The organism is Vibrio sp. R12-SG2-ISO1 (genome assembly GCF_059834045.1).
Map to the genome: position 1 here is coordinate 1 of NZ_JCBDGO010000008.1, position 57,671 is coordinate 57,671.

At 49.6% G+C, this 57,671-nt stretch carries 51 protein-coding genes (1 of these 51 running past the window's edge); 17 read left to right on the forward strand and 34 right to left on the reverse strand.

Features of this window, described 5'->3' with window-relative positions; translation table 11 throughout:
- From AC6R10_RS05460 to AC6R10_RS05470, 3 genes are all read right to left on the reverse strand, one after another.
- On the reverse strand, nucleotides 1-230 hold a 230-nt coding region (locus AC6R10_RS05460), incomplete at its 3' end, for a TRAP transporter small permease subunit (protein WP_500671705.1).
- A gap of 152 nt (nucleotides 231-382) precedes the next feature.
- A complete protein-coding gene (locus tag AC6R10_RS05465; protein WP_487901226.1) occupies nucleotides 383-1,471 on the reverse strand; it encodes a TRAP transporter substrate-binding protein in 1,089 nt (362 codons plus the stop codon).
- 398 nt (nucleotides 1,472-1,869) lie between these two features.
- Nucleotides 1,870-2,235 carry a MarR family transcriptional regulator gene (locus AC6R10_RS05470; protein ID WP_334552398.1) on the reverse strand — a complete coding sequence of 122 codons (366 nt, stop codon included), beginning with the start codon at nucleotides 2,233-2,235 and terminating at the stop codon, nucleotides 1,870-1,872.
- A 226-nt stretch (nucleotides 2,236-2,461) separates the two neighbouring features.
- Between AC6R10_RS05470 and AC6R10_RS05475 the strand changes: the two genes are divergently transcribed.
- Nucleotides 2,462-3,130, forward strand: a complete 669-nt coding sequence (locus tag AC6R10_RS05475; protein ID WP_487901225.1) for a DUF2982 domain-containing protein — start codon at nucleotides 2,462-2,464, stop codon at nucleotides 3,128-3,130.
- A gap of 45 nt (nucleotides 3,131-3,175) precedes the next feature.
- Here AC6R10_RS05475 and AC6R10_RS05480 read toward each other — a convergent pair whose 3' ends face one another.
- The 17 genes from AC6R10_RS05480 to AC6R10_RS05560 form a co-directional block, all read right to left on the reverse strand.
- Nucleotides 3,176-3,832 carry an MBL fold metallo-hydrolase gene (locus AC6R10_RS05480; protein ID WP_500671706.1) on the reverse strand — a complete coding sequence of 219 codons (657 nt, stop codon included), beginning with the start codon at nucleotides 3,830-3,832 and terminating at the stop codon, nucleotides 3,176-3,178.
- A 65-nt stretch (nucleotides 3,833-3,897) separates the two neighbouring features.
- On the reverse strand, nucleotides 3,898-4,440 hold the full coding sequence (mepK, locus tag AC6R10_RS05485) for a peptidoglycan L,D-endopeptidase MepK (RefSeq protein WP_334552401.1): 543 nt from the start codon (nucleotides 4,438-4,440) through the stop codon (nucleotides 3,898-3,900).
- Between the two features lie 180 nt (nucleotides 4,441-4,620).
- Nucleotides 4,621-6,174, reverse strand: a complete 1,554-nt coding sequence (locus AC6R10_RS05490; protein ID WP_500671707.1) for a L,D-transpeptidase family protein — start codon at nucleotides 6,172-6,174, stop codon at nucleotides 4,621-4,623.
- Between the two features lie 127 nt (nucleotides 6,175-6,301).
- The gene (locus tag AC6R10_RS05495) at nucleotides 6,302-7,384 is read right to left on the reverse strand and encodes a DUF1513 domain-containing protein (protein ID WP_500671708.1); all 1,083 of its coding nucleotides are present in this window, start codon (nucleotides 7,382-7,384) and stop codon (nucleotides 6,302-6,304) included.
- Entirely contained in the window at nucleotides 7,374-8,402 is a 1,029-nt protein-coding gene (locus tag AC6R10_RS05500; RefSeq protein WP_500671709.1) for an imelysin family protein, read from the reverse strand. The genes AC6R10_RS05495 and AC6R10_RS05500 overlap by 11 nt, the downstream gene beginning before the upstream one ends.
- 8 nt (nucleotides 8,403-8,410) lie before the next feature.
- Entirely contained in the window at nucleotides 8,411-9,748 is a 1,338-nt protein-coding gene (locus AC6R10_RS05505) for a di-heme oxidoreductase family protein (RefSeq protein WP_500672011.1), read from the reverse strand.
- A 193-nt stretch (nucleotides 9,749-9,941) separates the two neighbouring features.
- Nucleotides 9,942-11,201 (reverse strand): imelysin family protein, encoded by a 1,260-nt coding sequence (locus tag AC6R10_RS05510; protein WP_500671710.1) that lies wholly within the window; start codon nucleotides 11,199-11,201, stop codon nucleotides 9,942-9,944.
- A 177-nt stretch (nucleotides 11,202-11,378) separates the two neighbouring features.
- Nucleotides 11,379-12,020: a GTP cyclohydrolase II gene (locus tag AC6R10_RS05515; protein WP_420378209.1), complete on the reverse strand. Its 642-nt coding sequence runs from the start codon at nucleotides 12,018-12,020 to the stop codon at nucleotides 11,379-11,381.
- Nucleotides 12,021-12,201: 181 nt separating this feature from the next.
- The gene (locus AC6R10_RS05520) at nucleotides 12,202-12,372 is read right to left on the reverse strand and encodes a hypothetical protein (protein ID WP_500671711.1); all 171 of its coding nucleotides are present in this window, start codon (nucleotides 12,370-12,372) and stop codon (nucleotides 12,202-12,204) included.
- A gap of 232 nt (nucleotides 12,373-12,604) precedes the next feature.
- Complete coding sequence (locus tag AC6R10_RS05525; RefSeq protein ID WP_500671712.1) at nucleotides 12,605-13,078, reverse strand: DUF2947 domain-containing protein; 474 nt, start codon at nucleotides 13,076-13,078, stop codon at nucleotides 12,605-12,607.
- A 17-nt stretch (nucleotides 13,079-13,095) separates the two neighbouring features.
- Entirely contained in the window at nucleotides 13,096-13,686 is a 591-nt protein-coding gene (locus AC6R10_RS05530) for an HD domain-containing protein (protein ID WP_500627588.1), read from the reverse strand.
- Nucleotides 13,687-14,265, reverse strand: a complete 579-nt coding sequence (gene rimJ, locus AC6R10_RS05535) for a ribosomal protein S5-alanine N-acetyltransferase (protein ID WP_500671713.1) — start codon at nucleotides 14,263-14,265, stop codon at nucleotides 13,687-13,689.
- Nucleotides 14,266-15,810 carry a transcriptional regulator TyrR gene (gene tyrR / locus AC6R10_RS05540; protein ID WP_487901214.1) on the reverse strand — a complete coding sequence of 515 codons (1,545 nt, stop codon included), beginning with the start codon at nucleotides 15,808-15,810 and terminating at the stop codon, nucleotides 14,266-14,268.
- A gap of 100 nt (nucleotides 15,811-15,910) precedes the next feature.
- Nucleotides 15,911-16,987 carry a YcjF family protein gene (locus AC6R10_RS05545; protein ID WP_500671714.1) on the reverse strand — a complete coding sequence of 359 codons (1,077 nt, stop codon included), beginning with the start codon at nucleotides 16,985-16,987 and terminating at the stop codon, nucleotides 15,911-15,913.
- On the reverse strand, nucleotides 16,984-18,363 hold the full coding sequence (locus AC6R10_RS05550; RefSeq protein WP_500672012.1) for a YcjX family GTP-binding protein: 1,380 nt from the start codon (nucleotides 18,361-18,363) through the stop codon (nucleotides 16,984-16,986). The genes AC6R10_RS05545 and AC6R10_RS05550 overlap by 4 nt, the downstream gene beginning before the upstream one ends.
- A 139-nt stretch (nucleotides 18,364-18,502) precedes the next feature.
- Entirely contained in the window at nucleotides 18,503-18,688 is a 186-nt protein-coding gene (locus tag AC6R10_RS05555) for a hypothetical protein (protein WP_334552412.1), read from the reverse strand.
- Between the two features lie 94 nt (nucleotides 18,689-18,782).
- Nucleotides 18,783-20,306: a fumarate hydratase gene (locus tag AC6R10_RS05560; protein ID WP_500627585.1), complete on the reverse strand. Its 1,524-nt coding sequence runs from the start codon at nucleotides 20,304-20,306 to the stop codon at nucleotides 18,783-18,785.
- A 190-nt stretch (nucleotides 20,307-20,496) separates the two neighbouring features.
- On the opposite strand from AC6R10_RS05560, the gene pabB reads away from it, so the two are divergent.
- Nucleotides 20,497-21,864 carry an aminodeoxychorismate synthase component 1 gene (gene pabB, locus AC6R10_RS05565; RefSeq protein ID WP_500672013.1) on the forward strand — a complete coding sequence of 456 codons (1,368 nt, stop codon included), beginning with the start codon at nucleotides 20,497-20,499 and terminating at the stop codon, nucleotides 21,862-21,864.
- Here the strand turns inward: pabB and AC6R10_RS05570 are convergent.
- On the reverse strand, nucleotides 21,861-23,558 hold the full coding sequence (locus AC6R10_RS05570; RefSeq protein ID WP_500671715.1) for an ATP-binding protein: 1,698 nt from the start codon (nucleotides 23,556-23,558) through the stop codon (nucleotides 21,861-21,863). The two genes, pabB and AC6R10_RS05570, sit on opposite strands and share 4 nt — an antisense overlap.
- Nucleotides 23,559-23,561: 3 nt before the next feature.
- Nucleotides 23,562-24,104, reverse strand: coding sequence for a heme NO-binding domain-containing protein (locus AC6R10_RS05575; RefSeq protein ID WP_500630420.1), 543 nt, complete (start codon nucleotides 24,102-24,104; stop codon nucleotides 23,562-23,564).
- Between the two features lie 85 nt (nucleotides 24,105-24,189).
- On the opposite strand from AC6R10_RS05575, the gene AC6R10_RS05580 reads away from it, so the two are divergent.
- The 3 genes from AC6R10_RS05580 (at nucleotide 24,190) to AC6R10_RS05590 (ending at nucleotide 27,790) form a co-directional block, all read left to right on the forward strand.
- Nucleotides 24,190-24,801: a CoA pyrophosphatase gene (locus tag AC6R10_RS05580; protein ID WP_500672014.1), complete on the forward strand. Its 612-nt coding sequence runs from the start codon at nucleotides 24,190-24,192 to the stop codon at nucleotides 24,799-24,801.
- Between the two features lie 281 nt (nucleotides 24,802-25,082).
- Complete coding sequence (locus AC6R10_RS05585; RefSeq protein WP_334552416.1) at nucleotides 25,083-26,336, forward strand: aromatic amino acid transport family protein; 1,254 nt, start codon at nucleotides 25,083-25,085, stop codon at nucleotides 26,334-26,336.
- A gap of 92 nt (nucleotides 26,337-26,428) precedes the next feature.
- Nucleotides 26,429-27,790, forward strand: a complete 1,362-nt coding sequence (locus AC6R10_RS05590) for an L-serine ammonia-lyase (RefSeq protein WP_334552417.1) — start codon at nucleotides 26,429-26,431, stop codon at nucleotides 27,788-27,790.
- 119 nt (nucleotides 27,791-27,909) lie between these two features.
- On the opposite strand, the gene AC6R10_RS05595 is transcribed toward AC6R10_RS05590, so the two are convergent.
- Nucleotides 27,910-29,067, reverse strand: coding sequence for an amino acid permease (locus AC6R10_RS05595; protein WP_500671716.1), 1,158 nt, complete (start codon nucleotides 29,065-29,067; stop codon nucleotides 27,910-27,912).
- 480 nt (nucleotides 29,068-29,547) lie between these two features.
- Nucleotides 29,548-29,910, reverse strand: coding sequence for a 6-carboxytetrahydropterin synthase QueD (gene queD, locus AC6R10_RS05600; RefSeq protein ID WP_334552419.1), 363 nt, complete (start codon nucleotides 29,908-29,910; stop codon nucleotides 29,548-29,550).
- Between the two features lie 286 nt (nucleotides 29,911-30,196).
- Here queD and AC6R10_RS05605 point away from each other — a divergent pair, with 286 nt between their 5' ends.
- From AC6R10_RS05605 to AC6R10_RS05615, 3 genes are all read left to right on the forward strand, one after another.
- Nucleotides 30,197-31,810: a methyl-accepting chemotaxis protein gene (locus AC6R10_RS05605; protein ID WP_500671717.1), complete on the forward strand. Its 1,614-nt coding sequence runs from the start codon at nucleotides 30,197-30,199 to the stop codon at nucleotides 31,808-31,810.
- A 183-nt stretch (nucleotides 31,811-31,993) separates the two neighbouring features.
- Entirely contained in the window at nucleotides 31,994-33,394 is a 1,401-nt protein-coding gene (asnS, locus tag AC6R10_RS05610; protein WP_500671718.1) for an asparagine--tRNA ligase, read from the forward strand.
- 257 nt (nucleotides 33,395-33,651) lie between these two features.
- Nucleotides 33,652-34,842: an amino acid aminotransferase gene (locus tag AC6R10_RS05615; RefSeq protein ID WP_500671719.1), complete on the forward strand. Its 1,191-nt coding sequence runs from the start codon at nucleotides 33,652-33,654 to the stop codon at nucleotides 34,840-34,842.
- 135 nt (nucleotides 34,843-34,977) lie between these two features.
- Here AC6R10_RS05615 and AC6R10_RS05620 read toward each other — a convergent pair whose 3' ends face one another.
- From AC6R10_RS05620 to AC6R10_RS05630, 3 genes are all read right to left on the reverse strand, one after another.
- On the reverse strand, nucleotides 34,978-35,646 hold the full coding sequence (locus AC6R10_RS05620) for an outer membrane beta-barrel protein (RefSeq protein ID WP_500671720.1): 669 nt from the start codon (nucleotides 35,644-35,646) through the stop codon (nucleotides 34,978-34,980).
- Nucleotides 35,647-35,728: 82 nt separating this feature from the next.
- A complete protein-coding gene (locus AC6R10_RS05625) occupies nucleotides 35,729-36,106 on the reverse strand; it encodes a transporter (protein WP_334552424.1) in 378 nt (125 codons plus the stop codon).
- A 202-nt stretch (nucleotides 36,107-36,308) separates the two neighbouring features.
- On the reverse strand, nucleotides 36,309-38,639 hold the full coding sequence (locus tag AC6R10_RS05630; protein ID WP_500671721.1) for a DEAD/DEAH box helicase: 2,331 nt from the start codon (nucleotides 38,637-38,639) through the stop codon (nucleotides 36,309-36,311).
- Between the two features lie 178 nt (nucleotides 38,640-38,817).
- Between AC6R10_RS05630 and AC6R10_RS05635 the strand changes: the two genes are divergently transcribed.
- Genes AC6R10_RS05635 through AC6R10_RS05645 form a run of 3 tightly spaced genes read left to right on the forward strand, consistent with a single transcriptional unit; the run spans nucleotide 38,818 to nucleotide 41,664 of the window.
- Complete coding sequence (locus AC6R10_RS05635) at nucleotides 38,818-40,506, forward strand: NAD-dependent malic enzyme (protein WP_334552426.1); 1,689 nt, start codon at nucleotides 38,818-38,820, stop codon at nucleotides 40,504-40,506.
- A 43-nt stretch (nucleotides 40,507-40,549) separates the two neighbouring features.
- On the forward strand, nucleotides 40,550-40,879 hold the full coding sequence (locus AC6R10_RS05640) for a DUF3392 domain-containing protein (RefSeq protein WP_334552775.1): 330 nt from the start codon (nucleotides 40,550-40,552) through the stop codon (nucleotides 40,877-40,879).
- The gene (locus AC6R10_RS05645; protein ID WP_500671722.1) at nucleotides 40,852-41,664 is read left to right on the forward strand and encodes a SanA/YdcF family protein; all 813 of its coding nucleotides are present in this window, start codon (nucleotides 40,852-40,854) and stop codon (nucleotides 41,662-41,664) included. Before AC6R10_RS05640 ends, AC6R10_RS05645 begins: the two co-directional genes overlap by 28 nt.
- 5 nt (nucleotides 41,665-41,669) lie before the next feature.
- On the opposite strand, the gene AC6R10_RS05650 is transcribed toward AC6R10_RS05645, so the two are convergent.
- Entirely contained in the window at nucleotides 41,670-42,968 is a 1,299-nt protein-coding gene (locus AC6R10_RS05650) for a GGDEF domain-containing protein (RefSeq protein ID WP_500671723.1), read from the reverse strand.
- A gap of 219 nt (nucleotides 42,969-43,187) precedes the next feature.
- On the opposite strand from AC6R10_RS05650, the gene AC6R10_RS05655 reads away from it, so the two are divergent.
- Entirely contained in the window at nucleotides 43,188-44,012 is an 825-nt protein-coding gene (locus AC6R10_RS05655) for a DUF2797 domain-containing protein (RefSeq protein ID WP_500671724.1), read from the forward strand.
- A 133-nt stretch (nucleotides 44,013-44,145) separates the two neighbouring features.
- On the opposite strand, the gene AC6R10_RS05660 is transcribed toward AC6R10_RS05655, so the two are convergent.
- Nucleotides 44,146-45,381 carry a cysteine desulfurase-like protein gene (locus AC6R10_RS05660; protein ID WP_500671725.1) on the reverse strand — a complete coding sequence of 412 codons (1,236 nt, stop codon included), beginning with the start codon at nucleotides 45,379-45,381 and terminating at the stop codon, nucleotides 44,146-44,148.
- On the reverse strand, nucleotides 45,365-46,024 hold the full coding sequence (locus tag AC6R10_RS05665) for a 2OG-Fe dioxygenase family protein (RefSeq protein ID WP_500671726.1): 660 nt from the start codon (nucleotides 46,022-46,024) through the stop codon (nucleotides 45,365-45,367). The genes AC6R10_RS05660 and AC6R10_RS05665 overlap by 17 nt, the downstream gene beginning before the upstream one ends.
- A 386-nt stretch (nucleotides 46,025-46,410) precedes the next feature.
- Between AC6R10_RS05665 and trxB the strand changes: the two genes are divergently transcribed.
- The 3 genes from trxB (at nucleotide 46,411) to cydC (ending at nucleotide 51,010) form a co-directional block, all read left to right on the forward strand.
- A complete protein-coding gene (gene trxB, locus AC6R10_RS05670; protein ID WP_487901195.1) occupies nucleotides 46,411-47,379 on the forward strand; it encodes a thioredoxin-disulfide reductase in 969 nt (322 codons plus the stop codon).
- A 129-nt stretch (nucleotides 47,380-47,508) separates the two neighbouring features.
- Nucleotides 47,509-49,296: a heme ABC transporter permease/ATP-binding protein CydD gene (cydD, locus tag AC6R10_RS05675; RefSeq protein WP_500671727.1), complete on the forward strand. Its 1,788-nt coding sequence runs from the start codon at nucleotides 47,509-47,511 to the stop codon at nucleotides 49,294-49,296.
- Entirely contained in the window at nucleotides 49,289-51,010 is a 1,722-nt protein-coding gene (gene cydC, locus AC6R10_RS05680) for a heme ABC transporter ATP-binding protein/permease CydC (protein WP_500671728.1), read from the forward strand. The genes cydD and cydC overlap by 8 nt, the downstream gene beginning before the upstream one ends.
- A 60-nt stretch (nucleotides 51,011-51,070) precedes the next feature.
- Here cydC and AC6R10_RS05685 read toward each other — a convergent pair whose 3' ends face one another.
- The 4 genes from AC6R10_RS05685 to rnm form a co-directional block, all read right to left on the reverse strand.
- The gene (locus tag AC6R10_RS05685; protein WP_500671729.1) at nucleotides 51,071-53,344 is read right to left on the reverse strand and encodes a bifunctional diguanylate cyclase/phosphodiesterase; all 2,274 of its coding nucleotides are present in this window, start codon (nucleotides 53,342-53,344) and stop codon (nucleotides 51,071-51,073) included.
- Nucleotides 53,345-53,626: 282 nt separating this feature from the next.
- Nucleotides 53,627-54,571, reverse strand: a complete 945-nt coding sequence (rluB, locus tag AC6R10_RS05690) for a 23S rRNA pseudouridine(2605) synthase RluB (protein WP_500671730.1) — start codon at nucleotides 54,569-54,571, stop codon at nucleotides 53,627-53,629.
- Nucleotides 54,572-54,679: 108 nt separating this feature from the next.
- Entirely contained in the window at nucleotides 54,680-55,300 is a 621-nt protein-coding gene (locus tag AC6R10_RS05695) for an L-threonylcarbamoyladenylate synthase (RefSeq protein WP_500671731.1), read from the reverse strand.
- Nucleotides 55,301-55,345: 45 nt separating this feature from the next.
- Nucleotides 55,346-56,209 (reverse strand): RNase RNM, encoded by an 864-nt coding sequence (gene rnm, locus AC6R10_RS05700; protein WP_500671732.1) that lies wholly within the window; start codon nucleotides 56,207-56,209, stop codon nucleotides 55,346-55,348.
- Nucleotides 56,210-56,335: 126 nt separating this feature from the next.
- On the opposite strand from rnm, the gene AC6R10_RS05705 reads away from it, so the two are divergent.
- Entirely contained in the window at nucleotides 56,336-56,500 is a 165-nt protein-coding gene (locus tag AC6R10_RS05705; RefSeq protein ID WP_500633792.1) for a hypothetical protein, read from the forward strand.
- Nucleotides 56,501-56,665: 165 nt separating this feature from the next.
- On the forward strand, nucleotides 56,666-57,671 hold the 5' portion of the coding sequence (locus AC6R10_RS05710; RefSeq protein ID WP_500671733.1) for an anthranilate synthase component 1. The gene runs 557 nt beyond the window's last position; 1,006 of the gene's 1,563 nt are visible here — the first part of the coding sequence; it begins with the start codon at nucleotides 56,666-56,668; its stop codon lies beyond the right edge, outside the window.

Genomic DNA, 57,671 nt, shown 5'->3' on the forward strand with positions numbered 1-57,671 from the left:
CGAACATGCCCGCCCGCTTTCAGCGCATAAGGGACACCCAATAAAAACACGGCTGAAAAGAGATGCCACTCCATTTCTTGGAACGCGATGGAGACATCATTAAATGCGTAACGCATCACCACGTCATAGACAACGTTGGCAAGCAATAAGATAAAAAGAATACTGGATAGCCAGCCTAGAAAGTCACCAAAGCGATTAAAAATACGCTCGACATAGATAAGACTTCTCATTCCCTACTCCATGGAATTTTGAAAGCGTGTTGCAAGCTAGGCTTACAACACTTTGATTACACTCGATATACGCTCTGTTTTAGGCTCAGAATCTAGTGAGTGAGGTTTCTTGGGCTTGCGCCGAGACAAGCTCGGCGCTTAGGTTATTGCTGTTATTGTGCCGAGCTGTTGAGGTAGGCACGGGTAGAAATGTCTGTCCAAGAACGCACTTGCTGCATATAAGCCGCTTGTGACTCTTGAATTTCCTTCGCAAGCGCATCTTCATCCGCGTGTTGCTTAAGAAGTCGATCGTTCGCTTCGCGTAGCGCCGTCATCACTTCCGCTGGGAAATCTTTAACTTGAACATTTGGGTATTCAGTTTTGATAGATACCCAGTTTTTGCCACTTTCATGCTTAGATTGGGTGTACATATCATACGCAGCTGTCTTCATCGCGACTTGCAAGATCGCTTTCAGATCATCTGGCAATTTTTCCCAAGTACGCTTGTTGACAAGGAACTGCAGCTCAGTTGCTGGCTCGTGCCAACCTGTGTAGTAGTATGGCGCGATTTTGTGGAAGCCCATACGTAGGTCAAGAGATGGACCTACCCACTCCAGCGCATCAATGGTGCGGCGCTCTAGCGAGGTATAGAGTTCACCCGGTGCGATATTGGTTGGTTTCGCACCTAGCTCCGCAAGGATTTCGCCTGCAAAGCCCGGGATACGCATTTTAAGACCTTGCAAGTCTTCCACTGAGTTGATCTCTTTTTGGAACCAGCCGCCCATCTGTACGTCTGTGTTACCGCCAGGGAACGACATCAAATTGTGTGGCGAATACACTTTTTCCATCAGTTCCATACCACCGCCGTAGTAGAACCAAGCGTATTGCTCTGTGGGCAGCATGCCGAATGGCATTGAGGTGAAGTACAAGGTGTTTGGCACTTTGCCTTTCCAGTAATACGACGCGGAGTGGCCCATGTCGTATTGGCCCGATTTCACCATATCAAACACGCCAAGCGGCGCTTTGTGTTTGTTGGCAGAATCAATACGGATTTGCAGGCGGCCGTTCGACATTTCTTCCGCCATTTTCGCCATGTTCTTCGTCGCGTCACCAAAAATCGGGAAGTTTGGTCCCCAAGTTTCGGCCAGTTTCAGACGATAGACTTTTTCCGCTGCGTTTGCTGAGGTCGCCGCAACCGCAAGCGCCGCAGCCATCGCGGTCCCTTTCAGTACTCGTTTCAACGTTTGTTTAATTAGACTCATGTTCACGTCCTTTGTTAGCTGTAGCAACTATCCAGTTACTTTTGTTTCGTTTACAGCTTGGTAGAAAGCTATTGATTATTAAATCAGCGTGAACACGGAGAAAAATTAACAATCCCCGCAAACCTTAGACCAAAGAATTACGTAGTAATACGTAGGATAATTAATACAACAATAGATAAATAACTATTTATCAGCTAGTTATTAACCAGACAGATAAGTAAAAGATCAAGTTATACGTAGTAATTGATGAGTGAAATGAATCAGTAGAAAGATGTGATAATTGTGACAAATGTTAAAAACCGGTTGTTATGCCCAATAAAAACACAAGAGCCTCGACATTCATCGAGGCTCTTGTGTTTGTGCTCACTCACAGAGCACGGCAATACTGAGCGTGCAGATTATATGGCTTTGTAGATAACCTTGTTGCCTGCTAGCTGCTCTTTAACGACGAGATTTTCGTCCAACAGTTTCTTAAGCGCACCCGTCGCCCATGAAGCCGCTTTCGCCTCTTCTTGACCAGCTGCGATGCCGATACCTTTCGGGTTGATGCCTTCACCGTTGGCCAGCACGATGTCTAGCACTTGTTGCTGTTTCGGTGTCAATGCCACGTCCACTGATTTCGCTGCGACGACTTTCTCAGCCGGTTTTTCAGCGGCTACTTTAGGTGCAGGCGCAGCTTTCGCTACCGCTTGAATGTTTGCTACCGTCGCTTTAATGCGTTTTTGCAGTTTCATCTGCACTTTACGCTTATGAGCTAATCTCATTGAATCTGTCTCCGTATCACTGCAGATTCACGAGGAATCGAGCAGCGGTTGAAATTTGAAGCGCGTTTTATACCAAAATTTCCACACTATTTACAGAGTTAGGGCGGCTTTGTGCGCCAAAAATGCGCTATCTACCAAGATCAGACTACAATTTAAACAACGTATAAACTTATCGGTTCTGCTCATCGTAATATTAGAAGTCATTAGATTGTGACCGGAGAGCGACATGGAAACGCAACACCTTGTGAATCAGCCTATCAACCTTGCTTCCCCCTTGTGGCGAGTGTCACTGGCTTCTCTATTGTTGGTGGTGTTTGCAGCGTTAATGTTCTGGGCCCCCGGCTTTAAACCCTTCTTATTGGCGCTGTTCTTGCTCGGATTTTCGCTCTTCGTCGCCTATTGGTTGATTTTAAAAAGTACCGTCAAATACACCCTAACGTCGACCCATTTTCAGCAGCATCTGTTCAAAGGCGGCTGGGTAGTGAAATGGAACAACATCAGCCGCGTTGGTCTGTGTTACTACGATAGCGACGGTTGGCAGCAACCACTGCCTTGGATAGGCATCAAACTCAAACACTACTCGCCCTACCTCACTGGCGTGTGCCCTCGGATAGCGACAGAAATTTTGCTCAGCCAACGTGCACTACTTTACCTTGGCGCAAAACAGCACAAACAAGGAACGCGTTTTGAGGAGATTGTGTTGGACTCGGCCGATTACCACGACGAAGACGGGCAAGCCTTTACTGGTTTGCAAGCGATGCTCGCCAACCGCATGCGCTATCAACGCGCCTACTATGACTATGATATCTTCATCTCTACCCAAGACCTTGATCGCCCTGCCGATGAGTTTGTCGGTCTAATGCGACGTTACCTAGCCGCCGCAGAACCCGAATAGCGACCACAAAAAAGGCCGCATTCGCGACCTTTAGGGGAAGATTCATCAGTACAGCGGCATTTCATCCGCCACAAACGGGTTAGTGCGGCGTTCATGGCCGAAAGTAGATTCCGGTCCGTGACCGGGAACAAAGCGGACCTCATTACCTAGCGGCCACAGTTTTGATTTGATCGAATGAATCAAGGTGTCAAAGTCGCCTTTCGGGAAGTCCGTTCGACCGATGGAGCCGTTAAACAACACATCACCGACAAACGCCAGTTGCGCCGATGAACTGAACAACACCACGTGACCGGGAGTGTGGCCCGGAGTGTGAAGGACATCCAACTTCTGATGACCGAACGTGACCGTATCGCCCTCCTCTAGCCACTCATGAGGTTCAAATGCATTGGTAAGCGGGAAGCCAAACATCTGGCTCTGCCCTTCTAGTCCTTGCAACCAGAAGTTATCGTCTTTGTGTGGGCCGACAATCTCAACACCACCCAACGCGTCAGAAAGAGGCTCTGTGCCGCCGACATGATCGAGATGGCCATGAGTCAATACCAGTTTGACGACGTCGACACCCAACTCTTGGATAAGCGTTGCCAATGACTTCACGTCACCGCCTGGGTCAATGACGATGCCTTTCATGGTTTCATCACACCAGACGATGGAGCAGTTTTGAGAGAAGGAAGTAACAGGGACGACTTGGTATTTGAGTGCCATAATTCAGCCTTGAGTAACAGTTAAACTGGCTGAACTATGACACCACCGGTTTGATTTGACAACCGTTACGCCCAGTAGCGTACCGGCCCAGTGTCGATATGAACAAAGTCGCTACTTGGGTAAAATCCAACGCCGCCCGCTTTGAGCTCTCTAGCGGCATCCCGTACTTTCTTCAAATCCACACCATCGAGGCGAAAATCGATCGCTTGACCAAGCATGTGGTAGCTCTTCTTCGCCACACCACTTGACTGCGCACGCAGCGCTTCATTGGTGGCTGGAGAGCGGTAGCCGGAGACAATCTGCACTTCGGCTTCGACACCGAGCATAGTTTGTATTTTTGAAATTTGGTCAAACAAACGTTTATCCATTGGGTGAACCTCATTACGTCGAAAGTCACGACATAAATGGTTTAAACGTTTGAGCTCATTTTTAACGTACTTAGCACCGTCAAAGTAACAGGTTTCTAATGCTTCTCCAGTATGGAGATTACTCATAGCGAGGACACGTGGCTGCTGGGCTCGTGATGCGAATGCCACCCCGGGTAGACAACTTGCTACAACAATGCCACTGCCTGCCAACTGAATGAAATGTCTGCGTGATAAATCCAAAACTTTGCACCTTCATCAAATGGGGTAGTTATCAAGATGTCAGGACACTACCCGAGTCTAATAATAAGTGCAAATGCATAAAACGTGCACAATCTCAAAAATTTGAGCGGCACGTTTGCTTAGTAATTGAGCTGTCAGGCTATTTTTGTACGTTGATAGAATTGTAAATTTTTGGTCAGCTTAACTTTTTGTGTAACTGGATTTATCGAGGCGGTAAATATCGTCTCGATAGTGGACAATCCCTTCCTCATACCATGCCGTTTGATAAATGATGTAAACCGGAATACGCGTGCGCAGCGCTACGGCCTTGTTCGATACCCATTCACTACGATCGACATCATTGATACTCATGCCTTGCTGAGCAAGAAGCAAGTTGGCGAAGGTGTCCGCATGTTCAACGCGAATACATCCGGAGCTGAACGCTCGCGACGTTTGACTAAATAGACCTTTGCTTGGCGTGTCGTGCAGATAAATCGCGCGCGCGTTGGGGGTATTAAACTTATACAGACCCAAGGCATTGTAACTGCCCGACATCTGCCGCATCCGATAAGGGAAGGACTTAGGTCTCAAGTTCTGCCAGTCTATCTCGCTGGCCGGAATTGTCTCACTTGATCCCCATTTAGGAATGATCTGGATATTGTGTTTAGTCAGATACTCAGGATCGCGTTTCACCTGAGGAATGATGTCCTCGACCATGATTTTCCATGGGATGTTCCAAGTAGGATTGAATATCAAAGAGTCGAGACGAGTTTGCATTACTGGCGTAGGTCGTTTGGTTTTACCCACAATCACTTTGGATTCGAAAACCGTCTGACCGGCATGCCAATAGTGCATATCAAAGCTCGGCACATTGACCAAAATGAGCGTGTCGCGCTGAGCGGGCCACATCCGCATCCGCTCTGCATTGAGTGCGAGAGTTGTCATCCGTGATTCGATCGGTCGGTTTAGCCAGCCGATGGTCTCACTGCCAATAATGCCATCTTGGGTAAGACCATGTAGCGCTTGAAAGCGTTTAATCGCCGGCTCCAGTGTCACGTCGTACCAACTCACATCGCGTCTGACCTCATCTAAGTTAACGCCGACCATCGCCATACGTTCAAGCAACACATCACGATCGGTCAGCGTATCCCCCACCCGCTTTAGACCTTGTTGGGTGTATTTGGGCACATCAATCTTTTGATACTTAAGGAGATCCAGATAGCTATCGACCAATTTTTGGTAGCCTTCGCTGTCGGGGGTGTAGGCTTCAATCAACTCAGCGAGCTGCTGATTGATCACCGCAGATTGAAACGCGAGCCAAGCATCACTGCTCAGCTGAGGTAACGCTGCATTGAGTGAGGCGCCAAAAAACCAATCTTCGCCTTGTGAGCGTGCGTGCTCGGCGTAACTGAGATAAAGCAGCAGTGTGTCAGTGGCGAGGATGTCATACTCATGCCAGCGATTACTCTTACGAAAGAAGGCCAAATAACTGAGTTGACGTGAAAACAGAGGGCTGAATTGCGCTTGCTGGATAACCTCAAGTTGGAACTCAAGTTTGGTGCTTTGTTGCAGATCGAACCAAATCATCTGGTCACTGTTCTGACGATAAGCCTGCTCCACCAGTTGCGGATATTGAACAATCTCATGCACTTGACTGCTACTGTCAATCCAACCGATTTGCTGAAAATGCTCCATGGCTTTGAGTGGGAACGCCATTACTAGGGTTACCCAAACACCGATCATCCATCTCTTCATACGCTCTCTCCGCCGTTTGCTTTTCAGCGTCCATGTGATCAGTATGGCAAAAAATAATGGGCGCGTGTGCACAGTTTATGAGAACGGCCATTAAAAGTGTATGACACTCTATCGCGAATTAATTGAACTATGTGATCCTCGACCAATGGTTGTCCCATTGAACACCCGACTGTTGCCGAGTTTTCACCTTGGGTTGCTCTTGCGAGACCACTTGCCCTGAACCAGAGCTGACCATAAAACGTTGTTGATGAACAACCACACCAGAGGCATCGGCCAGTGCCGACAGTTCCACCAGCTGACCGGTCGCTTTACTCCAAATGCCATAGCAGTTTCCTCTTGGCGAGGTAGCAAGAATCCACTCTTGTGTAGCGGCAATACTGGCAATGTAGTGGTCAAAGCGCGCCCACTCTTCCGGCGCTGCTCGTAACGACACCATCTCTTCACCTGCGCTATGCATAGCCAGCAGTGACGGGGTCGCCTCCGGTTGGCCTCTGTATTGCTGACCGCACAACACGGTTTGATCGCCATCATGGGCGAGATGTCGGATGCTCAAATGCCTATCAGGTAGCGAGACTTGTTCCATCACATAGCCGTTGGCGTCAAGATAACTTAAGCTCGGCTGCATAGTGGCGAGATTCAAAGGTGTCCGCCCATCAGTGTGTACCCCTCCGACACCAATCACCAAGCGGTCATCAGGCATCACGATCACTTCATGCGGCCCAAGACCAAACCCGGTAAACTCTGCCACTTTCTTATAACCCGCCAGCACGTCGTAGACACCGATGATCCCACGGCTAGATCCGCGTTCCCCTTCGGTGGCATAAAGCCACTGTCCATCATTGGAGTAAACGCCATGACCGTAGAAATGACGATCACCTGCTGCAGCGCTTAGAGTGACAACGTCACCGGTATCGTAATCAAACACTAAAAAGTAGTGCCCCGGACGACGCGCAAACGCGACCGCGTGGTGAAGCCTTGCGGATGTCGCGACACCATGCCCACGAGACGGGAGCGCGACTTGACGTATCGGCATGCCAGTGGAATCGGCCACCACCGCGCTAAAGCGATTCGGCCCCGTCATCGCACAACCAATCAAATCGGGCTGCCCGGTATTCTTTTTCGCCGATGCGCACCCCATAGGCATCCAAGGCACTGCGGCGCCGAGCAATGCGGCTTTCAATAGCTGTCGGCGTGTTGAATCAGTCACCATCGGTTGCATTAAATCCTATCACCACACCTAACTCGACAGCCACTTCATCGTGAATGAGATACTTCAGCTGCTCCAACTTATTGTACTGAGCATACGCCTCTCGGTAACCCTCTTTACTCTCAAGCAAAGTAAACAAGCTGTCGTCCTTAGGCCATGTGGTACTGATCAGCTCAAATTGGTTGAGCACGCGATCGGCAAGCTCACTGTGTCCCTCGCGGCGTAAACGTGCATCTAAGCCATTACCGCCTGCCAGATAAAGAGCGTGCATCGCCTCGACGTTCGCATACAGATTGGCCATCGATACTTGCGAGCGCCAAGATTCAGCAAAGTAGCGACGCGGCTGACCAAAATCCGCCAGCGGCAAGGTCATCTTTTTCATACTGAATTCGAGTTGATTGGACAGCAACGCTATGTAATCCGCCAGCCATTGCTCATCGTTCAGCGCTTGCCAAGGGTTGGTTTTCCACGCTTGGTGAATGGTATTGGCATTGTTGGCGAGTGTTTCGGTGATCGCTTGCGCCGTTTGGCAAGTGGTCTGTGAGCTCTCCAGTGTCGAACTGGCGTCATAGAGTAACCATTCCACTGCCCCCAATCCTTGCACCGTAACACTTTGCTGCGCGATCTCTGCTGCGGTCCATGTCGATGTCGTTAATGCGCTCATCTTGCGACCCGTGGTGTTCTTTTTATCTGGCCAGAACTGTAGGTTCCAGCTCTGTTCAAGGGCCTGTACCGGCCCGCGTTCCTGACCTTGGAGCGCCATCCAATCTTGCATCGTGGCTTGCCACTGGGTTTTGAGTGCTGGGTTGTGGTGACCATTTTGGCAATAGTTCACCATCTCACGGTGCAAGGCTTGGGTTGAGTCAGCCAAACGCGCAGCAGCAAGGTATTCCACTTGATAGACACCTTGGCTAACGTGAGACGTGACTTCATAGCCGCTCTCTGACGTCGAGTGAGAGACGCTTTGGCAGCCAGACAAGCTCGCCGCTAAAACAACGGTCGATAGAGTAAAGGGCTTCATAACGTTCCTTATAATGAGTTGAGAAAGGCGACCAACGCCTCACGCTCTTGTTGATTAAATGTCAGTACATGCTGCTTGGCAGGGAGGGCTTCTCCCCCGTGCCACAATACGGCTTCGAGTAAGTTTCGAGCTCTCCCATCGTGGAGGAAGTAGGTATGCCCATTCACTTCTTGGGTATAGCCTATACCCCAAAGCGGCGCGGTACGCCACTCTCGGCCCGTCGCCAAGTATTCGGGCCGATGGTCTGCAAGGCCTTCGCCCATATCATGCAGCAGCAAATCCGTATAAGGGTGAATGCGTTGCCCAGAAAGTGCAGGCAAGCCCTCTCGCTCGGCCGTCACAACGTCCTTTTTATGGCAACTGTCGCAGCCTGCTTGCGCAAACAAAGCCTGTCCCTGCTTCACCTTGGGGTCATTCATATTGCGGCGAATGGGCACCGCTAAGTGCTGAGAGTAGAATTCGACAAAGTCCAAAATATTGTCACTGACTTCCGGTGAGCCGCCGTTGGGCAAGTCACGGCACAGGCTTTGCGCTTGCGTGCAATTCTCTTCTGGGAATAAGCGGCTGGTGAGGCCAACATCGCCGTTAAATGCGGCGGCGTTTTGCTGCATCAAGGTCGGTTGCCCCGCTTTCCAGCCAAAACGACCAATGACATGGGTCTGTTTTTCAATATCCCACACGCGATTAAATTTGCCTGAAATGCCATCTTGATTCTCATCGAGCTCATCGGCCCACTGCACAAGTGTGTCATCGGCGATACTTTCCAGTAGTCCTAGCCCTATCATCGGTGGCGCAATACGCGCTGAGATCTGAGTGTCCGGGTGAAGTGGCCCATAGCCGAGATCCGTCAACTCAACATGAGGTTTACGCAACGTGATGGTGGTGCCATCACTGAAGGTTTCTACATGGTTGGTGTAGGTGATCTTGATTTGCCCTTCCGCTTGCTGATCTTGAATAGCGAAATCTTGCAACTGTGCGCCGTAAGTCGGTTCCGGGATCACGCCATCACGAATGTACACCGCTTTTTGCTCCGCCGTCATCGCTGGGATGCTGAGTCTTATCAGCATTGACACGGCATGCTGGTCGTTCTCTTCTGGTGGATGACCACGACCATCTTTGATGTGACAGTTTTGACAACCGTTGGTATTAAACAGCGGCCCTAGCCCGTCTCTGGCATCGGTTGATGCAGGCGCTTGTACCCAAGGGTTGCGAAAGAAGCTATTACCGACACTGAAATCCAAACGCTTACTCAAGGGTAAATTCGCCGCTGGGAGCGAATACGCATTCGGTCCCTCTTTGTTTACAGAGGTGGCGCCGCCTGACTTAACTTCATACGCATTCGCCATGGGCTGAAAGGCAAAAGCCAGTATGTATAGAGCCAATGAGCGCGAGGGTCTTTTGCGGGATAACGAAAGAGCTGAGTACAACATGATGAAAGGGACTTTTCCTTAAATCTAAACAAGAACTACTATCAAAAACTACTAGGGAATAAAAACAGCAAAAGGGCTCTAAAAAGAGCCCTTGGTTTTGATACCACGATTAAAATTCGTGGTCAGCGGTGTCAGGGTTTAGGTTGGTGATGCCCACAATTTTCGCCGCGCGCTCGATAGAAGCGGTCTGTGCAACCAGAGACATGATCGCTTCATTGACCAAGGCATTACCTTGCGCATTCCCTGATGCGATCAATTGGTCGAAATACTGACCTTGTTCAGCCGATGTGACCAACTCACCCACTTGGGCGCGTGTCACATCAAACTGTTTTTGGATCTCTGCTGCCGCTTGCGCATCTTGCTGCGTCACTAGATCATGCAGACTTGGGCCTGACAATAGTGTGCCATCTTGACGCTTGTAAAGACCGGTATAAACGTTGTAGATACCTTGCTCGTTGTAGTAGTGAGAGTTGTGCGTGTTGTCAGAAAAACAGTCGTGCTCATCTTCTGTTGAGTTGGCTTCTAGCGCGACTTTCATTCGCTCACCCGCCAGTTCACCAAGAGAGAGTGACCCCATTCCAAACAGCATTTTACGCAAACCGTTCTCAGCAGAATCCGCCAGCAGGGCTTCACGGTAGTTGCCTTTTTCATCGGCAGACCACTGCTTTTCCATCCACTCAAGATCTTGGACCAACAAGTCTGCCGCCGCTTGCAAGTATTGACCACGGCGGTCACAGTGACCATTGGTACAACCTTCCCCCACTACGAAATCTGTGTAAGCACGTGCACCCGCACCCGCATTGGTACCGTTTAGATCTTGGCCCCAAAGCAAGAATTCAATCGCATGGTAGCCCGATGCCACGTTCGCTTCTGATCCGCCCACTTCATTCAAGTCCGCAATCAGCTCAGGCGTGATGGTCGACACATCTAAGGTCGTCGCACCGATCTTCAGCTCTGTGTTAGCAACGATGTTGGCCGCCGCGCCCTCATTACCAAGTTCGTATTGATAGTCGCTCGATACGTAGTCAATCAAACCTTCATCCAAAGGCCAGGCATTGAGTTGCCCTTCCCAATCATCAACAACGGTGTTACCAAAACGGAACACTTCCGATTGCTGGTAAGGAACGCGTGACGCGAGCCAGGCTTGTTTCACGGCTTCAAGTTTCGCCGCCGATGGATCAGCCAGAAACGACTCGATAGAGTTGTCGAGTGTTTTGGCCGTGATCAGCGCGTCGGCAAAGACAGCGTGTGCAACATCCGCATAGTGTTCGACCACTTGCGCTTGGGTCACGTTGGCTGCGTACAACGATCCACTCGCCAATACGAGTGATGCAGTAACAGATTGAGCGAATAGAGACTTTACGTTCATGAAAGGGGCATCCTTGTTGAGCTTAACTATTATTTATATTACTAGCGCTAATCATTATCATTTGCACTACTGATGCCGATAATACAAATTTACAATTTTTTTGCAAGCAAGGATTCAGGGCGGATATAAAAAACCTCACAAAAGTGAGGTTTTAATAATTGGTGGGAAATGAGTGTGTTACAGGTTGAGCTTATGCTTACCGTGCGACACTTTCGCCTGTAAGTAACCCTGATTCCCCTCTTTAAGGTGAGCAGAGGTATTGACGACTTCTTGAATCTCTATGCCGTGCTCTTTCAACTCTCGAATTTTCTTAGGGTTGTTGGTGACTAATCGGATAGTCTCTACACCCAGCGCTTTGAGCATTTGAGCCGCTTCAGTAAAGTCGCGCAAGTCATCGCCAAATCCGAGGTGGTTGTTGGCTTCGTAGGTGTTCATTCCTTCACTTTGTAAACGATAGGCGTCTATTTTGTTGTAAAGACCGATTCCCCGCCCCTCTTGACGCAAATACAAAATAATACCGCCGAGCTCACCCATGCGGTTGATGGTTTCGTCCAACTGTTCGCCGCAATCGCAACGAGAGGAATGAAAAACGTCACCGGTCAGGCATTCTGAATGCATGCGAACCAGAGGTGCTTGCTGCGTTTTGTCTGCTTGCTTAAAGATGATCGCGACGTGTTCTTTGTCTGTTTTAAGACCATGAAAAGAAAGGATTTCTGCGTCGATGTTGCTTTGGGCTCCGACTTTAAAATCCACTCTGGCTCTTACTTCCGCCATATGGGTTCTCACTTGCAACTTTCTATTATCATTATACGCGTTCATTGATAGCGCCTTTGCCGTTAACTATGGGGACTCTTACTGTAAAATTCAACGATAAGATCACTTTTGTTATAATATAACAATTTTCTTGTTAAGCAATTACGATAGGCAATAAAATACCCCAATCGATTCACTCAGATTGAGGTTGTCAGTCTTTGGTGGTTTAAATGCAGAGCGTGTGGACTTAGCTTTGTTGGCTCTTCCAGATATTGAGCTCAATCCATCGAGCTTCCAACTCTTTTAATTCCTCTTGGGTAAGCACCGCCAATGAGGACTCTTTATTCGCCGCAGGGGATTGCAGCGCATTCAGCTTAGAGTGAAAGTCTTTTTTCAGTTGTCGGATGATCGCGTCCACTGCTTTTCCTTAACCTTACCTATCGATGATATTTACCTGTGGATGATAATGCACGGTAGCGTCATATTCACACTATAAGTCTCAAACATGATAACAAATTGCGCATATCTTGCATTATGACGTCAGGTAAATGGGAGCGAAGTCACTTTTATTCGCGGTTCAAAATAATCATTTCCCGCTTATGGAAATAAAGCAGTCACCCCGACAAAAGCGGCTGGGCGCCGCGTATTGATTATTTACGACGCCCCAATTTTACTTGGCCGTCATCACTGAACCACAAGGCTTGATCACGGCGGCGGGCGATCAACATCGGGCCGTCATCGTAAAACAAAAAGTTCTTCCAGTGTTTTTTGAAAATAGCCCACTTAGTTTCGATGATGTTGTATTTCTCGTAACAAAAATAGACAGTGACATCATCTTGCCAATTAAGATGCTCAAGGACAGCTTGTGGTAAACTCTCGTCATCACTTTCCCAGTTGGCCATCCAGTCAACACTCTCAGACCAGTTACTGGCTTTCATCGGCCAATCGGATGAGCTAAAGCGCTCTGAATCGGGGCTTTGTGCACTGATGTTCTCTTTCCAGAGCTGCGCAGCTCTAGCTTGTGTCATGGGTTGCAGTTGCACCAAGTCTTCTTCAGGCAATGGCATTGACTGGTGAGTAAAAATCCATTTTCTTTGGTATTCATCCAAAGGTATGTACGACATCAATAGTCCTCTACGTGTTAGTCAGCTTTCAGCCAACCTTTTTTGGTCGCGTCTTCAATCAGGTGTTTGGCTTTGTCCCACAACGCGGTGGAGCCCAACTCAATTTTACGATTCACCGTTAGCGCTTGCTCTCGGCGCACGCCATGCTCCTGCCAACTTTGCCCCTCATTGTGGTAGTTGAGCAACATAGGGATGAGCCTATCGAGCGCCTTGGCGAACTTAGCATCGTCACTTTGGCCTTGTTCAAACTCACACCATAGCTGAAACAGCGCCTCCCCCTGATCGCTAGGAAGCATTGCGAACAGGCGCTGCGCGGCTTTCAGTTCCTTTTCTTCTTGTTCAGCGCTCGCTTTGGCATCATAAACAAAGGTGTCACCGGCATCAATTTCGACAATATCGTGCAGCAGCAGCATTTTCACTACTCGTGCGATGTCGACGGGCTGATTGGCGTGCTCTTGCAGTAGCACCGCCATCAAAGCGACGTGCCAACTGTGCTCTGCGCTGTTTTCTAATCGGCCCTGCGCGCTCTTGACTCGTGTGCGGCGCAAGACGCTTTTCAATTGGTCGAGCTCAATCAGAAGATTAAGCTGCTGTTCTAAGCGTGTCATTCAATTCGCCTTCCAATGTGGATTAATTAACGACGTCAGTTTGTGATCTTCCCACTGACCATTGATCAATAAGTACGCTTTTGCGAAGCCTTCTGCTTCAAACCCCACTCTCTGCAACACCGCTTCGCTCCGTGTGTTTCTTGGCATATAACTGGCGTTGATTCGGTGGAGGTTTTGAATCTCAAACATGTAGTTCACCGCTAAACGCAGTGCTCGGGTCATCACACCTCGTCCTCGCGCGTTTTGACCAAGGGAGTAACCCACCGTGCACGTGTGAGCAGGAAAACGCGAGATATTGCTAAAAGAAATCGTGCCTAGCATCTCGCCAGAATCCGTGTCGAGAATGAGCAGATAATAGCCAAGGCCCATCTTGTGCAGTTCATGCAACTTGATCAGGCGTTGAGTCCAGCCTGAGCAGGTATAAAACGGCGCTTCTCGCTCGGGCTCCCAAGGCTTTAGGTGTTCGCGGTTCGCCACAAAGTAATCACTGATCATCTGACCATCGGTCGGCTCTGCCGTGCGCAGTGTGACATCACCATCGACCTCAAATACGCTGGTGGGGGTACTGATTCGCTTCATCTAGTTTTTTCTGATCCCATACTCGCGCAGTTTATTGGCAATAGAGGTGTGCGAGACGTTGAGGCGTTTGGCCAACTTACGACTCGATGGGAACGACTGATACAAACGCTCTAACACCTGTGATTCATAGTCTTTCATAATGTCATCTAATGAACCGTCTAGATTGATCTTGGCGCTGCTGCCGTGGCTGTTTTCTAGTTGCGGAAGATGGAAAAGATCGACAGTTAACGTGTCGCTTTCCAGTTCCGTCAGCGCTCTAAGGACCATGTTCTCTAGCTGGCGCATATTCCCCGGCCAATGGTAATTGACCAGTTGATCAACCAAACCTTCTTGGAGAGTGGGTTTGTCTACACCCAGCTGCTTCATGTATTTAGCGACAAACAGGTCGAGCAATACCGCGATATCGTTAGTGCGCTCACGCAACGGCGGAATATTGAGGGTAAGGACGTTGAGGCGATAGAACAGGTCTTCACGAAACGCTTTTGACTCCGCTAAATCGGCTAAGTTGTGACGCGTAGAGGCAATCACACGCACATCGACATGCACTTCGTGCTCTTCACCCACTCTGCGGAAGGTGCCATCTTGAAGCAATCGCAGCAGTTTGATCTGCAAATGTGGACTCATTTCACCGATTTCGTCGAGGAACACTGTCCCGCCATTGGCTTGTTCAAAGATCCCTTTGTGGCCTTGTTGATGGTTGAATGAGCCCGGCGCGTGACCAAACAACTCGGTTTCCGCCACATCATCAGGCATCGAGGCACAGCTCAATACCAAAAATGGGTGATCCGCACGATGAGAGCGATTGTGACATGCACGCGCGAGCATCTCTTTGCCGGTGCCGGTTTCGCCTTGAATCAGCAGGGGTTGATCAAGCATAGAGAGTTTCTTCGCTTGGCTGATCAGCGCTTTATGGCGATTGGAAATACCGACAAAATGCTCAAAGCCGAGGTTGTTGTGCAGTGGGAGCGAGTCATCAAACAAGCTCTTCTCTTGAGCTGAGCGAATCATCACCATCGCACTGGCGAGTACAGAGACATTAGTTTCATCGGTAATGTAAACCGGCATGACTTCCATCAAGTAATCCAGCCCACCAATCACGATATTTTCCCGTTGGCGATTGATCTTGCCATCTATCCACTTTGAAAAGTTAAAGTTGGGCAGCAGCGAAGCCACAGGGTGACCCAGCATCTCTTGTGGTTCAAGATTGAACAAGCTCGTCGCCGCATGGTTAGCCATGTCGACATTGCCTTTGAGATCAATGGCCAATACAGGCTCAGGTAGATTGTTCAACAGCGAAATCAGCTCTGTATTGTGGCGCTCCATCGGCATGAACTGAATTTTACGTACGTCGTCGACACCTGAAATGCGGCGTATTTCTGCCATCAGTTCACTGAAGGTGTCAAAGTCGATGTCTGGGCAGTTGAGATAAATGATGCCCGAGATGTCAATTTCGATGCCGCGTAAGTCGATATCCTTAGAGGCAAGGATATCGAGTAGCTCGCGGGTGAGACCAACCCTGTCTTCACATAGTACTTCTAAGCGCACAGATCCGTTCCTAATTTGGGTGTCACGAAAAGTTGACAGAAGTGTCGCCTAAGCCCCGATTTTCGTCAAGCCGCATGCGCTTGCCTGCCTCACATTCGCGCTATTTGACCGATAAAGCGACGAGTTTTTCTACAATTTGCTTGCGAATCTCACCCAATCGGACCTGCTTTCCCGCCAGCCAAGGAAGCGGTCTCAATAGTCCCATCGCTTTGATACCGAGTCTTGCTGTGAGTATGCCAACCCCAAGTCCTTGCCCCGCACGCGCAGACAAGCGACCTGCTAAGTCCATCGACATCAAGTCGATACTGGCATCGACCGCTAATTCACTCGCTCCCGCCGCGGCCATATTGACTAAGGTGGCTTTAAACAGCGTCAGCCGAGACCAATAGCCCAGCTCCACACCGTAGACCGCCGCTAGCTTGTCCACCATCTTGAAATTTCGCCACGCGACCAAGGCCATATCTGCGATCGCCAATGGGCTGATCGCCACTAAAGCCGCGGACTCTGTGGCATGTTGAGTGACAATCGCTTTGGCGCGTCGGTCTTGCTCTGCGATGACCAACGCATCAAACAGTTCTAGAATCTCAGCGTCGCTGTGAGATTGGGTCACCGCCTCTTGCCAGCGCTGAAAATCAAGGCTCTTGTCATCAAGACCACTTTGCTTGGCCAACTGCTCACAAAACGCCTTCGCTTGGCCAACACTGTTGGCCTTCAACAGAGCTTGGCTTTGTTCTTGTACGCAAAAATGGTGACGCAAGCGGCGCAGTTTCCATAACTCTTTCCCCAGCGCTGTTACACCAAGGCCGGCCAACGCGGCGACAAATCCAGTCCAGCCTAATGTCAGCCAATCCCCCGCTTGAATTGCACTGTAGAGTGAATCGACCGCTTGCCAGCCCACCAATCCAGCAAAGGCCGTAAGCAGCACGGTTACCCAACGACTGGTGCGTTTTTTCGGTCGCAAGTTTTCTAGCTTCTCAATGGCCTCATCCGCTTCCACCTCATCATCAATGCTCACTGGCGCGAAGGACTCTTGGGACGAGAAGGCCTGCTTGAGAGTCAAGTCGTCCGCCTGTGACTGCGCCTCCCCTTGCCACTGCGTGTCCTCATTGGGCGTGGACACAAAGACCTGCTTTTTCTTCAAGCGAGGTTCACTGTGGTGCTCTTCATGCTGACTCATTTCAATTTATCTCCCAGCAAAAACTGCAGAACTTTGTCCATTCGGATGTGAGGTAGTGGCGCATCGATCTGCGCTTTTTGCGGTCTAAATTCCGTGAACTCAAAACCGTGCTGCTGCCAATAGCTGGCACCGGGCAGTTTTCTCGGCACTTCGCCGGGATAAATGGTTTGCGGCTCACCGCCAAGGTCGACACCTCTTAGTGCAGGGTAAGACGTCCCCGCTTTGGTCACAAAGCCCGGTTGGGTTGCCTGCACGGAAGCAATGGAGAGGCACTGCATCTCGATATTCTCAAACGTGGTGGCTTGCCATGCTGGGTAAACCATCTGGCCCAGCAGTGAAACCAAGTGTGGGTGCTGATCGGGCGTCACATGATCGGCTTTGGTGGCGGCAAACAAAATCTTGTCGATGGTAGGTGAGAACAAACGCCGCAACAGGTGGCTTTTCCCATAGCGAAAACTGCCCATCAGTTGCTCTAACGCGCCGCGCATATCATGAAAGGCGTCAGCGCCCGCGTTGAGCGGCTGCAAACAATCCACCAACACAATTTGGCGATCAAACGTTGCGAAATGGTGCTTATAAAATGCTTTGACAACCTTGGTTTGGTATTCGTGATAACGCGCTCTGAGCATCGCTAACTGGCTGTCTTTGTTGACTTGTTTCCCTTGTTCTTTCCCCACATAAGGGAAAAATTGCAATACAGGCGCCCCGGTCAAATCGCCCGGTAAAACAAATCTCCCCGGCTGTACCCAGTGCAGCCCCGCGGCTTTACAGGCATGCAAATAGTCGGTGTAGGCGGCTGACAGTGCGGCCAGTTGGTCTTCATCGGCGTCCGCTTGGGGCGAAAATTGCGCTAACTGACTAAGCCAAGGCTCGGCCAGTTGAGCTCTTTCGCCTTTCAACGCGGCAAATTGCTGCTCAGACCATTGTTCAAAATCCATCTCCAACAATGGCAAATCCAGCAGCCACTCGCCTGGATAATCAATAATATCAATATTGAGCGTTGCACTACTGCCTAGCAACTTTTTGCTTCGCTTCTTCGGTTTGTATTTAAGCGCTAAGCGAATTTCACTCACGTCACGAGTCGGTAACGGCCAATCTGGCTGCTCTGCATACAAGGCGCGCATCGCCTCATCATAGGCAAAGCGCGGCACCATGAGATTGGTTTGTGGTTCACGTCGCGCACCAATAATACGCTTTTCACGCGAGGCTTCCAGCAAGGGTAACACCTCATGGGTCGAGGCATGCAGCAGTTGATTGACGAGCGAGCTGATAAACGCGGTTTTCCCTGCACGAGATAACCCCGTGACCGCGATGCGCACATGAGAATCCATACTGCGACTGAGCAAATCTTGCATCTCTTGTGAGAGCTGTTTTATCGGCGTGGGAATGGACATGAATGGCCTCTTTTGATCATTTGTACTAAAGGTACCGACTTCAATCTTAATCAAAGATGAACAAAAAAGCCCCTGATTAAAATCAGAGGCTTAGCAAATCGTGATTGCGCTTGAGCGTCGCTTAATCGTCTTCAATCAATTTGTAGATAACAAACAAGCTAATCTCAACCAACACAAACAGCACACAGGTAATGGTGACGTATTTCTCATTGAAGATACTGATACCGTGCAGGATTAAGTCGTAGCCGATGAAGGCGCCAACAACCGCAGCGATGATCAGCTGTAAGATTTGTACAAAACGAGGCATGTGCACTCCTAATACCAGTAGACGTTAAACAAAAGGTGCGACTCATTCGCACCTTTGTCAACTGATTCCTAATGAAATCAGCGATTTCTCACACTTAAGCTTGGCTTTCCATCTCTTGGATTTTCACTTTCCAAGTGTCTGGGCCAATCTGGTGAGCGTTCACGCCATTAGAGTCGACGGCGACAGAAACGGGCATATCTTCCACTTCGAATTCGTAGATCGCTTCCATACCCAAATCTTCAAAGGCGACGACACGCGCTTTTTTGATTGCTTTCGCCACTAGGTAAGCCGCGCCGCCTACGGCCATCAAATAGACCGCTTTGTGTTTTTTGATAGATTCAACCGTTGCCGGGCCGCGTTCGGCTTTGCCTATCATGCCCATGATGCCGGTTTGTTCGAGCATCATATCGGTGAATTTATCCATTCGGGTTGAGGTGGTTGGCCCTGCAGGCCCAACGACTTCATCGCCCACCGCATCAACGGGGCCCACGTAGTAGATAAACTTACCTTTTAAGTCCACGCCTTCAGGCAAGCCTTCACCGCTCTCTAGCATCCCTTGAATGCGTTTGTGCGCCGCATCTCGGCCGGTCAGGATTTTACCTGACAACAGCACCGTTTCACCGGTTTTCCATTGCTCAATGTCTGCTTGCGTCACGGTATCTAGATTCACTCTGCGGGTGTTTTCGCCCGCTTCCCAGGTAATGTCTGGCCACTCTTCGAGTTTCGGCGGCGTCAGATCAGCAGGGCCGCTGCCATCAAGCGTAAAGTGAACGTGGCGCGTTGCGGCGCAGTTCGGGATTAGACAAACAGGCTTGGAGGCTGCATGAGTAGGCGCGGTTTTGATTTTAACGTCAACAACCGTCGTTAAGCCGCCTAAACCTTGCGCGCCGATACCTAGACGGTTCACACGGTTGAAGATGTCTAAACGAAGCTCCTCTTCTGCGTTCTGCGGGCCGCGTTCGATGAGCTCTTGAATATCAATGTGCTCCATTAATGATTCTTTCGCCAATACCGCCGCTTTTTCAGCAGTGCCACCGATACCAATGCCCAGCATACCCGGTGGACACCAACCTGCGCCCATAGTTGGCAAGGTTTTCTCTACCCACTCTGCAATATCATCGGATGGGTTGAGCATCACCATTTTGGTTTTATTTTCACTGCCGCCGCCTTTGGCCGCAATTTGAATTTCAACTTTGTCACCCGGCACCATATTGATGTGTACCACCGCTGGCGTGTTGTCTTTGGTATTAATGCGTTTACCGGCAGGGTCCATCAGTACTGAGGCGCGCAGTGGGTTGTCAGGGTTGGTATAGGCTTGGCGCACACCCTCATCGACCATTTCCTGCACCGTCATGTCGGTAGAGTCCCATTGCACGGCCATGCCGATATTGACAAAACAGGTCACAATGCCGGTGTCTTGGCAGATAGGTCGGTGCCCTTCTGCGGACATGCGCGAGTTAATTAGAATCTGAGCAATCGCGTCTTTCGCGGCTTGGCTCTCTTCCTTGTGGTAGGCTTTTTCTAGGGCTTGAACAAAGTCCAATGGGTGGTAGTAAGAGATGTACTGAAGTGCGTCAGCAACACTGCTGATCACATCCTGCTTGCGAATTACCGTCATTGCATGCCTCTTTTATCGTTATGCTTCCTTATTATAAGGCCGATAGATACGCGTTTGCTTAAGAGGAGTCGTATGACCAACGCCGTAATAGGGTCAAACGCCGATGTAGCGACCAGAGTTGCCATTATGATACTCTTGCTTTCCCTCTGATACCATGCAACGAACGATCTCTTTGTCACAAATTAAACAAATGAATAACAATGCGCCAAATGGCTTACAAATCAAACCTCTTTCTTATGATCCGCACTTAGCGACGACGCTATTTGCCCCGATTGCGTCGATGCCGTGGGCGATGTTGTTACGTTCACCGTCACGAGATCATCTCGACAGCCGTTTCGATATTCTGGTTGCCCAGCCTATTGCCACCGTCACAACGCGTGGCGATACCAGTACGGTGGTCACGCCTGAGGGGGAAATGGACAGCAAGTTAGACCCTTTTCAGCTGCTCGACGACACGCAACAGCGCTGGTTAAGTGACACAGACTACGATGGGGAACTGCCCTTTGTTGGCGGTGCATTGGGTTATTTTGCTTACGATTTGGGCCGCCGCGTGGAACAGTTACCTGTGTATGCGATGCACGATCTCACCACACCAGATATGGCCGTCGGCCTGTATCGATGGGCACTGGTGGTCGATCACTCGCAACAGAGTGCGGTTTTGGTTGGTGAAGACATCGAGGCGGCGCACCAATGGTTGTTTGCTCAATCAGAGGTATCCTCGCCGACGTTTGCGCTGCAAGCGCCGTGGCAATCGAATATGACGCCAGCGGATTACGCGCGCAAGTTTGATCAAGTGCAGCAATATCTGCGCTCGGGCGACTGTTACCAAATCAACTTGGCGCAGCGTTTTCAAGCCCCTTATCTAGGTGATGAGTGGCAAGCGTATCAAAAACTCGAAGCTGTCAATCAAGGCCCTTTTTCTGCCTTTATTCGCACCGAGCAAGGCGCGATTTTAAGTGTCTCTCCCGAGCGTTTTCTGCAACTCAATGGCGGCCAGATCGAGACCAAACCGATTAAAGGCACCCGACCACGCCACACCAACCCAGAACGCGATAAGCGCGCCGCTAACGATTTATTGCACGCGGAGAAAGATCAAGCGGAAAACCTGATGATTGTCGATCTGTTGCGCAATGATGTCGGCCGCGTCGCCGCGCCAGGCAGTGTTGCCGTTCCGAAATTGTTTGATATTGAGAGCTTCCCAGCGGTACACCATTTGGTGAGCACGATTACCGCCAGGTTGGACTCGCCATACCGTGCCAGTGATTTGCTACGTGCATGTTTTCCGGGGGGGTCCATTACCGGCGCACCCAAAGTGCGCGCGATGGAGATCATCGAAGAGTTGGAACCGCATCGCCGCAATGCTTACTGTGGCAGCATTGGCTACATCAGTCGCCACGGCCGAATGGACACCAGCATCACTATTCGTACCCTAGTGGCAGAAGGCGGCCAGATGTACGTTTGGGCAGGAGGCGGTTTGGTGGCTGACAGTCAAAATGATGCCGAATATCAAGAGACGCTCGATAAGCTCAGCCGCATTTTACCCGTGTTGAGTGCTTAACCCCACTTTTCAAGCATTAGATGTAGGTCTTTGGCAGTGTAGGGTTTGGTCAGAATGTCGTTCATCCCACTCTCGATGCAGCGCTCGCGCTCTTCGAGCGTGGTACCGGCAGTCAACGCGATAATGGGTAAAGTGTAGTTTTGATCGCGTAAATATTGCGTCGCCTCAAACCCGTCCATTTCGGGCATGCGACAATCCATGAAAATCAAATCGTAGTGACGCTGTGTGACCGCCTCGACAGCTTCCAGCCCGTTGTTGGCAATATCAGGCACAATAGCGAGCTTTTTCAACATCTGGTTGATGATCACTTGGTTCATGCGGATATCATCCACCACCAAAATGGTGAGATCGTCTAAAGGTTTTTGGTGTTTGTTCGCCTCGACTTGACCCGACGACCACTCTTCTATTGAAGCCAAGGTCAAAGGGATATGAAAAGAGAAACAACTGCCTTTGCCCGTCTCGCTGTCTGCTGCGATCTCACCACCCATCAGCTCCACGAGATTTTTCGAGATGGCGAGCCCAAGGCCAGTGCCCTCATAGTTACGTTTGGCCGTGCGGTCAGCTTGGACAAAAGGTGTAAACAGCTGATCTAACGAATCAAAATCGATCCCTATTCCCGTATCGACCACCTTAATGTGTAACTGCCCCTCTTGCCACTTCGCAGAGACACTCACCTGACCTTGTTCGGTAAACTTAACCGCGTTGCCGACTAAATTGACTAAGATTTGACTGATGCGTTCAAAGTCGCCGGTAAAGGCTTCTGGCAATTCCGTGCACTCGTCAATAATAAAACCAATGCCTTTTTCTCTCGCTCTTGGTTCAAACACACCGAGCAACATGGCTCGGATGTCCGCCCAGAGGAAGGTTTTGGGGATCAATTCCATCATCCCGGCGCTCATCTTACTGAAATCAAGAATGTCATTGATGATATGGCGCAGCAGGCCACCCGAATGGGCTAAGTTGGTGAGTAAGGTTCGCTGCTCTTCATTGAGCTCCGTTTCAGACAGCAGCTCTGCACTACCGAGCAATCCGTTAAGAGGTGTGCGCAACTCATGGTTGATCATCGCGACAAATTCCTTGGTCGCTTTCTCAGACTCCTCAGCACGTGCGCGCGCTTCTTGGTTACTGGTCATAATCAGCTGGCGACTGATGGCATTACAGAGCAGCTCCCCTACCAGCGCGATTTGGCTCTCGATAAAATCGGCCTCTATCACGCTCGGTTCTACCTCTACACAGAGTTCGCCTATCACCGCATAATCCACTTCAAGTGGCAGCCTGAGTGTCGTCTCATCCCAAACCGCATAAGGCTTGATACTCTCGAGCGTGGTTTGGCTACCTTGACCAAATTGGTCGGCGATCACCGTAGGCAATAAGTTGGGTGAAATAAACACCCCTGCACGTAAGATGACGGAAGAGGATTGAATCCGTTCTAGGAAATTGGCAATTAAGCCATCATCAAGTGTACGACTCAAAAACGCCCGACCAAAATGGATCAACGCTTCGTTGATCTGCTGCTCAAAGTCGAGCTTGCGTAAATCTTTATGGGTTTGCTTTTTGAGTTGCGCTAAGACCAATTCAAGCTGCTGATTCGCCTCATACAGCTCCAAACTTTTATTTTCGAGCAGCTTTTCTGCTTGCTTACGCGCAGCGATTTCTCGCGCTAACTTGCGCTCTAGCGGCGATGGACTATCCATAGGCTAGCCTTCAAGGACCACATGGAAACGCACGTCATCCCCCGCGCCGGTTTTGTCTTTCATTTCAATCGCCAATGTCTCACCAAAATGGCGCGCGCACCCTTCTAGTAGGCCAAGGCAAACATGCGACATACATCGGGCACTTTGATAATCAAACACCACTTCAGATTCACTTTCTGAGATAAACACAAACTTCGGAGGATTGGCTTCGGCGTAAAGCTTTTTCACCTCAATATGAATGTAGTCTTCTACCAATTTGATAAATTGCAGTGAGTTTTTACAGCCCCCCAAACTGTTAGCGTCAGGCAAGGTCGCGAACAGATTATCAAACACGCTTTGACCAAAGACGCGCTGCAAATCTTCGGGCGAAATGCCGGTTTGTTTGCTCAAAATAACAATCAACTTGACCAAATTTTTGTGATCGTAGCTGCCAACCGACGTATATATCCCGCTGTCTTGCGCTTCGTCTAAGATGGCGTCTAACTGCTCAAGACCAAATTTTTCCTCGACCAAGGCGAGAAACTCAGTGAATATAATGCCCTTCATAAAATACGCTATCCTTGCAATAACCATTACCCAATAAAGCATGATCCATAAGCGGCGGTTTTTCAAATAACGACCAAGGGCTAAGATATTGTCTGTGCTAAATAAAAATCACTTAATACAACGTTTTCAGTTTCTTCAAACCGTGGATTATCATCAGGAAGCACTGAAACGCGTCTCGCACTTCAAAGCGGAATCGCTGCGCCCAGCGTCAGTGCTGATAGGCTTTGTTGAGCGTGACAATGGCCTGCACGTGCTGTTTACTAAACGGGCCGCGCACTTAAAGCATCACCCGGGTCAGGTGAGCTTTCCGGGCGGAAAGTATGAAACGAGTGATGGCACACTGGCCCAAACAGCGCTGCGAGAGACTCAAGAAGAAATCGGTATCGACCCTAAGCGCATCGCCATTTTTGGCCAGATGCCGGAACTTGTCACCGTCAGCCGATTTACGGTCACGCCCTTTCTCGCCTTTATCGAGCCGGACTACACCCCACGCATTGACACCAATGAAGTGGCAGAAGTGTTTGAAGTGCCGCTGAACTTAGTGTTGGACCGGTCCAAATTGGTCAGTCAGCACTTTCTCGTCAACCAGAATCGACATCGAGTGTTCGGTCTCTCTTACCAACACCATTTTATCTGGGGGATGACGGCGCAGATCATTCAAGCGCTGCAAAAACATTTATCACTCCCTCGCCGATAAGTGATCTTTTTTCATCTATTCACATCAACTTTATTTATCTCGCGCAGCCAATCGTTTGCGCGAACTTCAAATTAGCTACCTTTTAGTCAGCATTAGTTTTTGTAATGATTAAAATTAGCATAAATCACCAGTGGCACGTCATTTTCGTGATGAAAAACCAATTTTGAAAACCGGCTGGTGCGACCAGACACAAAGCATGATTTAGATCTATTTTTCGTGAAACAAAATAAGGCACTATTGCACCCGACTTATTTCCTGTTCCCAAAAATGAGCATCACAACATGAATTCAACAACAACTGCGGTTAATACCGCACAATCTTCTAGTAAGTTTACTTACACCGACTTCACTTGGTGTCTCTCTTTGTTCGGTACCGCCGTCGGTGCTGGCGTTCTATTTCTACCGATCAAAGCCGGTGCGGGTGGCTTTTGGCCATTAGTTATCTTAGCGCTAATCGCAGCGCCGATGACATGGTTTGCACACAAATCACTGGCTCGCTTTGTACTCTCAGCGAAAAACCCTGACGCAGATATCACAGATACAGTAGAAGAACACTTCGGTAAGACTGGCGCAAACATCATCACTTTTGCCTACTTTTTCGCCATTTACCCTATCGTTCTTATTTACGGTGTCGGTATCACCAATACCGTTGACTCTTTCCTTGTCAACCAAATGGGTATGGAGTCGATTCCTCGCTGGTTGCTCTCTGGTGCGTTGATCGCGGCGATGACAGCGGGCGTCTTGTTCGGCAAAGAGCTGATGCTTAAAGCGACGTCCGCACTGGTCTACCCTCTCGTGTTCATCTTGCTTGCGCTCTCTTTCTATCTTATCCCTGATTGGAACGGCTCTATGATGTCTGTCGCACCAGACTGGTCATCAATGCCGTCTATCGTTTGGCTCGCGATTCCTATCATCGTGTTCTCTTTCAACCACAGCCCTGTGATCTCTCAGTTCTCTAAAGAGCAACGTCGCGTTCACGGTGACAACGCAGTGAAGAAGACCGACGCCATCACAGGCGGCGCAGCGATGATGCTGATGGGCTTCGTGATGTTCTTTGTATTCTCTGTAGTGCTCTCTCTATCTCCTGAGCAACTAGCGATGGCGAAAGAGCAAAACATCTCTGTACTCTCTTACCTTGCCAACGTGCATGAGTCTCCACTGATCTCTTACATGGGTCCTTTGGTGGCGTTTGCTGCGATTACCTCAAGCTACTTCGGTCACTTCTTGGGAGCACATGAAGGTTTAGTTGGACTTATCAAATCACGTTCACAAACGCCGGTGAGCAAAATCGAAAAAGGTTCAATGGTATTCATCGTTCTAACCACTTGGGTTGTGGCGATTGTTAACCCAAGCATCCTTGGCATGATTGAAACCATGGGCGCGCCAATGATCGCTGCCATCCTATTCTTGATGCCTGTTTTTGCTATGCAAAAAGTCCCAGCGATGGCGAAGTACAAAACTTCTGCACCTGTACAGATTTTCACAACTATCTGTGGTCTTGCAGCCATTAGTTCTGTAATCTACGGCGCGCTATAAACCGGGCTCTGATTCATCAGGACGGATAGCAAACAAATAGAATAATACTAAGCCTCCCTCTTGCTCGGGAGGCTTACTTTGAGGTAATCAATATGATTAGTGTTTTTGATATCTATAAGATCGGCGTTGGTCCTTCTAGTTCTCACACAGTCGGCCCAATGAAGGCGGGTAAAGAGTTTATTGATGACTTACGTGCAATGGGAAAATTGCGCGACATCACTAAAATCACCGTTGACGTCTATGGATCACTTTCACTGACAGGGAAAGGTCACCACACAGATATCGCCATCATCATGGGTCTTGCTGGCAACACCCCAGAGAAAGTCGATATCGACGCGATTCCAGGCTTTATCGCTCGCGTTGAAGAAACAGAACGCCTTCCTGTTGGCATGCACTGTCATACCGTCTCGTTTCCTAGAGACGGAGGAATGAACTTCCACCGTAGTAACCTCTCTTTGCATGAAAATGGTATGCAGATTCATGCTTGGATTGGTGAAGAGAAAGCCTACTCTAAAACCTATTACTCTATCGGCGGCGGTTTTATCGTTGACGAAGAAAACTTTGGTAAAGAAGAAGCCAACCCAATCAAGGTGCCTTACCCGTTCACATCAGCGGAAGAACTCGTCAATCAATGTAAAGAGAGCGGGCTATCCATCAGCACCTTGGTAATGAAAAACCAAGCGGCGATGCACTCTGATGAAGAGTCTCGCACCTACTTTGCCAACATTTGGAAAACCATGCGTGAGTGTATGGATCGCGGTATGAACACCGAAGGTATTCTTCCGGGGCCACTGCGTGTACCACGTCGTGCGGCGGCGTTGCGTCAGCAACTGTTGACCTCTGAAAAGACGACCAATGATCCTATGTCTGTGGTCGATTGGGTGAACATGTTCGCCTTTGCGGTGAATGAAGAGAACGCGGCAGGTGGTCGTGTCGTAACCGCGCCAACCAATGGTGCATGTGGCATTATCCCTGCGGTGCTCGCCTACTACGACAAGTTCATTCAAACCGTGACAGAAAAAGATTACATTCGCTACTTTGCAGCATCTGGCGCCATTGGTGGTCTGTACAAGCGTAACGCCTCGATTTCTGGTGCTGAAGTGGGTTGTCAGGGTGAAGTCGGTGTCGCCTGTTCGATGGCGGCGGCAGGCCTTGCAGAGCTGATGGGCGGTAGCCCAGAGCAAGTGTGTATGGCAGCGGAAATTGCGATGGAACACAACCTTGGCCTCACCTGTGACCCTGTTGCAGGTCAAGTTCAAGTCCCTTGTATCGAGCGCAATGGCATTGCCGCAGTGAAGTCGATTAACTCGACTCGCATGGCGCTTCGCCGCTCGTCAGCACCAACGGTATCACTGGATAAAGTGATCGAAACCATGCTGGAGACGGGGAAAGACATGAACGCCAAATATCGTGAAACCTCGCAAGGTGGTTTGGCCGTTAAAGTGATCTGCTAATCCGGTGATGTACTCACTTACCTTTGAGTCGGTTACACTCGGCCGGGTTTGAATAAAAAGGGAGCGCTGAATATCAGCGCTCCCTTTTTCGTTGGGTTAATTCAACTCGAAAATACGCATCACAACAGCACTTGTGAAGCGAGCAGTGCGCTACCAAACAGCAATGACAGCACCAGCATCAACGGCCCACCTTCTGCGGTGTAACGCTGTGGTTGAGTATCGGCCAGTCGCAGCGCATACACCATGGCAAGCGGTACAAACACCGCTAAAAACACCAAGATAATTCCGGCATAGCCCAACACCGCTAAGAATTTATCCGCCGCAAACAGCGATCCCAGAAGTGGCAAGATGAACGTCAACACATAGGTCACGACGCGGTTTTGGTGGAACATATCGCGATTCTGGTTATACAGCGCCATAGCGACACCAAAAAACGATGTCAGCAATGCCAACCCGGTAAAGAGTGACAGCAAGGTGCCGATCCAGCGGGAATGATGCTCGAAAGCAGCGATCAAATCGCCCACCCCTTTCAACTCGCCCACCTGAGTAGGGTTCAGATTCCCGACCACGGCAAACAGCCAACACAAATAGCAGAAAAGCGGTATCACCGAACCGATGATGACCATATTTCTCAATTCGCGGTCCGTCGCCTGCGAATTGTAAGCAACCAAAGAAGGGATCACGACCATAAAACCAAAGCTGGTAAAGAGTACGGCGCTGGTTTTGAACAGTTGCCAATGATTGTCATTGAGCACTCGATTTAAGTGATCAAAATGAAAATCTGGCAGCAAAAACGCGAGTGTGGTCGCGAGACACGCGATCATGACCAAGAATAAGCCGCGGTTAAGCTTATCAATCATGCCGGTTCCGGCGGCGATCACTCCACCAGCGAGAACAGTAAAACCAATCTGGCCTTGAGTAGGTGTGATAGCCAAGCCCATTGCCGCCATCAACTGACTGACCAAATCCGCTGCGCCTAAGATGTAGGCCATCAATAAACAGATGAGCAGCGCGTATAAAAGCGCGTTGGTGATCCATTGACCACTTTTTCCTAACGTGTTGCGCGCGATGGAGTTCAGGCCAAGTCCGCCACCGGATTTTAACGTTGCTTCAAGCAGTAACAAGGCGGCGTAGGTGGTACCGGCGCAGATCACGATCATCAGTAAGGTGCCAGACCAAAGACCAAATTGCGCCAATACCATAGGTATAGCGAGCATTCCGGCACCCAGTGCCGTACCCGAGATAATAAGGGAGCTTCCCAAGAGTTTTGTATTCATAACGTTGTTTTCTGTGTTAGTGCGTGTGGAGTAAATGTGCGCTTCCTAGCGCGGTGGCTAACGGTCAGAAACAATAGGAATAATGGTGTTTGACGTCGTGATATAGGGAGAAAAGTGACGATAAAGAAGCAGAATGAGAATAGAGCGAGTGAACAGGCGTGACAGCACAGTGTGGCGACCCTTCAGTCGGCTCGATAATAGGCGTAGTAATTTTAACAATCATTGAACTATCCAAGGCGATGCAGCAATCCGTGCCAGAAAAACAGCCTATCCTCTGCTGCCGTGCCCAGTTTGGGCTCAGCCCATCTTAAACATCATCCTCGTGATTGCAACGCCTGCCACGTTGAGTGATGAATTATTGGTCAGCGCAGTGCACAACACGATGAACCCAACGTCGATGGACGAGCACACAAAAAAAGCGAAGTCATCTATTCTTCGCTTTTTACACAGAATTCTTTACCAGCCACTACGCTGTGGCGATTACTCGCCTTTGTAAATACAACCGGCCGTGCAGGTCTCTTTAATTTCAACCTTGCTTAATAACGGCAGTGACGGTTTGAGCTCGTTCCAGATCCATTTCGCCAATACTTCACTGGTTGGGTTTTCCAATCCCTTGATGTCATTAAGATAGTAGTGGTCAAGGCGGTCATAAATCGGTTTAAACGCCGCTTTGATTTCCGCAAAGTCGACAACCCAACCAGTGTGAGGATCCACCTCGCCCTCGACATACAGGCGAACTAAGAAAGAATGACCATGAAGGCGACCACATTTGTGTCCTTCTGGCACATGGGGCAAGTGATGCGCGGCTTCGAACATGAATTCTTTGTATAGTTCAGTTTTCATTTTGACTCTCGGGTTTTTAAAGAGTGGCAATACTAAGGAATTAGTATAGTCGAGACAAGCGCGAAATCCGTTGAATGACCAAGCAAACGCTTTCCCTTCCACACCTCTTATCTGTAGCACGGCGGAAAAACGTCACAGCGTCAAGTTTTTGATTACAACAGTTACACATCACATTTACACACGACTAACATGTGTCGCATCACAGTCTCAAATAAACCTACTTTCTATAGAGGTATCTATCCAAGATCATAGTGATGTCAGTTCCAACTCATACCAAGAAACGATCATGCGTCTAACCATAACAACAAAACTCTTGATTACCCTACTCTCCGTTTTTGGTTTGGTGTTGCTTGCCTCGACAAGCTACCAATACCTTCAGCAACGTGAGCTATTAAATTCGGTACTCAGTGAGCAGCTCCATGATAAAGCCAGCAACTACTTTGATAGCCTCAATATGATGATGCTGACAGGCACAATGGCTCAAAAAGAAACCTTGCGTCAGAAGGCGTTAGCTCAAGATGGCATTGAACAAGTACGTGTGTTGCGCTCGGATCTCGTCAGCAAGCTCTACGGCCCAGGCAACGACAATCAAAGCCCCGTCGATGACATTGACCAACGAGCGCTCAGCGGCGAATTGGTGATTGAGCCCATTCAAGCAGAATGGGGCTCAGGGATTGTGGTCGCCATGCCAATGAAATCGAGTGAGAACTATCGCGGCACGAACTGCGTGGCCTGTCATATGGCGCCAGAAGGGGAAGTGCTCGGTGCTATCCGCCTTGAGTACAATCTGTCACACGTCAATCAAATGGTCAGCCAGCGTACACTGATCGCCTTAGCGATCATGTCCGCCTTTGGGTTCGTCGGTTTTCTCGTCACTATGGGCATCATCCGCAAAACCATTGTTCAGCCCATCCAAAAGACCTCGCGCTTTATGCAAAGCGTCAGTGATTCCAAAAACCTCACTCAGCGCGTCGTCTCCAATCAAGGTGATGAAATTGGCCAACTGGCCAAAGCCATCAACTCATTTATGGACACAGTGACCAGCAGCCTAAGTCAAGTTCAAGCGACTTCCCATCAGGTGGCTCACTCAGCCAATCAGTTAACGCACGTGGCGCAAATTACCGACGATGCCGCTGGCAACCAGCAGCAAGAGACCGACGAAGTTCAAGCCAATATTGAGCAGATGCAAGCGCAGCAACTCGATGTCGAACAAGCGACAGTGAACGCCTCTGAACTGATCAAGCACACCACCACGATTGCCGAGCACAGTGCTACAAGGGCGCACAACGCCAGTGACGAAATCAAACATCTTGTGACCGACATTGAGAAAGTCAAAGGTAATTTGGTCGATTTGAATCAGCAAACCGTCGAAGTCTCATCGATTTTAGAAGTTATCAAAGGCATCGCAGAGCAAACCAACTTATTGGCGCTGAATGCGGCCATTGAAGCGGCCCGTGCTGGCGAACAAGGACGTGGCTTTGCGGTGGTTGCGGATGAAGTCAGGCAGCTGGCCAGTCGCACCGCAGAGGCGACCGGTAGTATCGAAAAGATCATTGCGGATTTTCAAAGCGATAGCCAAACGTCGCTCGCATCCGTCGATACGGTGTGCGACACCGCCCATCAACGATCAAGTGAGGTGGAGCAGCTGTCCGTCGCCATGTCCGAAGTGGTGTCAGAGATGCAGCAAGCCCTCTCCCACGCCACCAGCATTCAAAGTCAGAGCAGCAATACCTCCCACTTGACGCAAGAAGTTCAGCAGAAAGTCGACGTCATCACTCAACACGCCCGGGCAACCTCGGATTCTGCGGCACAAACACGAGACATTAGTATGAATCTTGAACAGTTATCCGAGCAACTAGAGGATCTTCTTAATCAGTTTTCTCTTTCTCAACCGAAATGAGTGGATATGAACGGTTTTTCGCCAACTTATCGACATTAATGGTTGAAGCATATTAATTGAAAGGTAATATGTGCCATTGAATAGTTAGAATTCTACCCAACCCAATGTTTTGCTCACGCATTGTCCAATGACGGTTTTGCAAACATTGGGTTGAATTTTTACTCAATGGAGAATATTGAAAACATGACTTACGCGCCTGTATCAGACGTTTTGAAAGGTCAGCTAGCGGTAGACAGTGAAGTCACTGTACGAGGCTGGATCCGTTCACGTCGTGATTCCAAAGCTGGAATCTCTTTCCTTGCCATTTATGACGGCTCTTGTTTCGACCCGATTCAGGCCGTGGTCCCTAATAATCTTAATAATTACGACGACGAAGTACTTAAGCTAACCACAGGCTGCTCTGTTGAAGTAACGGGTAAGATTGTTGAGTCTCCTGCGAAAGGCCAAGACTTTGAGCTTGCCGCTACAAACGTTAAAGTGGTCGGCTGGGTCGAAGACGCAGAAACCTACCCTATGGCGAAAACTCGCCACTCTATCGAGTACTTGCGTGAAGTGGCGCACCTACGTCCGCGCACCAACGTAATTGGGGCGGTAGCACGTGTACGTAACTGTCTATCTCAAGCCATTCACCGTTTCTACCACGAGCAAGGCTACTTCTGGGTATCGGCGCCACTGATCACCGCTTCTGATGCAGAAGGTGCTGGTGAAATGTTCCGCGTATCTACGCTAGACTTGGAAAACCTACCTCGCACTGACGAAGGTAAAGTGGACTATAACGAAGACTTCTTCGGTAAAGAGACCTTCCTAACCGTATCTGGCCAGCTTAACGCGGAAGCATACGCCTGTGCACTAAGCAAGGTGTACACCTTTGGTCCGACTTTCCGCGCGGAAAACTCAAACACCAGCCGCCACCTAGCGGAGTTCTGGATGGTTGAGCCTGAAGTGGCCTTTGCCGAGCTAGACGACGTTGCTAAACTGGCGGAAGACATGCTGAAGTACGTCTTTAACGCCGTTCTTGTAGAGTGTCGTGATGACCTTGAGTTCTTCGCACAGCGCATCGACAAAGAGGCCATCACTCGTCTAGAGAAGTTTGTCTCTTCTGACTTCGCACAAGTGGACTACACAGACGCGATCCAGATCCTGCTTGATTCTGGTCGTGAGTTCGAGTTCCCTGTGGAATGGGGTATCGACATGTCTTCTGAGCACGAGCGCTTCCTTGCTGAAGAACACTTCAAAGCACCGGTTATTGTGAAGAACTACCCGAAAGACATCAAAGCATTCTACATGCGCGCGAACGATGACGGTAAAACCGTTGCGGCAATGGACGTACTGGCACCTGGCATCGGCGAAATCATCGGCGGTTCTCAGCGTGAGGAGCGTCTAGACATCCTAGATGCACGTATGCGCGAAGTCGGCATCGATCCTGAGCACATGAGCTGGTACCGCGACCTACGTCGTTACGGCACCGTGCCACATGCAGGCTTTGGTCTAGGCTTCGAGCGTCTCGTCTCTTACGTAACAGGTATGGGCAACGTTCGTGACGTAATCCCATTCCCACGTACACCACGCTCGGCGAACTTCTAAACGTTCGGCCTCTCGATTTAGTACCAAAAACCTCCGTCTCACGCGGAGGTTTTTTTCGCTTTCTCATAAAAATTGCGCCCCGCTTTTCCCCTTCAGGGGAGGACTTAACCCAAGAAAAAGGCGCGTTGATGTTAAAAATTGACCAAATATAACTTTTCTTCATTTTTCCCTGAATTGTCGGTTGTATGGCTGTTAGGAGAAAGGTATAAATAACCAAGTTTATTAACGCCTCCCTTCGACTAACATGGATGACGATTATGTTTGAAAAAGTTGTAGCTGCTCCGGCAGATCCTATTCTTGGACTCACTGAAGAGTTTAAAAAAGATCCACGCGCTGAAAAAATTAACCTTGGCGTCGGTATCTACAAAAATGAACAAGGCGAAACCCCTGTTCTTGCCACGGTAAAAAAAGCGGAAGCTGCACTGGTCGAAACTGAAAAAACCAAGTCATACCTAACGATTGAAGGCACAGCAGAGTACGGTCTTGCCGTACAAAAGTTGCTGTTTGGCGAGCAGTCAGACATTGTCGTGAACAAACTGGCTAAAACAGCGCAAGCCCCTGGTGGTACAGGCGCGCTACGTGTAGCTGGCGAATTCATTAAGCGTCAATTGGGCGATGTGAAGATCTGGATCAGTAACCCTACTTGGGCAAACCACAACGGCGTATTTACCGCCGCAGGCATCGAAACCGCGCAATACAGCTACTACAACGCCGAAACTAAAGACAAAGATTTCGCAGCAATGCTCGCCGAACTTGAAAACGCGTCTGCGGGTGATGTTGTCCTGCTGCACGGCTGCTGCCACAACCCAACTGGTATCGATCCAACGTTGGAAGAGTGGGAAACCCTCGCAAAACTGGTTGCTGAAAAACAACTTCTCCCTCTGTTTGACTTTGCCTACCAAGGTTTTGCTAAAGGCGTGGAAGAAGATGCGGAAGGTCTACGTATTTTCGCTCAATACAACAAAGAAATTTTGGTCGCGAGCTCGTTCTCTAAGAACTTTGGTCTGTACAACGAGCGTGTGGGTGCTTTCACCTTAGTAGCACAAACTGAGCAAATCGCTGAAACTGCGTTTTCTCAAGTCAAAGCCATCATCCGTTCGATCTACTCGAACCCACCTGCACACGGCAGTGCTGTCGTCACGCACATTCTTGGCAACGCCGAGCTTCGTGCCGAGTGGGAAGCGGAAGTGAAAGAGATGCGCGACCGTATTCAAGCGATGCGTGAACTGTTTGTTGCGACCTTGAAAGAGCAAGGCGTCGATGCTGACTTCAGCTTCATTGAACGTCAAAACGGCATGTTCTCTTTCTCTGGCCTAAGTAAAGAGCAAGTCGCGCGCCTAAAAGATGAGTTTGCTATCTACATCGTCGGCTCTGGCCGCATCAGCGTTGCAGGCATGACACGTTCAAACATGCTGCCACTTTGTCAGGGAATCGCTGCCGTACTTTAATTCGGCAGTGATGAACGGATAGACAATAGCCAGCGGACACGCTGGCTATTTTTGTTTGTGGGGTTTATCGGTCAGCTAGTTTGCCAAATGCTCGCGTCTCGATAAGCGATTTATTTTGCGGGACAGTCGCCTAAGCTAGAGCAGAAATCGCAGTGACACGCCCGCTTCGTTAGTTTGCGCGCTACCGGCTTGGCTTGCAGTATCATAATCACTGTCGCGATAAGTGTAAAAGCCGCCCAGAACGAAACGTTGACTAACGCGATAATGCGCACTAATGGAATAGCTCTGCTCGTCAACGATGTTACTGCTCGTCAACTGCGCCTGCCCTTCCAATTTCCAATGTGTCGATAGCGCATATTGAGCACCGATACTTGCGCCCCACACGCCTGCATGATCACTGTAAAATTTATCATCCGTCGCATCATCGGTTTGCGAAGCCCAGAGGTAGCCAAACTTACCCATTGCAAACAGATCAAGTTTGTCACTGGCCGCAATACGATAGCCGACGCCTGGCAGAAGGGTATAAAGGTTAGTGGTGATGTCGTCTGGGTGCAAAAAACGCGCGGAGTAATCGAGCTGAGTGAACCAGTGTTCCCCCACAGCCCAGCGGCCAGCGACGGTGAGATCGGTCACTTTGCTATCGGCGTCAGATTGATCCATTGAGCCAGCACTGAGGTAGGCACCCAAGTAATCATAGTGGTTGTGCCAGTTTGAAGAAGGCACTGATGGTGAAGATTCCGCCCATACACTCATCGGCAAAGCGACAAGGCTAGCGAGAAGAGAAGATGTGAGATGGCGTTTCATTGTTACTACTTACGCTCCATGAAAGTATTCACTCAATATTTTCACTATAGCGCAAATTTCATAATGGCTGCGTGCGCCTGATCTACAAAGTAATAATCAGCTCATCTTGTTGATTAGATTCGATTTTAGCATGCGACTGGCGACATACTCGCTCGATCTGAGACGGCTCCAATTCGTAGGGCATCACCAACTTGAGTTCAGATATCCCTTCAAGCTTGGCGAGTTCCAACAGGATAACAATATTGGATTCATCACTGCGATTTGCCGAGAGTGATTTTAGCGCGTTGTCCCACAGCCTATCCTCAACCGATACCGTCTCTTTGATGGTGTCTTTCCATGCAAGGCTAAAGATCGGGGCAAAAGTGCTCATCGCTTCGAGAAATGTCCACTTTTTACTGCATGAGGCACTTAAGAACGACGTGTAGTCAAATTCTACTCTTGCGCTATTTTGATGTTCCATATCATCCCCCGTACACATGGCAACACGTTCCACTCAATATCAATGATTCGGTTGCATATAGCAATAGGATATAGAAGATTGGTCTTTTATAGCTCTATTTCGTTTAAAACAGCTATATAAAAAGCAATACGGTAACAATTGCTGTACAAGAGCGAGACAAGCTGGATATTGGCTAGAAATATTTTCAGCAGCGAAATTTATCCTAGCGAATATCGACGACTCGACTTGCTTTGCGATATTGAACGCGCCACCCTTGCCACTTTGGCAACTCCCAACGTTTTGGGTCGCCTTTCCTCAATCCCGAGTCATAAATCACCTCAACACATTTTCTTGTCGGGTAGTATTCGACACGCAGGTTTAAATCACCGAGGTAACATTCAAACGGATACGCCTGAGCAAACTCTTCATACTCCCAATACGGAATACCTTCGAACGCGAAGTCGTCTTCACTAAATAGGGCGAGCTCTTCGACACTCGACAGTTCAAGTAACGCCAGCTGTTCTCGGAACCAAGAGTCAAATGTCACCGCTGGCGCCACCTCACCCGCCAACTGTTGGTAGAGTACGTAATGCTTTATCGCTTTGGTCATCTTGTGAGCAAATCCTGGCAACACACGCTGCGAATACACCGCGTCCATGAACGGCGTCATCGCCAGTGCCCCTGTCGCTTCTTCAAGGCGAGTAGCCACGACTCTTCCTGCATACACCAGCTCAAGGGTGACTTGGGTTTGATCACCCTCCACCACTTCACCCTCTCGCCACTCACCAAGATTTAACGTCGCAAAGGTGTCTAACGGCAACGGCAGAATAAACGTTGCCAGATTCAGCGTTTGTTTGACGCCTCGACCCGGTAAGCTGCGCGTATCTAAGACCAGAGCCCCCTGCGTCTGCGCTTTCAGGCGGTGCTGGCGAGGCAGCTGTACCTCCAGTTCACCATTAGCGAATGCATCTGGCCGTTTTAAGCGACGCACAAACGCGAGCTCTGGGTGCAAGCGAGCGATTTCCGCAATCAGCTCGCTGTGTTGATAGCGAGAAGCCACCTCAAGTTGAGGTAATTCAAACAGCTCACGCATTTGCATGGATAACCGCTGAGCTTCGTCAAGAGCAGCGACGTCGACTTCTACTCCGGTATATCGCTTGCCACGCACTAACCCAATGGCCAAGGCGCCATCACAGCCTAGCGGCTCTTGCTGATCCAACTTGCTCAGACGCTCCTCATCCGCAGTCAGTTTGTACAATGAAGCCGGCGTGGCGAGCACTGCGGTCATATCAATCATCGCCTCTTTGAGTGCTTTTTTCGACATACGTGAGACAAGGTCGGCATAGAGCGCGTCAATGGGCAAAGGATAGAGTCGCTTACCGTACTCCGTCGCCACGCCATTCTCATCCAACGCTTGCATCGCACGAAGAAGTGACGCCGCTTGATTCAGCGAACGTTCTGGTAGTGGCTCTAAAAAATCCAACTGTGACAGAGGCTTGCCGCACACCGCCGCCGCTAACATAGCTTCGGTCAGGGCTTCACGCTGCATTTCTGGTGGTGTGTGCTCAATCAGCGCTGCATGCTCACCATACAAACGCACACAGACGCCCTCCATCACGCGCCCTGCTCGCCCCGCTCGCTGCTTGGCACTCGCTTTTGAGATCGCTTTTAAACTCAAGGTCGTTTTACCATTGCGTTGCTCGGTTCTGCGCTCAAGTCCGCTGTCGATGACGAGCCCGATGTTATCAATGGTCAACGACGTTTCCGCCACATTGGTCGCCAGCACGATCTTTTTCTTGGCTTGTACCGTCAAGGCGACATCTCGTTGATGATCAGTAACAGACGCATGCAAGGGCGCAACGATAATCTGCTCTAATTGCGCAAGTCGGCTGGCGCATTGTGCAATCTCTTTACGCCCGGGTAGAAACACCAGAATGTCACCATCGAGATCGCGCATCGCAGCTACCTCCTCGAACACTCGCTCGTCTAACCGACGTCCATCTGGCAACTGTTGCGAGTGAGTAGCACGATGACAAAGGGAGACCTCATACACTCGACCCTCTGCCGATAAACGTTCGGCGCTGAGGTAACGCGCAAGCTTTTCACCATCCAGCGTCGCTGACGTCACCACCAGTTTTTGCGCTCTTGGACGGCGAAGCAAGGCAACCAGTAAATCGGTATCCCAGCGGCGCTCGTGGTATTCATCCACCACAATGTAATCGAAATCGGCCAATTGGTTCTCACTGTACCAACGCAGTGCGACGCCCGGAGTGACAAACACCACTTTTGTCTTGTCGTCGTAGCGGTTGTCTAGCTTAATGGCATAGCCTATCTCTTTACCAAGCTCACTCTCGGTAGTGGTTGAAAGAAACTGCGCTAACGAGGTACAGGCAATGCGCCTTGGCTCGACAACTAGCACTCGACCTAGTTCACTGAGCCACAGAGGCAAACGGGTCGATTTTCCCGATCCAGTTTGCGCTTCCACCACCAAATCCGTGTGCTGGATGCGTTTGAGAAACTCGGTTTTTAAGTGATCAATGGGTAACGATGACATAGTTGATGAGCGCTGATAGTAAAAGGGGTGAGTATAACGAGCATCGAGGTAAAGCCCAACCTCACACCCTCTGTGCGTGCGTTTAATATTCGGTTTACTTTAGGTTTGCGAATCCCTATCATTTTCAGGTTCCTAGTTCCAAAGGTCCATTGGCCAACACCCTACTTATAGGCATGTGATGAATAACGATAAACGCCCACTCTATATCCCTTTTGCAGGGCCAGCACTTCTTAGCACTCCTCTGCTCAACAAAGGCAGTGCGTTCACCGCAGAAGAACGCAGTTCTTTTAACTTAGAAGGTTTACTTCCCGAAACCACGGAAACCATTCAAGAACAGGTTGAACGCGCTTACCAGCAGTACAAAAGCTTCGAAAGTGACATGGATAAGCACATTTACTTGCGCAACATTCAAGACACTAATGAAACGCTCTTCTACCGCTTGGTGCAAAATCATGTCTCAGAGATGATGCCGATCATCTACACCCCAACCGTTGGGGCAGCATGTGAGAATTTTTCCAATATTTACCGTCGCGGACGAGGCTTGTTCGTCTCTTACGCCAATCGAGATCGCATTGATGATATCCTCAACAATGCATCGAACCACAACGTCAAAGTGATCGTGGTGACCGATGGCGAACGTATCCTCGGCTTGGGCGACCAAGGCATTGGCGGCATGGGCATTCCTATTGGTAAATTGGCGCTCTACACCGCATGTGGCGGCATCAGCCCTGCCTACACGCTTCCGATCGTATTGGATGTGGGTACAAACAACCCGCAACGCCTCGCTGACCCTATGTATATGGGCTGGCGTCATCCGCGTATTACTGGTGCTGAGTATGACGCATTTGTTGAAGAATTTATGCAAGCCGTCGCCCGCCGCTGGCCTGACGCGTTGATTCAGTTTGAAGATTTCGCGCAAAAGAACGCAATGCCACTGCTTGAACGATACAAAAACCGCGTGTGTTGCTTTAACGATGACATTCAAGGCACTGCAGCCGTCACTGTGGGCTCGTTGTTGGCCGCGTGTCAGGCAGCTGGTAGCAAACTCTCTGAGCAACGCGTCACCTTCTTAGGCGCAGGTTCGGCTGGCTGCGGCATTGCTGAAGCGATCATCGCGCAAATGGTCTCTGAAGGGATTTCTGATGAGCAAGCGCGCTCTCAGGTCTACATGGTCGACCGTTGGGGCCTACTTCAAGAAGGCATGCCAAATCTACTCGATTTCCAACAGCGTTTGGTACAAAAACACAGCAACACCAAAGCGTGGCAATCTGAAGGGACGGGCTTCTCGCTGCTTGATGTGATGCGCAACGCCAAACCAACTGTGCTGGTCGGCGTTTCAGGCGCGCCAGGGCTGTTCAGTGAAGAAGTGATCAAAGAGATGCACGCGCACTGCCCTCGCCCGATTGTGTTCCCACTGTCGAACCCAACAAGCCGCGTTGAGGCAACCCCAAACGACATCCTTCGCTGGACAAATGGTGAAGCACTGGTTGCAACAGGTAGCCCGTTTGCGCCGGTGGTGTTGGACGGCAAAACCTACCCGATCGCACAGTGCAACAACAGCTATATCTTCCCAGGCATCGGCTTGGGTGTCCTTGCCGTACAAGCTAAGCGAGTGACAGACGAAATGCTGATGGAATCAAGCCGCGCATTGGCGACTTGCTCTCCGCTGGCGATTAATGGTCAAGGTGCGCTGCTGCCACCGCTCGAAGCGATTCATTCTGTATCGAAGAAGATTGCCTTCGCCGTGGGCAAAAAAGCCATTGAACAAGGGGTCGCCCTTGAGATTACTGACGAAGCGCTAGAAGAAGCGATTGATAACAGTTTCTGGCAGCCGGTGTACCGCCGCTACAAGCGCACTGCATTCTAACCCGTCTCAACGCCTCTGCTCAGCAGGGGCGCTTTTATTTATGATGATTGTATTTAACTATCTTGACCCATTGGGTCGCGGGCTTTTGCCCTACCTCAGTGAAATATCCACTGCACTCATCGCCTGTTTGCTCGTCATGGGCGGGGGTGATATTAACGCGCTTTTGAGACGTTGGTTACGCCCTTACCATTTCTTAATCCGCACCGCAGTGTTTATCTTGATTAATGCGTTTGGTTACGGCTTAATCATCGTAAAAGCAACGCCTTACCTCAATATGACACTGAGAAACCTTCAACCTGGGATGATGTTTTCCATCGTGATACTCTGTTTCATCATCATAGGATTATGGGCCCAAAGGAATCGACAAATTTAGTGCGTAAACTGTTTCACCGCCGCTCAACCGCCGAACACACACTGGGGATTATCAAATCACTGGTGAAATGGCTACTATTGGCCACGCTTACGCTCGCCATCACGTTAGTCGCGATTGATCGTTGGGTCTCGATGCAAACTCGCGAGCAGTTGTTTACTAGCGCGGAGCAGATTGACCAATTTGATGTGGCCGTGGTCCTCGGGACGAGCAAATACCTAGGCAAAATACTCAACACATACTACATCAACCGTATTGACGCCGCGATCGCTCTTTATGATCAAGGTAAAGTATCGAACTTTTTGCTCAGCGGTGACAATGCCCACCGTTCGTATAACGAGCCCTGGACAATGAAACGCGATCTTTTGCGCGCTAACGTTCCAGAAAACCACATTTTTCTCGATTACGCCGGTTTTCGAACCCTTGACTCTGTGGTGCGTGCCAAGGAGATTTTCGATACCGATAACTTCTTAATCATCACCCAGAAATTTCACTGTGAACGCGCGCTGTTCATTGCCAACTATCACCAAATCAACGCCCGCTGTTATGCCGTCGCAGGCCCATCGGATCAATCGGGATCTAAGGTGCGTTTAAGAGAAGTGTTTGCGCGGGCAAAAGCGGTGTTGGACCTTTACATCACTAACGCCAAGCCTAAATTTCTTGGCCCCAAAGAGCCAATTATGGCCAGCGCCGAGCCCGTCGAACAACAGGTAGAGAGTGACGACTTCGACGAACCGCTGTTCGAGTATCTAGATGCAGCGGGCAGCGACGCAGAATCAGCGCAATAACGCCACTACTCGCTCAGTTCAACACGATTCCGCCCACTGCGCTTGGCTTTATAGAGCGCTTCATCCGCACGAATCAACATCTCATTGGTGCGCTCTTCGCCCAGTGTTGCCACACCAATACTGGTGGTAAGCGGGTCACCGTGCACCCAAATGTGCGCCTCAACTTTACGTCGTAACCGCTCGCCAAGTTCGTAGGTATCGAGCACATTCATCCCCGGACAGAACACCACAAACTCTTCGCCGCCCCAACGAACCAAACGCTGCTCTGCTTGAAGCGACGTCAGCAGTACCATAGTAAACTCTTTTAAAATGTCATCGCCAATGGCATGGCCATACTCATCATTGACCTGTTTAAAATGGTCAATATCCAAATAGAGAATCGACAACACTTTGCCACCTGACGGCAGATCATCATAATACTCATTGAGCCAATCTCGGATCGCGTGGCGGTTCATCGCGCCGGTAAGGGGATCGCGATGAGCAAGCTCGGCAAATTCGATGTTCTTGGCGCGCAACGATTGGTTCATCGCGTGTAAGTGATGTTGGCGCGCTTTGACTCGTTGAATGGCAAGGCGACTTCGCTTAATTTCGTACATGCTGTAAGACAGCGCTAACCCCACCCAACAGGCCAGCAATAGCGCCATCAAGGTTTCGCCAGAGACATACTCCCCGATGAATTCAATACGCTCAATCACCAGAGTGTAGTCGCCCTCATCCATGCCTGACCCGGTGGCAAACTCAATTCGATTCACATTGGTAAACTCAGGCGCGGCATGTTCAATAGGAATATCCAAATCCGCCAGCCACCACGTCATCACTTGTAAATTGGCTTTGGGTAATGTCATCTCTTGCGCTGAAGCAGGTGGCAGAAACTCAAGCCCGTTGTATTTGTGAGTATACTCATCATCGATGGTTGAATAGGCTGGATTAAAATTGCGCAAATAAAAGCGCATCGGCACACTTTCACCCTCTTGATTTGTGAGTGAAACAGCAAGTTTGATGGTGTGATAATGGGTCAGGTCAAACCCGACATCAGGCTGGCTATCAATATGAATAGAGACGCCGCAATAGGGCCAGCGGTATTTCTCCGAGGGGCGAATTTTGCATTGGAGTACGCTGCGCTGAGACTCTATCGCCAACGATGCTTGAGAGCGTCCGCCTTGGCCTTGATCACTGGTCGGATAAAACGAATACGCATCGGGCGTCACGGCTAACACTCGCCGGTCACCATATCTCCCATACAGCAACACCACCACTAAGGTCAGCACCACAAGGCCAAATACCGTTTTATGGATCGCTTTCAATCTACACCCATAGCTATAACGAAAAGAGTCAATAAAGTATGAGACAGACTCTACCACAATACGACATTATCCTTGACTCAATGTCACACATTCGCCCGAGAATCTCGGCCAATGTCGCGAAAAATGGTGGCAAGAATCCCATCCTGTTTTCTGTTACACTCAGGCCGAACACGTATTTGGCGTAAGCCATGCGGATAAAAAATAAAACAGAGTAATGTCATGTCACTAATCGTAAAAGGCACCCTCAGCAAAATGACGGTATCGCTGGGAGATCAAGTCCAATACTCACTGCCTGTCGGTGAGTCATCTGTCGCACTCAACCCACTCATCGGTCAAACGCTGACCTTAACGCACACTGGAAACATCTTTTGCTGTTCGTGTGGCAAGAAAACCAAAAAAAGTTACTCACAAGGTCACTGCTTTGTCTGTATGAAAAAACTGGCCAGTTGCGATATGTGCATCATGAAGCCAGAGACCTGCCATTATGATCAAGGCACTTGCCGTGAGCCACAATGGGGCGAAGAGAACTGCATGGTCGATCACTATGTGTATCTCTCCAATACCTCTAGCCTCAAGGTGGGTATTACCAGACACACCCAGATCCCAACCCGCTGGATTGATCAAGGGGCCACGCAAGGTTTGCCCATTTTTAAAGTGAAAACTCGCCATATTTCTGGTTTGATTGAAGTGGAATTGGCCAAACACATTGCCGATAAAACCAACTGGCGAACCCTGCTTAAAGAAGACGGTGCCCCAATAGCGCTAGAAGAGAAGTTTGCCGAGCTACTGCCGCTGGTTGAAGAGAAGATCGCCGAGATCAAACAACAATTTGGTGATGATGCGATTGAGGTGCTACCGAGCCAGATAACTCCGATTCACTACCCCGTGACAGAGCACCCGACTAAGATCACCTCGCACAACTTTGACAAAGAACCTGTCGTGAGTGGCGTTCTACAAGGCATCAAAGGTCAATACATGATTTTTGACACAGGTGTGATCAATATTCGTAAATTCACCTCATACGAAGTGGAAGTGAGTGCATAATCACTGCCCCAACCGCATCAGCAGACTTAATGATGAGTGGATCGCATAGTCATTGTTCCCAACGTAAGAATCGTGCCCAACGTACAAAAAGCGCCCTTTGGCGCTTTTTTCGTAAGGATGGTGTGACGATGTGCTATGGATTGAGAATGCGTTTTAGCTCGTCAAAAAACAGATCCACTTCTTGTAGCGTGTTGTAGTGCATAAAACCGACACGCAATACCCCACCACTAGCTTCAAGCCCTAATTGCCTCACCAAACCTAGCGCATAAAAATGGCCGCTCCAGACACAGATGTTGCGCTCACCTAAACGTTTCGCGACCTCTTCTGGCGTAAACTCATCAAAGGTTAAGGCAAAGGTCGGCGTGCGCAGCTCACTGCTCTCATGAGTCCGCCCCCACAAGGTGACACCTTGTAGCTCATCCAAACGAGAGAGAAAACGCTCGTTGATCGCCGTTTCATGCTGATTGTATTGACGAAATGAAGCCACCAATTTGTCACGTAACGAATCGCCTTGCTCACCCCACTGAGCAAGATAGTGCACCGCGGCAATCAGCCCAGCCAAGCCTTCAAAGTTTTGCGTACCCGTCTCAAAGCGGCCGGGGCCTAAGTCTGTTGCGGGCTCCACCTTGTAAGGCGTGAGTGCCTGCAACCATTTTGGCGCCACATACGCTATGCCGACATGAGGACCAAAAAACTTATAGGCGGAACAGGCAAGAAAGTCACAACCGAGTGCCATCACATCCACCAAGTGATGCGGCGTGTAATGCACTGCGTCAACGTACACCATTGCGCCTACTTGTTGCGCTGCCTCAACGACACGTTTGACATCCACAATAGAACCGGTGGTGTTCGACGCCAAAGTCAGCGCCACCAGTTTAGTTTGCGGTGAAAGTAACGTGAGCAGATGGTCAATATCTAAGCTGCAATCATCTTGATTGACGCGTGCTTGATGAACCACCGCGCCTTTGTCTTGCGCCGCTTGTTGCCAGCTAGAGACGTTCGAATAGTGATCCAGCGCTGACACAATCACTTCATCACCGATTTGCCAGTCACGGCTGATGGCGCGGCTGAGCTGAAAAGTGAGCGAGGTCATGTTAGGCCCAAAGACAATATTGTCAGCCGAAGGCGCGTTGAGTAGCGCAGCGGCGGCCTCCCTCGCTTTGGCCATCAACGAGGTCGTGTGCTGACTGGAGAAATAGTGTCCACCCAAATTGGCGTTGTATTGACCAAGGTAACCCTGCATCGCTTCCAGCACCGAAAATGGCACTTGTGAGCCGCCCGGACCATCGAGAAAGATGACTGGCAATTGGTTGTGGATCTGATTTAGGGCACCAAATTGTGAGCGGACTAAATTAGGAGTGAAGTTCATTTACCGCATCCTTTGCCGTCAACACAAACACATCCATATGCCCTTCTTCTCCTTCTATCACGGTGCGAATCGGCGTCGCATTGTGCCAAAGTTTGTTGTCAGCCAGCATAGCTACTTCACCGCTTTGTAAGGTTTTTCTAAAAAACGGCGCTTCATTGAAGCTGTTGTAGAGCATGATGTCGCCCCCTTCGATATTGTGGCGGCCCATCCCGACCATCGCAATATGATCGAAGCCATCTTGGTGGACGCCCTCTGGCGCCACTTGGGTTTCGTCGTAAACCGCAGAAATACGGATTTGATGAATTTCGATCTCCTGACCATTGGCCAAACCGTTCGATTCGACAAACACCTCACAGATCTCTCTCATGCCGTCACTTTGCAAGGTCGAGGCTTCAATGGGTTCGAATTGACGCACTACATCCCCTTGAAAACGGTTGATATCGTTGGTTTGCATAAACTCATGCTTATCCAGATCGATCACTTGTCCATCACGAAAAGCCACCACGGAGTAGCGGCGCAGACGATACTGACCATCGGCGTGCTCAGTGTGCGGAAGATGGGAAAAGGAAGGCGCAAGTTGTTGAATCGCCTCCTCACTAAGCTGAGTTAATTGTAGGGTTGTTTCATGATTATGTAGCATCATCGACTCCTTAATGAAGATACACTGCAATTTTTATAACATATATTTTACATTTATCATTTGCGCACATATTCCGTTAAATCAACTTTATTTGGCATTTACATCCAACAATATTAACAATACAAAATGTTTATCCAATTAATTATTAATAGTTAGTGAAGTAAACCATTTGATAACAAAGGAAGATGAGAAAACCAGCACGGTTCACTAGTCAAATTGAAGAGGATGCTTGTAATCAAAGAGTTAGTGGCTGTTTTTGCGCCCACACTCCACCCTTGTTGATCTAATCTATAACCATTTATTCCAGTGACAGACCTTGTTAACGCCGTGCTTAGACCCATATAATCGAGAAGTTAAAAATCAATAAGCGTCACCGCGATGGAGCACAAATGAGCGACGTAAAACACTGTAAATTACTCATTCTCGGTTCTGGCCCTGCTGGCTACACGGCAGCGGTTTACGCCGCACGAGCCAACCTTAACCCAGTACTGGTTACCGGCATGCAGCAAGGGGGTCAGTTGACCACCACAACGGAAGTGGAAAACTGGCCTGGCGATCCTGAAGGTCTCACCGGACCCGGTTTAATGGAGCGAATGAAAGAGCACGCAGAACGCTTTGAGACCGAGATTGTATTTGATCACATCAATGAAGTGGATTTCAGTCAGCGCCCATTTACGCTCAAAGGCGACAGCCGTCACTACACCTGTGATGCTCTTATTATCTCTACTGGCGCTTCGGCAAAATACCTTGGTCTGGAGTCAGAAGAAGCGTTTAAAGGGCGCGGTGTTTCCGCCTGTGCGACCTGTGACGGTTTCTTCTATCGTAACCAGAAAGTCGCCGTCGTGGGCGGTGGTAACACCGCGGTTGAAGAAGCGCTGTACCTATCCAACATCGCCTCTGAAGTGCATTTGATTCACCGCCGCGATACGTTCCGAGCGGAAAAGATCCTCATCAAACGCTTGATGGATAAAGTGGCAAGCGGCCATATTGTTCTGCACACCGACCGTACTCTTGACGAAGTCGTTGGCGATGACATGGGCGTAACAGGCGTACGTATCAAGGACACCCAATCCGATGCGGTTGAGCAAATCGACGTAATGGGGGCATTTATCGCTATCGGTCACCAACCCAATACCGCCATTTTCGCTGATCAGCTTGAAATGAAAGATGGCTACATCGTGGTGAAATCGGGTCTAGAGGGGAACGCAACCCAAACTAGCATCCCTGGCATTTTTGCAGCAGGTGATGTGATGGATCACAATTACCGTCAAGCCATCACCTCTGCGGGAACGGGCTGTATGGCAGCGTTAGATGCAGAGCGCTACCTGGATGGACTCGCGGATACGCAATCAGCCTAACGGCCAATCGCTTGTGGCGCTTTTTGGCGCTTATCTCAAATCCCTAAAACCTCGCGGTATTCCCGCGAGGTTTTCTTTTGTATAATGCGCGGCTTAAATCAAAATAATAATTCTCATTAAGCCTTTACCATGGATAAAAAGAAACAGCGTAGCTTGAATCAATGGCTAAAGCAGCAAAGTCGCCAAGCCAAGCGCTGGTTGATGATTGCCGTTGGCCTTGGTGTGCTCTCAAGCGTATTTTTGCTGATTGGTGCATCACTCCTCGCTCACATATTGCATGCTCTTATTATCGAACACGTCGATAAAACCGAACTTATGCCCCATTTCGCAGGGCTCGCCGCCACTGTCGTTGTGCGTGCGCTGTGCGCTTGGGGACGAGAGATCGCCGGCTTTCGCTGCGGAGAACAGATTCGCGTTTATATTCGTCAATTGATTCTCGACAAGCTCGACGAACTCGGCCCTGCGTATATCAAAGGAAAGCCTGCTGGGGCGTGGGCAACGCTGTTACTGGAACAAGTCGAAGATATGCACGACTTTTTCGCCCGCTACTTACCGCAAATGGCCCTTTCCGTGTTGATACCGCTTGTTATCTTAGTAGTGGTCTTCCCTGTCAACTGGGCAGCCGGGCTGATATTTCTGATCACCGCCCCCCTTGTGCCTCTGTTTATGGCCTTAGTGGGCATCAAAGCGGCGGATGCCAGCCGCAAAAACTTCAAGGCGCTGCAACGTCTGTCTGGCCATTTTTATGACCGCTTACAATCGATGACCACCATTCGACTGTTTGACCGCACGCGCGCAGAAACCGACACGCTGCGCGGCGCATCTGAAGTGTTTCGTACCCGCACGATGGACGTGTTGAAAATTGCGTTTCTATCCTCGGCTGTATTGGAGTTTTTCACCTCTATCTCTATCGCCCTCACTGCGGTGTATTTCGGCTTCGCGTTTATTGGTGAGCTCAATTTCGGTGACTACGGCGCGGGCGTCACCCTATTTTCTGGCCTATTTGTGTTAATTCTCGCTCCGGAGTTTTACCAACCGCTGCGTGACCTAGGGACCTTTTATCATGGCAAACAGCAAGCCGTTGGCGCTGCAGAAAGCATCGTGGCATTTCTTAATACCGATGTCACTTCGGTAAAATCAGGCGATCGCAAGCTGACTGAACCAGCCAAGATAACCATTAAGGCCACTGAGTTAAGCGTTTATTCTCCGCAAGGTACAGCGCTGCTCGGCCCTGTCAGTTTCGAACTAAAAGCAGGGGAAACCTGCGCACTCGTCGGCCCAAGCGGTGCGGGGAAAACAAGCCTGATTAACGCCCTACTCGGCTTCCTTCCTTACCAAGGCAGTTTAACCATTAATGGCGTTGAGCGCAGTGAGTTGGATTTGGCGCACTGGCGCGATCAGATCAGTTGGGTAGGACAAAACCCACTGCTACTGCACGGCAGCATTTATGACAATCTCACGCTTGGGGTCAACAAGCCGAGTCAACAAGCGCTGGATAGCGCGCTTGATGAATCTTTCAGCCGCGAATTTGTCGAACATCACGGGTTAGAGTATGTCGTGACAGACCGAAGCGGTGGCTTGTCCGTCGGTCAAGCGCAGCGCTTAGCCCTCGCGCGAGCCATGATTCAAGACGGTGCATTTTGGCTCCTCGATGAGCCAACCGCCAGCTTAGATGCACGAAGCGAGCGTCTTGTTATGCAAGGTCTGGATGCGAAAATCAAAGACAAAACCTGTTTGATGGTCACTCACCAACTCACGCCCTTAAAGAATGTGGATCAGATTTTAGTGATGGACAAAGGTCAGTTGATTCAATGTGGGGACTTCGCCAGCTTAGCCCATCAACCAGGACGCTTTGCGCAGATGTTGGACGCCAGTATGTCTATGACAAACACCGATAAGGGGAATCTGGATGCGTGAATTAGCCCCCTACCTCAAATTGTATAAAAAGCATTGGTTTGGCTTGTCGCTCGGTATGCTACTGGCACTGCTTACTCTGTTTGCCTCCATCGGCCTATTAACACTGTCCGGTTGGTTTTTGTCTGCCGCCGCCGTGGCCGGATTGACTATTGCACGGGAAACCTTCAACTACATGTTACCCGGGGCGTTTGTGCGTGGATTTGCCATGGGACGCACCGCAGGACGCTGGGGTGAGCGCGTGGTCAGCCACAACGCCACCTTTAAGCTGCTCACTGATCTGCGTATTTTCTTCTTCAGCAAACTCGCACCGCTCATTCCGGGCCGAGTGTCAAACTTGCGCGATGCCGATCTGCTCAACCGCCTAGTGTCTGATATTGATGCGATGGATCACGTTTACCTACGTTTGGTTAGCCCAATGATCGTTGGTACCCTCGGTATCCTTGGTCTCACTGCGCTGGTCGCTTGGTTTGATCAGCAGTTAGGCTTAACGCTGGGCGCCATTCTATTGGTGGTCTTGTTCACCTGGCCTGTTTTGTTCTATAAGTTAGGCAAACGCAATGGCCGCGAGTTGACACAACATAAAGCGGATCTTCGCATTACTACGCTCGACTGGCTGCAAGGCTACAGCGAACTGACGTTATTTGGCGCCAATCGGCGCTACCGAGACGCGATCCTCAACGCCCAATACAAACTGCTTGCCAATCAGCGCCTCAACGCTCATGTTTCCGGGTTAGCGCAAGCGCTGTTACTGCTGGTCAATGGCTGGACGTTAGTCTTAATGCTGTGGTTGGCGGCGGATGGCGTGGGCGGCTTGTCGCCTGATCCTAAAATTGCGTTGGTGGTCTTTGCCACCATGGCCAGTGTTGAGCTTCTAATGCCAATTGCCGCGGCTTTCCAGCATTTAGGCCAAACGCTCACTTCAGCAAGACGTCTCAATGACATTATTTTGTCTACGCCGGATGTGGTCTTTCCTGACCAAGAGGTGGCTCATGACGGCGAGTTTTCCATCGAGTATGAGCAGGTCTGCTTCTCTTATCCTGATAGCCATCAGAGGGTGCTTAAAGACGTTACCCTTGCCATACCTTCTCAACATCGTGTCGCCATTGTCGGCCAAACCGGCAGTGGTAAATCGACCTTGATTCAGTTACTCAACCGCTACTGGGATGTCAATCAAGGTGAGATACGCCTCGCTGGGCGCCCAATAGCGGCGTGGAGTGAATCACAGCTGCGAGCTGCTATTAGTGTGGTCAGCCAACGGGTCGACATACTGAACGGCTCTCTGCGTGATAACTTATTGATGGCGAAGCCAGAGGCCGATGATGCCGAGCTCAGCGCGACACTGGATAAAGTTGGCCTTGCTGCACTGCTCGACATTCAAGGATTAGATATTTGGCTTGGGGACGGGGGCAGACAACTCTCCGGCGGCGAAAAGCGTCGTATCGGGATTGCCCGCGCGCTGCTGCATGATGCGCCGATTCTGCTGCTTGATGAACCAACGGAAGGGCTAGACAAACAAACTGAACAACAGATCATGACGTTGTTTGAGCAGCACTTTGTCGGCAAAACCGTCCTGTTTATCACCCACAGACTGGTTCATTTAGATAAGATGGACGCCATTTGTCTGGTCGAGCAAGGTCAAGTGGTCGAATATGGAAGCCACGCCTCATTGCTCGAACAACAAGGTCGTTATTATCAGTTGACTCAAACGCTCTAAACCATCAGTCACAACGGCAGCACAAGCTGCCGTTGTGTTTTAGATGTTCTGCGAAGTAGCTTATCGGTTGTCGAGGATAAAACGGCGAAGGGCCTCTAATTTCATCGGGCGGGCAAAGTGATAACCTTGGAAGACATCACAACCGAGACGCCTCAACACCCCCGCTTCCTCTTCTGATTCAATCCCCTCGGCGACCGTTTCCATCCCCAATTTTTGCACCATGCCTAACACGCCAGCCAGCATAGAATAAGAGGACTCGCTCACCAACATATCTGAGACAAAACTCTTATCGATTTTGACTTCGTCAATTGGGAAATGTTTAAGTACACTCAGTGAAGAGTAACCGGTACCAAAATCATCCAATGAGACACGTATCTGCTCGGCTTTTAGGGCATTGAGCAAGGCACAAATGCGCTCAAAATCGTCGGCTAAGACGCTCTCCGTGATCTCAACAATCAACCGGTGTTTGTTAAAGCGTCGCTCCTCAATCGCCTGTTCCAACATTGGAATAAATTGCATACTTTGAAACTGCTTAACGGAAACATTGATCGCGACATCAAGCTCCACCTGCAAAGCCTCAAATAGCTCAGAGAGCTCGGCTAACGTGCGGCGCACGATAAACTCACCGAGCTCGTTCATATAGCCACAGTTTTCAGCCACAGGGATGAATTTATCCGGTGGTACAAAACCCAGTTCAGGGTGCTCCCAACGTACTAACGCCTCAACCCCTTTAAGCGTTTTACTTGAGGTAAATTGCGGCTGATACATCATATAAATCTCATCGCGCTCAATCGCGCGTTTGAGTTCGAGTTCAATTTTACTCTTATCTAGGTGCTCAGTGAGAAAGCGCGGCTGGTAAAACACAATCCCGTTGCGTGTCTGTTTAGCGTGTGACATCGCCAGTTCGGCGTTGCGCTTGACCGCTTCTGCATCGACATCGTCTTGACCGGATGAGGCGACGCTGATGCTGCAACTTAACACAATCTCGTAGTCACGATAGAGGAACGCTTGGGTAAAACAGCTTCGGCAAAGATCAATCGTGGCATCGAGCGCTTCTCTGTCTAACGTATGTGCCACCACAACAAATTCGTCACTACCAGAGCGAAACACCGCGTGCTTTTCACCGACACTAGCCACTAAGCGATTGGCGATGTTTTTCAGCACCGCATCCCCTGCGGGGTTACCAAAGTTGTCATTAACCAATTTAAAACTGTCGACATTGATACACAGCAGGCTATAGCGAGCGTGCTTATCCAACCCCGATAAATAACGCTCGAGACTATAGCGATTGGCAATGCCGGTTAAATAGTCATGGTTCGCTTGGTGAGCAAGCTCCTGCTGTTTGTGTAGCTCGCTGCGCGCAATATTGCGAAACAGGAAAAACATCACAGCAACGGCCACCAAATAGAGGCCAATGATGTTGGGCAGTTTTTCGAAAAAGCGCGCCAAGATAACGCTCTTTTTCACTTCTGTGGTGATCCACAATTCGTATTTGTTGATGTAGGCACTGGCGGCGTAGGATTGACGGGATGGGTAGGTCAATTCGTTGATGTGGACTTGGTTACTTTGCTTTATTGCTTCATAACTCAGCCCGGTAGTTTTTTCTAGACGCCGCACGCTGTCATCGATCGCCTCTTGCGACACTTGATGAAGATAGGCTTGCGGATCATAAATCTGCTCCATTGGCGCAATCTGGAAGTAGCGATCATTTTCACGAAATAAGAAGGTATCAAAGCTGTGGCTTTCCATCTCAGTTTTGTTGGTCAAGAAGTACTCAAAACCACCTTTGAGTGAGATAGAAATGGACAAGACAAACTTAGGCACACCCTTTTCGTCACGAATGGCTTTGCGAAAAGGGATAATAAGCTCGCCAATGTCTTTATGAAAATAGGTACGCCCGATCACCGCTTCGTCACTTGCGAGGGTTTTCTCGAAAGTCAATTTGGTTTCAGGATTATCGCGCAGGTAGTTGGTGTGCCCATCCACCATTCGCGGCGAACTCGTCAGCGGATAGCCCTCTACATCAAACAGCGCCAGCGCTAAAATGGTTTTTTCAATCCCGGTGGTATCGTCGAGCACGGCATTGATATGCTCGAGATCGTGCTCAAAATCCAATCGTGCTAATTCACTGCCGACAATATCTAAGATGGTTTGGTACTGGGTGAGGGATGACTTGAATGCGTGCGCGGTCAAACGAGTGAGATTAACTTGCGATTGAGTAATATCTTCATAGGAGTCTTGGTAAGACATATAGGCAGCGATCGCGCTTATCACTGACCATAGAGCCAGAATAAAATAAAACGCTAACCAAATATTTTTTTTAATCAATGCCATACGTCTAAGATCCCTGACAACCTGCGACTCTAATTTCTGTTCTGTTTAAGGATAGTGTAAAGCGTCACTGCTCACCGACCTAAAATAGAGCGAACACTCTATACGATTCTCTGTCTCTCTTCACCTATCACAATTGATATAAGTATCAGTTTTCACTCTAAAGTTAAGGTTAGTCATAAATTGATGAAAAAAAAGCAGCCTAACTCGGCTGCTTTCACAAATTGAACAATGGCATCAATCAATAGACGTATCAGTGATACCTACACATTAACAACTGTGGTATCAACGCTGACGGGTATTTTTACGAGGCGCTTGCTCGGTTGCGCCTTTGCGTGGCTTACGGCGTGCAGGGTTGTTGCTACGACCACCGCCGCTGTTGACACGCTCTTCATGACGTTTCACGGCACGACGAATCTTCTGGCTGCGTGAGCGCTCACGTTTGCGTGAAGTGTTGGCTTTGTTCTCATCCAACATGGTTTCTTTCTCAGGGCGAAGTTCTACCAATTCACGCAGGTAGTTCACTTCTTTGAGATCCAGTTCCATCCAACCGCCACGAGGCAGTTTTTTGTCGAGGAAGATATCACCATAGCGCACACGTTTCAGGCGGCTAACGGTACAGTCCTGAGACTCCCACAAACGACGAACTTCGCGGTTTCGACCTTCGTTGATCACCACATAGAAGGTGTGGTTCATACCTTCACCACCCGCGTAAACCACATCCTCAAAACGGGCTAAACCGTCTTCGAGTTGAACACCACGAACCAAGTTTTTCACTTTGTCTTCGTTCACTTCGCCGAAGACTCGTACAAGGTACTCACGTTCCACTTGACGGCTTGGGTGCATCAGACGGTTGGCAAGCTCTCCATCGGTAGTAAACAACAGCAGACCCGAGGTGTTGGCATCCAGACGCCCTACCGAGATCCAACGTGAACCACGGATCTTAGGCAAACGGTCAAATACAGTGCGACGACCTTCAGGGTCATGACGAGTACACAATTCGCCTTCCGGCTTGTAGTACGCTAGTACGCGACAAATCACTTCTTCTTGCGCTTTAGCGTTGACAGTGTGGCCGTCGATACGAACGATGGCGTTCTCATCTTCTAGTCGCTCACCAAGTCTAGCGACAACGCCATTGACGCTCACGCGGCCAGCTTTGATTAAAGCTTCTAACTCGCGTCGCGATCCATGACCAGCTCGTGCTAAAACTTTCTGTAATTTTTCGTTCATTGATTTACCTATGTGTCGTCTTCACAGACGTCGAAATAAAAAAGTGCGACCCAAAAATCGCGGCCGCGTATTATCTCAAAATCCTTGCCAAAGATCACGTTTTTTTGATCACTCAAACGGCTCCGGATCCCCTGCGCCGATGCGCGCGATGACTGGGTCACCATCACTGAAATCGACCACTGTGGTCGGCTGTTCGCCTAGGTATCCACCGTTTAGGATCACATCCACTGCATGCTCTAACTTATCACGAATGTCTTCCGGGTCTGACTCAGTGTGCTGGTTACCCGGCAAGATAAGCGAGGTCGACATCAAAGGCTCGCCTAACGCTTCGAGTAAATCCAGAGCAATGCGATTGTCAGGAACACGAATACCGATGGTTTTTCGCTTAGCGTTCATCAAACGGCGTGGGACTTCTTTCGTGCCTTTGAAGATAAAGGTGTACGGACCCGGTGTATTGTTTTTCAACAAGCGAAAGGCGGTGTTATCCACTCGAGCATAAAGCGACAACTCAGAGAGATCTCGACACAGTAGTGTAAAGTTGTGCTTCTCATCCAAACGGCGAATTTGACAAATACGTTCAAGTGCCTGTTTGTTTTCAAGTTGGCAGCCAAGCGCATAACCAGAATCGGTAGGGTAAACCACAACCCCGCCGTTACGAATAATGGCGACCGCTTGGGTAATCAAGCGCGCTTGTGGGTTTTCTGGGTGAACATAAAAAAACTGGCTCATAATAATCCTCAATATCGAGTCTCACGACTCTATAACACATCATGTTTAGTCAAGGCCTGTAAGGTCATCAGCGGGCGATAAACCCCACTCTTTCCATACTGGTTCGACGCCAGAAGGCAGCCATAGATTGCGCCCCAGTTCCATCCAAGGAGAAGGATAATGGAAGTCGCTGCCTTGGGAAGCTAATAGTTTGTATTGTATAGCATAATCGGCCAAATTGCGTCTTTCTTGTTGGCTTTGTTGTGGCTGAGCCACTTCCATCGCATCGCCGTTGGCTTCCACAAACGCCGACAACAACCGTTTTAGCCATTTGGCCGTTAAGTCATAGCGACCGGGGTGAGCGAGCACCGCTTGACCACCCGCAGCGTGAATGGCCTCTACCGCCTCAGACATTGAGCACCAACTGGGCGGCACGTAGCCGGGATTACCGCGTGTTAGATATTTTTTAAACACCTGTTGCATCGTCTTCGCAAAACCATTATCCACTAACCACTTGGCAAAATGCGCGCGAGTGATGGGCGCGTCGCCCGCAATGGCACTCACCTCTTCAAATATGCCTTCGCGGGTCGCTTTTTCTAAACGCTGCGCAATGAGCTGAGCTCGACCGACGCGGTGTTGCTGTTGCTGCTCAATCAACTGGGTTAGTGACGAGGCATCAGGATCAATATTCAACCCGACAATATGAATGTCTTTGTTCTGCCATACGGTAGAGATCTCGATTCCATTGATTAAGGCAATGGGCAGCGCTTGCTCTTTGATGTAGGCGCGGGCAGGTGCGAGCGCCTCAACCGTATCGTGGTCAGTGATCGCCAATACGTCAATGTTAAAGCCTAGCGCTCGGTCGATCAGTTCAGTGACGCTGAGTCGACCGTCTGAGGCAGTGGTATGGCTGTGTAAATCAATTCTCATATTTTCATTTTTTTGGTTGACTTTTTATCTTTGCACTAGTTAACTAGTACACAAATTCAGAGTCGTTGAGTTAGCTCGCTAACCGGCAAAACGTTAAGGCGCACTATTTTTTAGTCAAGGCACACTATGTTACAAGAAATTAACCTAAATCAGAATGTGAAAATGATCGCTACCGATGCGATTCGCGTTCTGGTGGATACGATTTTTTGTTTGCCAACCACGTTTGCAACGCACGTTATGGTGTGGTGGCGCACTTGGCTACAGGCTAAGTGGGCAGTTGCACGTAAGTAATCGATTCTTCATCGTGTCATAGCCCGCTCCAATGCGGGCTTTTTGTTGTTTACAATTCTGGTTTAAGTGTTTAAAGAGTAGGCATTTTTTGCCAAATCTCGATTGGGTAAACCGATGCTTTATGCCACTATGGCACCAGGATATAAGAATGAATAAGGAGGTCTTGTGAACAAGGCCATTGAAATTAAAAAGCTAGGTCAACTTGATATCATTCAAGACAGTGCGCCGTATACCAAAGACCCGACGCAGCTTTTCCACACCTTGTGTGAGAACAAAACAGATAGCCTGCTGCTTGAATCGGCAGAAATCGACTCGAAGCAAAACCTGAAAAGCTTGCTGATTGTTGACTCGGCAGTGCGCATCGTCTGTATGGGCCACAGTGTTACCTTCACTGCTCTCACAGCCAACGGCGAGCACCTACTTAACCATCTTCGCCACAATATTCGTGACACGATTCAACACCAAGCGACCCCAACCACGCTGACGCTGCATTTTGAGGCGCCGTGCGACACACTCGATGAGGACTCTCGTCTGCGCGAAGCATCGTCGTTCGATGCGTTACGTTTGATCCAACATAGCTTCGATCTCAAAGCGCACGATCAGCACGCTCTGTTTCTTGGCGGTTTATTTGCCTATGACTTGGTCGCCAATTTTGAGCCACTCGGTGATGCAACCCAAGCCAACCAATGTCCTGACTACGTCTTCTATGTGGCTGAAACTCTGTTGGTTGTCGACCACCAACGCGAAAGCTGCGAACTTCAAGCGACCCTATTTGCCAACGAGAGTGAAGCGCCGACGCTGCGCGCTCGTCTCGAGGCGATCAAAAGCCAGTGCCAAGCACTAAAACCTTTGCCTGAGGCAAAAAAATTGGCTCAAGTCGATGCCGTACCAAGCGTCAGCGATGATGATTTCTGTCAGACCGTACGCGATCTTAAAGAGTACGTCGTTAAGGGTGATGTGTTTCAAGTGGTGCCGTCGCGACGATTTACCTTACCCTGCCCTTCTCCACTGGCGGCGTACAAGGCACTCAAAGAGAGCAACCCAAGCCCTTACATGTTCTACATGCAAGATGAACTCTTCACTTTGTTTGGCGCCTCACCTGAAAGTGCATTGAAATACGAAACCCACACCAACCAGGTCGAGATTTACCCTATTGCCGGCACCCGCCGTC

Bases quoted from the DNA above. Each gene is read 5' to 3' on its own strand.
- AC6R10_RS05465 (WP_487901226.1), bottom strand. From the start codon at position 1,471: ATGAGTCTAATTAAACAAACGTTGAAACGAGTACTGAAAGGGACCGCG.
- AC6R10_RS05470 (WP_334552398.1), bottom strand. From the start codon at position 2,235: ATGAGATTAGCTCATAAGCGTAAAGTGCAGATGAAACTGCAAAAACGC.
- AC6R10_RS05475 (WP_487901225.1), top strand. From the start codon at position 2,462: ATGGAAACGCAACACCTTGTGAATCAGCCTATCAACCTTGCTTCCCCC.
- AC6R10_RS05480 (WP_500671706.1), bottom strand. From the start codon at position 3,832: ATGGCACTCAAATACCAAGTCGTCCCTGTTACTTCCTTCTCTCAAAAC.
- AC6R10_RS05490 (WP_500671707.1), bottom strand. From the start codon at position 6,174: ATGAAGAGATGGATGATCGGTGTTTGGGTAACCCTAGTAATGGCGTTC.
- AC6R10_RS05495 (WP_500671708.1), bottom strand. From the start codon at position 7,384: ATGGTGACTGATTCAACACGCCGACAGCTATTGAAAGCCGCATTGCTC.
- AC6R10_RS05500 (WP_500671709.1), bottom strand. From the start codon at position 8,402: ATGAAGCCCTTTACTCTATCGACCGTTGTTTTAGCGGCGAGCTTGTCT.
- AC6R10_RS05505 (WP_500672011.1), bottom strand. From the start codon at position 9,748: ATGGCGAATGCGTATGAAGTTAAGTCAGGCGGCGCCACCTCTGTAAAC.
- AC6R10_RS05510 (WP_500671710.1), bottom strand. From the start codon at position 11,201: ATGAACGTAAAGTCTCTATTCGCTCAATCTGTTACTGCATCACTCGTA.
- AC6R10_RS05515 (WP_420378209.1), bottom strand. From the start codon at position 12,020: ATGAACGCGTATAATGATAATAGAAAGTTGCAAGTGAGAACCCATATG.
- AC6R10_RS05525 (WP_500671712.1), bottom strand. From the start codon at position 13,078: ATGTCGTACATACCTTTGGATGAATACCAAAGAAAATGGATTTTTACT.
- AC6R10_RS05530 (WP_500627588.1), bottom strand. From the start codon at position 13,686: ATGACACGCTTAGAACAGCAGCTTAATCTTCTGATTGAGCTCGACCAA.
- rimJ (WP_500671713.1), bottom strand. From the start codon at position 14,265: ATGAAGCGAATCAGTACCCCCACCAGCGTATTTGAGGTCGATGGTGAT.
- AC6R10_RS05545 (WP_500671714.1), bottom strand. From the start codon at position 16,987: ATGAGTCAGCATGAAGAGCACCACAGTGAACCTCGCTTGAAGAAAAAG.
- AC6R10_RS05555 (WP_334552412.1), bottom strand. From the start codon at position 18,688: ATGCCTCGTTTTGTACAAATCTTACAGCTGATCATCGCTGCGGTTGTT.
- AC6R10_RS05560 (WP_500627585.1), bottom strand. From the start codon at position 20,306: ATGACGGTAATTCGCAAGCAGGATGTGATCAGCAGTGTTGCTGACGCA.
- pabB (WP_500672013.1), top strand. From the start codon at position 20,497: ATGAATAACAATGCGCCAAATGGCTTACAAATCAAACCTCTTTCTTAT.
- AC6R10_RS05570 (WP_500671715.1), bottom strand. From the start codon at position 23,558: ATGGATAGTCCATCGCCGCTAGAGCGCAAGTTAGCGCGAGAAATCGCT.
- AC6R10_RS05575 (WP_500630420.1), bottom strand. From the start codon at position 24,104: ATGAAGGGCATTATATTCACTGAGTTTCTCGCCTTGGTCGAGGAAAAA.
- AC6R10_RS05585 (WP_334552416.1), top strand. From the start codon at position 25,083: ATGAATTCAACAACAACTGCGGTTAATACCGCACAATCTTCTAGTAAG.
- AC6R10_RS05590 (WP_334552417.1), top strand. From the start codon at position 26,429: ATGATTAGTGTTTTTGATATCTATAAGATCGGCGTTGGTCCTTCTAGT.
- AC6R10_RS05595 (WP_500671716.1), bottom strand. From the start codon at position 29,067: ATGAATACAAAACTCTTGGGAAGCTCCCTTATTATCTCGGGTACGGCA.
- queD (WP_334552419.1), bottom strand. From the start codon at position 29,910: ATGAAAACTGAACTATACAAAGAATTCATGTTCGAAGCCGCGCATCAC.
- AC6R10_RS05605 (WP_500671717.1), top strand. From the start codon at position 30,197: ATGCGTCTAACCATAACAACAAAACTCTTGATTACCCTACTCTCCGTT.
- asnS (WP_500671718.1), top strand. From the start codon at position 31,994: ATGACTTACGCGCCTGTATCAGACGTTTTGAAAGGTCAGCTAGCGGTA.
- AC6R10_RS05615 (WP_500671719.1), top strand. From the start codon at position 33,652: ATGTTTGAAAAAGTTGTAGCTGCTCCGGCAGATCCTATTCTTGGACTC.
- AC6R10_RS05620 (WP_500671720.1), bottom strand. From the start codon at position 35,646: ATGAAACGCCATCTCACATCTTCTCTTCTCGCTAGCCTTGTCGCTTTG.
- AC6R10_RS05625 (WP_334552424.1), bottom strand. From the start codon at position 36,106: ATGGAACATCAAAATAGCGCAAGAGTAGAATTTGACTACACGTCGTTC.
- AC6R10_RS05630 (WP_500671721.1), bottom strand. From the start codon at position 38,639: ATGTCATCGTTACCCATTGATCACTTAAAAACCGAGTTTCTCAAACGC.
- AC6R10_RS05635 (WP_334552426.1), top strand. From the start codon at position 38,818: ATGAATAACGATAAACGCCCACTCTATATCCCTTTTGCAGGGCCAGCA.
- AC6R10_RS05640 (WP_334552775.1), top strand. From the start codon at position 40,550: ATGATTGTATTTAACTATCTTGACCCATTGGGTCGCGGGCTTTTGCCC.
- AC6R10_RS05645 (WP_500671722.1), top strand. From the start codon at position 40,852: ATGGGCCCAAAGGAATCGACAAATTTAGTGCGTAAACTGTTTCACCGC.
- AC6R10_RS05655 (WP_500671724.1), top strand. From the start codon at position 43,188: ATGTCACTAATCGTAAAAGGCACCCTCAGCAAAATGACGGTATCGCTG.
- AC6R10_RS05660 (WP_500671725.1), bottom strand. From the start codon at position 45,381: ATGAACTTCACTCCTAATTTAGTCCGCTCACAATTTGGTGCCCTAAAT.
- AC6R10_RS05665 (WP_500671726.1), bottom strand. From the start codon at position 46,024: ATGATGCTACATAATCATGAAACAACCCTACAATTAACTCAGCTTAGT.
- trxB (WP_487901195.1), top strand. From the start codon at position 46,411: ATGAGCGACGTAAAACACTGTAAATTACTCATTCTCGGTTCTGGCCCT.
- cydD (WP_500671727.1), top strand. From the start codon at position 47,509: ATGGATAAAAAGAAACAGCGTAGCTTGAATCAATGGCTAAAGCAGCAA.
- cydC (WP_500671728.1), top strand. From the start codon at position 49,289: ATGCGTGAATTAGCCCCCTACCTCAAATTGTATAAAAAGCATTGGTTT.
- AC6R10_RS05685 (WP_500671729.1), bottom strand. From the start codon at position 53,344: ATGGCATTGATTAAAAAAAATATTTGGTTAGCGTTTTATTTTATTCTG.
- rluB (WP_500671730.1), bottom strand. From the start codon at position 54,571: ATGAACGAAAAATTACAGAAAGTTTTAGCACGAGCTGGTCATGGATCG.
- AC6R10_RS05695 (WP_500671731.1), bottom strand. From the start codon at position 55,300: ATGAGCCAGTTTTTTTATGTTCACCCAGAAAACCCACAAGCGCGCTTG.
- rnm (WP_500671732.1), bottom strand. From the start codon at position 56,209: ATGAGAATTGATTTACACAGCCATACCACTGCCTCAGACGGTCGACTC.
- AC6R10_RS05705 (WP_500633792.1), top strand. From the start codon at position 56,336: ATGTTACAAGAAATTAACCTAAATCAGAATGTGAAAATGATCGCTACC.